At 70.9% G+C, this 56371-nt stretch carries 57 protein-coding genes (2 of these 57 running past the window's edge); 18 read left to right on the top strand and 39 right to left on the bottom strand.

Translation table 11 applies throughout. The features are described 5' to 3' along the window. The 22 genes from IF61_RS0112280 to IF61_RS36265 form a co-directional block, all read right to left on the bottom strand. Window positions 1-844, bottom strand: the 5' portion of a protein-coding gene (locus tag IF61_RS0112280) for a tyrosine-type recombinase/integrase (protein WP_078660161.1). It extends 617 nt beyond the left edge of the window; the window shows 844 of its 1461 coding nt (coding positions 1-844); its start codon is at window positions 842-844; the stop codon falls past the left edge of the window. Window positions 845-864: 20 nt separating this feature from the next. Then, entirely contained in the window at window positions 865-1059 is a 195-nt protein-coding gene (locus IF61_RS0112275) for a helix-turn-helix transcriptional regulator (RefSeq protein WP_030366362.1), read from the bottom strand. Between the two features lie 326 nt (window positions 1060-1385). Beyond that, a complete protein-coding gene (locus IF61_RS0112270; RefSeq protein ID WP_043188855.1) occupies window positions 1386-2933 on the bottom strand; it encodes a YfjI family protein in 1548 nt (515 codons plus the stop codon). Then, the gene (locus IF61_RS0112265; protein WP_030366360.1) at window positions 2930-3862 is read right to left on the bottom strand and encodes a bifunctional DNA primase/polymerase; all 933 of its coding nucleotides are present in this window, start codon (window positions 3860-3862) and stop codon (window positions 2930-2932) included. The genes IF61_RS0112270 and IF61_RS0112265 overlap by 4 nt, the downstream gene beginning before the upstream one ends. Window positions 3863-3947: 85 nt before the next feature. Continuing rightward, entirely contained in the window at window positions 3948-5363 is a 1416-nt protein-coding gene (locus IF61_RS0112260) for a DNA cytosine methyltransferase (RefSeq protein ID WP_030366359.1), read from the bottom strand. An 83-nt stretch (window positions 5364-5446) separates the two neighbouring features. Next, window positions 5447-5686 (bottom strand): hypothetical protein, encoded by a 240-nt coding sequence (locus IF61_RS0112255; RefSeq protein ID WP_030366358.1) that lies wholly within the window; start codon window positions 5684-5686, stop codon window positions 5447-5449. A gap of 89 nt (window positions 5687-5775) precedes the next feature. Continuing rightward, window positions 5776-6246 (bottom strand): single-stranded DNA-binding protein, encoded by a 471-nt coding sequence (gene ssb, locus IF61_RS0112250; RefSeq protein WP_030366357.1) that lies wholly within the window; start codon window positions 6244-6246, stop codon window positions 5776-5778. A 5-nt stretch (window positions 6247-6251) separates the two neighbouring features. Beyond that, entirely contained in the window at window positions 6252-6722 is a 471-nt protein-coding gene (locus tag IF61_RS0112245; RefSeq protein ID WP_030366356.1) for a hypothetical protein, read from the bottom strand. Between the two features lie 36 nt (window positions 6723-6758). After that, the gene (locus IF61_RS0112240; RefSeq protein WP_030366355.1) at window positions 6759-6998 is read right to left on the bottom strand and encodes a hypothetical protein; all 240 of its coding nucleotides are present in this window, start codon (window positions 6996-6998) and stop codon (window positions 6759-6761) included. Then, entirely contained in the window at window positions 6995-7219 is a 225-nt protein-coding gene (locus tag IF61_RS0112235) for a hypothetical protein (protein ID WP_030366354.1), read from the bottom strand. Before IF61_RS0112235 ends, IF61_RS0112240 begins: the two co-directional genes overlap by 4 nt. 10 nt (window positions 7220-7229) lie before the next feature. After that, window positions 7230-7418: a hypothetical protein gene (locus IF61_RS0112230; protein ID WP_030366353.1), complete on the bottom strand. Its 189-nt coding sequence runs from the start codon at window positions 7416-7418 to the stop codon at window positions 7230-7232. Window positions 7419-7431: 13 nt separating this feature from the next. Next, window positions 7432-7557: a hypothetical protein gene (locus tag IF61_RS37445; RefSeq protein ID WP_281178034.1), complete on the bottom strand. Its 126-nt coding sequence runs from the start codon at window positions 7555-7557 to the stop codon at window positions 7432-7434. Then, window positions 7554-7805, bottom strand: a complete 252-nt coding sequence (locus IF61_RS0112220) for a hypothetical protein (protein ID WP_030366352.1) — start codon at window positions 7803-7805, stop codon at window positions 7554-7556. The genes IF61_RS37445 and IF61_RS0112220 overlap by 4 nt, the downstream gene beginning before the upstream one ends. Before the next feature lie 141 nt (window positions 7806-7946). After that, the gene (locus IF61_RS0112215) at window positions 7947-10130 is read right to left on the bottom strand and encodes a cell division protein FtsK (RefSeq protein WP_030366351.1); all 2184 of its coding nucleotides are present in this window, start codon (window positions 10128-10130) and stop codon (window positions 7947-7949) included. Window positions 10131-10555: 425 nt separating this feature from the next. After that, window positions 10556-11215 carry a DNA polymerase III subunit beta family protein gene (locus tag IF61_RS0112205; RefSeq protein WP_030366349.1) on the bottom strand — a complete coding sequence of 220 codons (660 nt, stop codon included), beginning with the start codon at window positions 11213-11215 and terminating at the stop codon, window positions 10556-10558. Continuing rightward, window positions 11209-11508 carry a hypothetical protein gene (locus tag IF61_RS0112200; RefSeq protein WP_030366348.1) on the bottom strand — a complete coding sequence of 100 codons (300 nt, stop codon included), beginning with the start codon at window positions 11506-11508 and terminating at the stop codon, window positions 11209-11211. Before IF61_RS0112200 ends, IF61_RS0112205 begins: the two co-directional genes overlap by 7 nt. Window positions 11509-11519: 11 nt before the next feature. Further along, entirely contained in the window at window positions 11520-12815 is a 1296-nt protein-coding gene (locus IF61_RS33350; protein ID WP_030366347.1) for a DUF2637 domain-containing protein, read from the bottom strand. Continuing rightward, window positions 12808-13014 (bottom strand): hypothetical protein, encoded by a 207-nt coding sequence (locus IF61_RS0112190; protein WP_157848599.1) that lies wholly within the window; start codon window positions 13012-13014, stop codon window positions 12808-12810. The genes IF61_RS33350 and IF61_RS0112190 overlap by 8 nt, the downstream gene beginning before the upstream one ends. Next, the gene (locus IF61_RS0112185; protein ID WP_030366345.1) at window positions 13011-13661 is read right to left on the bottom strand and encodes a GGDEF domain-containing protein; all 651 of its coding nucleotides are present in this window, start codon (window positions 13659-13661) and stop codon (window positions 13011-13013) included. The genes IF61_RS0112190 and IF61_RS0112185 overlap by 4 nt, the downstream gene beginning before the upstream one ends. After that, window positions 13658-13975: a hypothetical protein gene (locus tag IF61_RS0112180; RefSeq protein ID WP_030366344.1), complete on the bottom strand. Its 318-nt coding sequence runs from the start codon at window positions 13973-13975 to the stop codon at window positions 13658-13660. The genes IF61_RS0112185 and IF61_RS0112180 overlap by 4 nt, the downstream gene beginning before the upstream one ends. Window positions 13976-14062: 87 nt before the next feature. Next, the gene (locus tag IF61_RS0112175; RefSeq protein ID WP_030366343.1) at window positions 14063-14836 is read right to left on the bottom strand and encodes a DUF4097 family beta strand repeat-containing protein; all 774 of its coding nucleotides are present in this window, start codon (window positions 14834-14836) and stop codon (window positions 14063-14065) included. Between the two features lie 378 nt (window positions 14837-15214). Next, window positions 15215-15385: a hypothetical protein gene (locus IF61_RS36265; protein ID WP_169748818.1), complete on the bottom strand. Its 171-nt coding sequence runs from the start codon at window positions 15383-15385 to the stop codon at window positions 15215-15217. Window positions 15386-15830: 445 nt separating this feature from the next. Here IF61_RS36265 and IF61_RS0112160 point away from each other — a divergent pair, with 445 nt between their 5' ends. Further along, a complete protein-coding gene (locus tag IF61_RS0112160) occupies window positions 15831-16025 on the top strand; it encodes a hypothetical protein (RefSeq protein ID WP_030366341.1) in 195 nt (64 codons plus the stop codon). Window positions 16026-16066: 41 nt separating this feature from the next. On the opposite strand, the gene istB is transcribed toward IF61_RS0112160, so the two are convergent. Both istB and istA read right to left on the bottom strand, forming a co-directional pair. Then, a complete protein-coding gene (gene istB / locus IF61_RS0112155; protein WP_030366340.1) occupies window positions 16067-16876 on the bottom strand; it encodes an IS21-like element helper ATPase IstB in 810 nt (269 codons plus the stop codon). Next, window positions 16873-18108 carry an IS21 family transposase gene (istA, locus tag IF61_RS0112150; RefSeq protein ID WP_030366339.1) on the bottom strand — a complete coding sequence of 412 codons (1236 nt, stop codon included), beginning with the start codon at window positions 18106-18108 and terminating at the stop codon, window positions 16873-16875. Before istA ends, istB begins: the two co-directional genes overlap by 4 nt. Before the next feature lie 576 nt (window positions 18109-18684). On the opposite strand from istA, the gene IF61_RS0112145 reads away from it, so the two are divergent. Together IF61_RS0112145 and IF61_RS0112140 are read left to right on the top strand one after the other, a co-directional pair. Beyond that, on the top strand, window positions 18685-19437 hold the full coding sequence (locus tag IF61_RS0112145; RefSeq protein WP_030366338.1) for a helix-turn-helix domain-containing protein: 753 nt from the start codon (window positions 18685-18687) through the stop codon (window positions 19435-19437). A gap of 14 nt (window positions 19438-19451) precedes the next feature. Then, complete coding sequence (locus IF61_RS0112140) at window positions 19452-19925, top strand: NUDIX hydrolase (RefSeq protein ID WP_030366337.1); 474 nt, start codon at window positions 19452-19454, stop codon at window positions 19923-19925. Here the strand turns inward: IF61_RS0112140 and IF61_RS0112135 are convergent. Both IF61_RS0112135 and IF61_RS0112130 read right to left on the bottom strand, forming a co-directional pair. Beyond that, the gene (locus IF61_RS0112135; protein WP_030366336.1) at window positions 19922-20479 is read right to left on the bottom strand and encodes an HD domain-containing protein; all 558 of its coding nucleotides are present in this window, start codon (window positions 20477-20479) and stop codon (window positions 19922-19924) included. The two genes, IF61_RS0112140 and IF61_RS0112135, sit on opposite strands and share 4 nt — an antisense overlap. Before the next feature lie 16 nt (window positions 20480-20495). Further along, window positions 20496-20939 (bottom strand): winged helix-turn-helix domain-containing protein, encoded by a 444-nt coding sequence (locus IF61_RS0112130; RefSeq protein ID WP_030366335.1) that lies wholly within the window; start codon window positions 20937-20939, stop codon window positions 20496-20498. Between the two features lie 526 nt (window positions 20940-21465). Here IF61_RS0112130 and IF61_RS35835 point away from each other — a divergent pair. After that, window positions 21466-22050, top strand: a complete 585-nt coding sequence (locus IF61_RS35835; RefSeq protein WP_157848598.1) for a hypothetical protein — start codon at window positions 21466-21468, stop codon at window positions 22048-22050. A 422-nt stretch (window positions 22051-22472) separates the two neighbouring features. Here the strand turns inward: IF61_RS35835 and IF61_RS0112125 are convergent, their stop codons facing one another. Beyond that, complete coding sequence (locus IF61_RS0112125; RefSeq protein WP_157848597.1) at window positions 22473-23084, bottom strand: hypothetical protein; 612 nt, start codon at window positions 23082-23084, stop codon at window positions 22473-22475. Between the two features lie 1089 nt (window positions 23085-24173). Here IF61_RS0112125 and IF61_RS0112120 point away from each other — a divergent pair. Both IF61_RS0112120 and IF61_RS0112115 read left to right on the top strand, forming a co-directional pair. Beyond that, window positions 24174-25139 (top strand): hypothetical protein, encoded by a 966-nt coding sequence (locus IF61_RS0112120; protein ID WP_078660156.1) that lies wholly within the window; start codon window positions 24174-24176, stop codon window positions 25137-25139. Window positions 25140-25279: 140 nt separating this feature from the next. Then, window positions 25280-26836 (top strand): amino acid permease, encoded by a 1557-nt coding sequence (locus IF61_RS0112115; RefSeq protein WP_052392647.1) that lies wholly within the window; start codon window positions 25280-25282, stop codon window positions 26834-26836. A gap of 59 nt (window positions 26837-26895) precedes the next feature. Here IF61_RS0112115 and IF61_RS0112110 read toward each other — a convergent pair whose 3' ends face one another. After that, the gene (locus IF61_RS0112110) at window positions 26896-27726 is read right to left on the bottom strand and encodes a polysaccharide deacetylase family protein (protein WP_030366331.1); all 831 of its coding nucleotides are present in this window, start codon (window positions 27724-27726) and stop codon (window positions 26896-26898) included. A 113-nt stretch (window positions 27727-27839) separates the two neighbouring features. Beyond that, entirely contained in the window at window positions 27840-29072 is a 1233-nt protein-coding gene (locus tag IF61_RS0112105; protein ID WP_052392646.1) for a ferritin-like domain-containing protein, read from the bottom strand. A gap of 186 nt (window positions 29073-29258) precedes the next feature. Between IF61_RS0112105 and IF61_RS0112100 the strand changes: the two genes are divergently transcribed. From IF61_RS0112100 to IF61_RS0112085, 4 genes are all read left to right on the top strand, one after another. Continuing rightward, entirely contained in the window at window positions 29259-30191 is a 933-nt protein-coding gene (locus IF61_RS0112100) for an AurF N-oxygenase family protein (RefSeq protein ID WP_030366329.1), read from the top strand. An 85-nt stretch (window positions 30192-30276) separates the two neighbouring features. Continuing rightward, complete coding sequence (locus IF61_RS0112095) at window positions 30277-31062, top strand: TetR/AcrR family transcriptional regulator (protein WP_052392651.1); 786 nt, start codon at window positions 30277-30279, stop codon at window positions 31060-31062. Between the two features lie 14 nt (window positions 31063-31076). After that, window positions 31077-31343, top strand: coding sequence for a hypothetical protein (locus tag IF61_RS0112090; protein ID WP_030366327.1), 267 nt, complete (start codon window positions 31077-31079; stop codon window positions 31341-31343). 211 nt (window positions 31344-31554) lie between these two features. Beyond that, complete coding sequence (locus IF61_RS0112085; RefSeq protein WP_030366326.1) at window positions 31555-32700, top strand: C40 family peptidase; 1146 nt, start codon at window positions 31555-31557, stop codon at window positions 32698-32700. 28 nt (window positions 32701-32728) lie between these two features. On the opposite strand, the gene IF61_RS0112080 is transcribed toward IF61_RS0112085, so the two are convergent. From IF61_RS0112080 to IF61_RS0112060, 5 genes are all read right to left on the bottom strand, one after another. Further along, entirely contained in the window at window positions 32729-33988 is a 1260-nt protein-coding gene (locus tag IF61_RS0112080; protein WP_030366325.1) for a styrene monooxygenase/indole monooxygenase family protein, read from the bottom strand. Window positions 33989-33998: 10 nt separating this feature from the next. Next, window positions 33999-34607 (bottom strand): GTP-binding protein, encoded by a 609-nt coding sequence (locus tag IF61_RS0112075; protein WP_030366324.1) that lies wholly within the window; start codon window positions 34605-34607, stop codon window positions 33999-34001. A gap of 130 nt (window positions 34608-34737) precedes the next feature. After that, on the bottom strand, window positions 34738-35127 hold the full coding sequence (locus IF61_RS0112070) for a DUF742 domain-containing protein (protein WP_030366323.1): 390 nt from the start codon (window positions 35125-35127) through the stop codon (window positions 34738-34740). Beyond that, complete coding sequence (locus tag IF61_RS0112065) at window positions 35124-35633, bottom strand: roadblock/LC7 domain-containing protein (protein ID WP_052392644.1); 510 nt, start codon at window positions 35631-35633, stop codon at window positions 35124-35126. The genes IF61_RS0112070 and IF61_RS0112065 overlap by 4 nt, the downstream gene beginning before the upstream one ends. Next, window positions 35630-38197, bottom strand: a complete 2568-nt coding sequence (locus IF61_RS0112060) for a sensor histidine kinase (protein WP_052392643.1) — start codon at window positions 38195-38197, stop codon at window positions 35630-35632. The genes IF61_RS0112065 and IF61_RS0112060 overlap by 4 nt, the downstream gene beginning before the upstream one ends. Before the next feature lie 302 nt (window positions 38198-38499). Here IF61_RS0112060 and IF61_RS0112055 point away from each other — a divergent pair, with 302 nt between their 5' ends. Then, window positions 38500-39264, top strand: a complete 765-nt coding sequence (locus IF61_RS0112055; protein WP_030366320.1) for a protein phosphatase 2C domain-containing protein — start codon at window positions 38500-38502, stop codon at window positions 39262-39264. A 39-nt stretch (window positions 39265-39303) separates the two neighbouring features. Here the strand turns inward: IF61_RS0112055 and IF61_RS0112050 are convergent, their stop codons facing one another. Beyond that, a complete protein-coding gene (locus tag IF61_RS0112050) occupies window positions 39304-39735 on the bottom strand; it encodes a MarR family winged helix-turn-helix transcriptional regulator (RefSeq protein WP_030366319.1) in 432 nt (143 codons plus the stop codon). Window positions 39736-40024: 289 nt separating this feature from the next. Between IF61_RS0112050 and IF61_RS0112045 the strand changes: the two genes are divergently transcribed. Then, window positions 40025-40900: a lysozyme gene (locus IF61_RS0112045; protein WP_052392642.1), complete on the top strand. Its 876-nt coding sequence runs from the start codon at window positions 40025-40027 to the stop codon at window positions 40898-40900. A gap of 90 nt (window positions 40901-40990) precedes the next feature. Here the strand turns inward: IF61_RS0112045 and IF61_RS0112040 are convergent, their stop codons facing one another. Then, on the bottom strand, window positions 40991-43861 hold the full coding sequence (locus tag IF61_RS0112040) for a M4 family metallopeptidase (protein WP_052392641.1): 2871 nt from the start codon (window positions 43859-43861) through the stop codon (window positions 40991-40993). A gap of 120 nt (window positions 43862-43981) precedes the next feature. Further along, a complete protein-coding gene (locus IF61_RS0112035) occupies window positions 43982-44839 on the bottom strand; it encodes an MBL fold metallo-hydrolase (RefSeq protein WP_030366316.1) in 858 nt (285 codons plus the stop codon). A 121-nt stretch (window positions 44840-44960) separates the two neighbouring features. On the opposite strand from IF61_RS0112035, the gene IF61_RS0112030 reads away from it, so the two are divergent. Then, window positions 44961-45386 carry a MarR family winged helix-turn-helix transcriptional regulator gene (locus IF61_RS0112030; RefSeq protein WP_030366315.1) on the top strand — a complete coding sequence of 142 codons (426 nt, stop codon included), beginning with the start codon at window positions 44961-44963 and terminating at the stop codon, window positions 45384-45386. Window positions 45387-45452: 66 nt separating this feature from the next. Here IF61_RS0112030 and lon read toward each other — a convergent pair whose 3' ends face one another. Together lon and IF61_RS37440 are read right to left on the bottom strand one after the other, a co-directional pair. After that, complete coding sequence (gene lon, locus IF61_RS0112025; RefSeq protein ID WP_030366314.1) at window positions 45453-47855, bottom strand: endopeptidase La; 2403 nt, start codon at window positions 47853-47855, stop codon at window positions 45453-45455. Window positions 47856-48111: 256 nt separating this feature from the next. Further along, entirely contained in the window at window positions 48112-49074 is a 963-nt protein-coding gene (locus tag IF61_RS37440) for a rhomboid-like protein (protein WP_157848596.1), read from the bottom strand. Window positions 49075-49267: 193 nt separating this feature from the next. On the opposite strand from IF61_RS37440, the gene IF61_RS0112015 reads away from it, so the two are divergent. The 5 genes from IF61_RS0112015 to IF61_RS0111995 all read left to right on the top strand — a co-directional run. Next, window positions 49268-49990 carry a spermidine synthase family protein gene (locus IF61_RS0112015; RefSeq protein ID WP_030366312.1) on the top strand — a complete coding sequence of 241 codons (723 nt, stop codon included), beginning with the start codon at window positions 49268-49270 and terminating at the stop codon, window positions 49988-49990. Window positions 49991-50097: 107 nt separating this feature from the next. Continuing rightward, window positions 50098-50835: a response regulator transcription factor gene (locus IF61_RS0112010; protein ID WP_030366311.1), complete on the top strand. Its 738-nt coding sequence runs from the start codon at window positions 50098-50100 to the stop codon at window positions 50833-50835. A 48-nt stretch (window positions 50836-50883) separates the two neighbouring features. Beyond that, on the top strand, window positions 50884-52029 hold the full coding sequence (locus IF61_RS0112005) for a HAMP domain-containing sensor histidine kinase (protein WP_078660153.1): 1146 nt from the start codon (window positions 50884-50886) through the stop codon (window positions 52027-52029). 240 nt (window positions 52030-52269) lie between these two features. Beyond that, window positions 52270-56070, top strand: coding sequence for a multifunctional oxoglutarate decarboxylase/oxoglutarate dehydrogenase thiamine pyrophosphate-binding subunit/dihydrolipoyllysine-residue succinyltransferase subunit (locus IF61_RS0112000; protein WP_030366309.1), 3801 nt, complete (start codon window positions 52270-52272; stop codon window positions 56068-56070). 133 nt (window positions 56071-56203) lie between these two features. Next, window positions 56204-56371, top strand: the 5' portion of a protein-coding gene (locus tag IF61_RS0111995; RefSeq protein WP_004937694.1) for a DUF6104 family protein. The gene runs 12 nt beyond the window's last position; the window shows 168 of its 180 coding nt (coding positions 1-168); its start codon is at window positions 56204-56206; its stop codon lies off the right edge, out of view.

Here is a 56371-nt window from a genome sequence, read left to right as displayed (position 1 = left end):
GGCCACGGTTCCGGTGAACGGATCCGACGTACGAAACGGCCGTGAGCAGCTGCCGCCCCTGCACCTCATTCACCAGAACTCGCGGATCGACTACGCCACTGCTTGAAGATCCATTACGCCTCACGCCCGCCAGAGGGTTCGCGTCCAGGTATCCCTCCTGTATCGCGTATTCCATGGCGGTGTTGAACCCGCGGCGCCGGCGCTTGTACGTCTCCGACGCCACCGGGGTGTCGTCCAGCTTGAACGAAAGCCGGTAATGGACATCCCTGACCACTCTTGATTCCAGCAGGGAGGAGAGCGAGAGGGAGCGCTTGGAAAGCCACGCACAGGCAGCGCGCAGTTCCTGAGGGGCCTCCTCATCCCTGTGCGCAGGAACGACGGCCCAGCGCATCGCCAAACGCACCTGCTTCAGCTCCGGAGCTCCGGCGCCCTCCTCCATCATTGCCAGCGCCACCGTGGCAAGACTGTCCGCCAGCCCTTCCCGCGTCTTCGCGGCCGCGGTCCGCCACCGGACCGCCATGTACTCACGCGAGAAGTCCCACCAGCTCGGATCCGGTCGGGCATTCGCCTTCTCGGCCGCGGCCCGCAACTCGGACTCGGGCAGGCCGCTGTCGACGTCGAACGCCTCGCCCCGCCGCATCGCCTGCCACAGCTCCGAACGGCGACTGTCGGCGAGCGTGGTCGTGGCAAAGCTGGCGGTCTTGACCTCCCCCGCAACGGTCCAACGCAGCTGATAGGGCGCCTTCTTACTGTTGACCTTGCTCACACTCCAAAGACGGACGTCCGTGGAGAGAATGGGCCCACCAGCATCCGCCGGTCCCGTGCTGCTCGCGGGGCGCTGCAGGCTCTTTCTGTTTCGGTCGATCACGCAGCGTCCTCCCTCGCTGCGAGCCAGCGGTCCAGCTCGGAACGCCGTATTCGCACCGAGCCGTTCGGGAGCTTGATCGACTTGGGCCCCTTCCTCAGCTGCCGCCAGCGGTAGAAGGTGGACCTGGACACGCCGGGCAGTTCGTCCAGCACTTGGGGGATGGTCAGCAGTTCGTCGCGGGGCTTGGGCACGACTCCTCCTTGGGCGAGAGAGCAAGAGAAGTACGGGGGCCCGCCACAGAAACCACGCAATACACAGAAACCCTCCGTGCTGTGTCTGACCAGCAGTGACACGCAGGGAGAGGGCCGCCACAGAAATCACGCCAGGTTCCACAGAAATAGGTGCGGCAGGCCGTCGGCGGCGGGTGCCGCGCGGCGCGCGAGTGGGTGAGCCGTATTTCTGTGGACGTTTCGCCGATTTCTGTGACGGCCCCCCGGCAGCTGCCGTGAGCGCTGTTTATGCAGGCCAGGGGCTTGATCGGGCTATTTCTGTGATTCTGTGGTTTGTGTGGCGGGGTTCAGGGGGCGGCCTGTCGGGTCAGACGGGGGTGGATGAGGTAGCGCGGGGAGGGCGGCCGGCCGCGGCCGCCGGAGCGGTGGGCGGTACGGGCACGGATGTAGCCGTGCTCCTCCAGGAGGTCGAGGGCCGGGTCCAGGTCGGCGGCCGTGGGGAACTCGGAGCGGGAGAGCTTGACCATGAGGTCGCGTTTGCTGACCTCGCTCCAGCCCTGGACCCGCACGGTCTCCAGGACACTGCGGGCCCGGTCGGTGGTCGGGTCGGCTCCCATGGCGTCGAAGGCGGCCAGGCCGTGGCTGGTGAAGTAGTCCGCCAGCGCGATGGCGTCCAGCATGGTCGCCTCGGCCACGGGTTTGGTGTGGGCGCCTTTGAGGTGCCGGGCGAGGTGGAGCAGGGCTGCTATGCGGGCGGTGGCGCCGGCAAGCTTGCCCGCCCAGTCTGCGATGTGCCCGAGCGTGCCGCCGCGGGCGGCGAGCTTGGGCTCGACGCGTTCTTGGAAGGCGATCAGGGCGGCGTCGGCCTCTGGCGTGAGCTGGATGACGGCGGGGTCGGTCCACTCGGCGAGTTCGAGGGTGAGGTCGATGATGTTGCGCCGGTAGACGTCCTGAGTTTCCTCTTTGATCGGCTCGGGCTTGATTTTGCGGCGCCCGACGAGGGACTCGGGGAGTGAGTAGAGGAAGCGCCCGAGCAGGCCTCGGCCGCGGGCGGCTTCGCTGCGGCCGATGGCGTCCAGGACTTGTGGCTGGACGCACACGCCCATGGTGACGGCGGGCTGCTCGATGTACTCGCGGCGGGTCTGCCGGTCGACCCGTAGGCGGTCGCCGGCGTGCCCTTTGAGGAAGACTCCGAGGTTGGGTGAACCGCCGCTGGAGTAGCGGCCCGCCATGATGTCGAAGATCTCCCCTTCTGCGGACATCACGCTGATCCGTCCGCCTTGCTCGGCCAGTCGTGTCGTGGCGGTCTCGGCGGTGGTGTCGTCCGCCAGGAGCTGGGGTTCGGCCGGGACGGTGATGCTCTCTGCGGTCCGGGCGAGGGCGGCGGCGCTGGCGATCAGCTCGTCGCGCTCGTCTTCCTTGGCGGTTGCGGCCTTGCTTGTGGCCTTGTCGGCGGCTTCCTTGGCCAGGCGGGCAGTGATCTGGGCTTCGATGATGAGGGGCAGCCGCGCTTCCATGAGCTGTTTCTCGGCTTCGAAGAGCGGGTCCGTCAGGAGGCCGAAGACCGCGGATTTCCGGTTGGCCGGCGGCAGGGCGACGACCACGTAGAGGTTCGTCGGCTCGCGCCAGTTGCCCCGGATGTGGACGACGGTCCGGCCGCCCGCTGCCGTGGCCAGCACTGCTAGGGCCACGCACCCGGCGAGGTCTGCCGGTGTCTGGGTCTCCTCGGCGACGGCGGCGACGAACTCGCGCAGCCATTCGGGAAGGGCGGGCAGCGGGAAGGGGGCCAGGATCCGCGGTCCGGCGAGCGGGATGGGGTCCTCCCACACCGGCGCCGAGTCCGGGTCGGCGGCGGAGCCTGCGCACAGGTCGCTGTCGGCGGGCGGGGTGCTCATGCTGCGCTCGCCCCCGTCACGCCGCCGCGGGTCAGGCCGGAGCGGATCGCGGTGCGGCATTCCCCGGCGGGGAGCCCTTTGGCCTGTCCCGCGGTCATGAGCTCCGCCTCGACGTCCGCCTCGGCCAGGTCCCCGAGCTTGATGAGGCGGGCGAGGGCGTAGGCGGCGAAGTACACGGTCCGGTTGCGAGAGCCCTCACCGGCAGCCGCGATCTTCTCCAGCTCGCCGCGTACGGCCGCCTGGGCGTAGGCGTTGGCGTTGCGCATGCGGGCGGAGAGGGTGGCCAAGGGCATGGGAGCGGGTGCGGGCGTATGGGTGAGCCGCTCACAGAGCCACGCAGGGAGGGGGGAGGGAGCAGCGTCGTGAACGATCGCGTACGGGCGGTCGCCGACGGTACTGCCGGCGGCGACGACGTATCCGCCCCATGCGCGGGTGTCGACCTTCCAGCCCAGGGTCCCTGCTCCACTGCGTAGCGTCTTTCCTGCCGGTGCGGTGAAGTAGTAGTGCAGGCCACCGCGGCAGGTGCGCACCGTGAAGGTCTCGCCGGGAAGTTCCTGCCCGGCCCGTTCACACAGGACGGCGAAGACGTCCAAGCCGTCGGCAACTCCCTGCTCGGCCCATTCCGGGGGCGGGGTGTCGTCCGGGTGCTTGGGGACGTCGAGGTCGACGACGAGCAGGCCGGCGGGGCCGGTGGCGATGCCGACGTTGTACGGGGTGGTGGACCAGGCAGCGGTGATGGCCGCGTGGTCGCGGGTGGCGCGCTGTTCGGGCGTGCGGTGACCGGCAGCGCACCGGCCGGTGCCGGGGCAGCGGGTCTCGGCGTGGCCGGCGGGGCGTTTGTCGCCGGGGCGGAGCGGGAAGACGGGCCAGCCGCGGCGGGCGGCATCCATTGCGGCGGACAGCAGCGCCGAGGGGGCGTTTGGTGTCATGCTGGTGGTTCTCCCGTTTCTGCGAAGGGACGGAGAAACGGAGCGGCCGCGGTCTTTTGGCGAGAGGCGGCCGCTCCGGCCTTGTTCAGGCGCAGGGCTGGAGTTCCTGCCCGGTGATGGCTTCGCTCACCATGGCGATCAGGTCCCGGGCTGCGGGCGGGGTGACGGCGTTGCCAAGCATGAGGACCCGGGTGCGCTTGTCCCTGGCCAGCAGCCGGTAGGTGGCGGGGAAGGCCATGGCTGCGGCGTACTCATGCGGTTCCAGCATCCGGAACCGGCACTCCTCCAGGGACGAGACCGTGCCCCCGTACAGCGCCCCGTGCCGCTCGACGGTGGTGACCGTGGGCAGCGGCCGACTGGCGGGCCGGGCGGTGCCGTTGCTGTAGTAGGGGACGACCAGGTCGGGGGCAGTCACGATTCCGTGGTGGTTGCCCGAGGCGCACACGGTTGCCAGGGGCTGGGTGATGGCGCGGTGCGAGGATCCGCCGCCCCTGAGTTCGACCATGTACGGCGGCAGGGCGATTCCTGTCTCGTTCCGTGTCGTCACCGTCCGCAGGGGCGCCGAGACGGGCGCGGCGCGCTTGCCGTCCCTGCCTTCCACGGGAACGGCGAGCGGTTCGGCGAAGGCGGTGAATCCCGCACGTATGCGGCGCATCGTGTCGGCCGCGAGAGGACGTCTGCGCTCGCCGATCGCAACTGCGGGGAGCCCCCAGTCGATGACCTCGGCGGCCGGGCGCACTTCCGGTTCCACGACGGCGTTGCGGCACTCGGTCCGCGGGCAGCGCCACGCGTACTGGGCGCGGGCTCCGTACCGACCCCAGCGTCGGTCCGGGCGCTTGAATGCCTGCATGGCGCGCACCCGTCCGTGGGTGGGGCACTCGGCCTCGGGCCGGGTCCACTTGTCGAAGTCGGGGCGGCGCTCCCCCTTGCGCCACAGCAACACGTACATGCGGTCGCGCGACTGGGGTGCGGCCGGCCCGAACCGGGCGGCGTGCATGGAATTCAGCCACACGATGTGGTGCTCGTATCCCCAGGCGTGGAGGGTGGACAGCCATGCCTGGAAGGCGGCGCCCGGAGCTTGTTCGGGGCCCCACCAGTAGGCGTCGACCACGTTCTCCACGATGATCGCGCGGTAGCGGTGGACTTCGGCGAAGCGCGGGACGTCGTGCATGGTGGCGCGTGAGCGGACGGCCGCTTCGTCGGTGCCGTCCTCGGCGAACAGGCCGTCGCTGTGGGCGCCGTGACCGCGCTTGCGGCCTTTGGCGACGGAGTGATTGGTGCACTCCGGAGAGGCCCACAGGATGTCCGTGCGCGGGTAGCGGCGGGGCTCGACCTGGGACAGGTCGGCACAGTCGTGATCAGCGTCGGGGTGATTGGCCTGGTGCGTGTCGACGGCGTACCGGGCGTGGTTCGCGGCCATCCGCACCCGGACACCGGGAACCGTGATGGCGCCCGTGGACGAGCCGCCGGCGCCGCAGAACAGATCGGTCAGGGTCAGCACAGAGCCTCCGTGCGTTCTGGCGAAGAGACAGGGAGCCGGGGCGGCCGCGGTCCGTGGCGAGAAGCGACCGCCCCGGGAGCACGTCAGGAGCCGGTCGGCTTGAGGGTGAAGTAGCGCCGGCCGAAGGTGTCGTGCTGGGTCAGGTAGCCGGAGCGTGCCAGGGCCTTGAGGTCATTGCGGGCAGTGGCGCGCTTGGGGCCGCACCCGGCGCTCTGGTAGAGGCGGTAGGCGCGCTGGGTCGTCCATTCGCCGGGCAGACAGCGGATGGCGTCGAGCAGGCGCAGCCGGCGCGGGTTCAGCGGCGGGGAAATGGGGACGGACATCGTGGTCCGGGTCTCCTCTTCTGGCGAAGGGGCAGAGACCCGGGGCGGCCGCGGTGAGGGGTGGCGAGAGGCGGCCGCCCCGGGCGGAGCTAGAACGGCGGCTCGTTGTCCGCTGCGCCGGACGTGGCTACGGCGGGGGTCGGAGCCGGGGCGCCGATGTTCCACGCGTCGTTCGCCGGCACGGCGCTCCTGCTCTGGACGCGGGTGGGTTTGGCCGTGGCGAAGCGCAGCGACGGGCCGATGTCGTCGACTTCCAGGGCGAGCATGGAGCGCTTCTCCCCCTCAGGGGTCTCCCAGTCCTGCTGCCGCAGGCGGCCGGTGACGACGACGCGCGTGCCCTTGGTGAGGCTGGAGGAGACGTTCTCGGCGAGGTCCCGCCAGGCGGTGCAACGCAGGAACATCGTGGTGCCGTCCTGCCACTGGCCGTCGTTCTTGTTGTAGCTGCGCGGGGTGGAGGCGATGCGGAATCGCACCATGGCCACGCCGCTGGGCGTGACGCGCATCTCCGGGTCACCGGCCAGGTTGCCGACGACGGTGATGGTGGTCTCTCCGACAGACACGGGAATCACTCGCTTTCGCTGGAGTTCAGGAACCGGGCGTACTGCTGGCGGAGGTATGCGCGGGTGTCGCAGGTGGTGCGCTCACCGTCCATGTCCATCACGCGGCGGCCCGCCTGACGGGCCAGGACACATGCGTCACCGTGGTGTCCATCGGCTTCCTCACGAAGGGCAATGCGGTCCCACAGCGCGCCCTGCCGCAGCCAGAACTCGCGGCAGCTGTCCCATGCGTGCTCGGCGGCCAGGTTTTCGTCCACCCAAGCGCGCTCATTCTCGGTGTCGGGGGCGTTGGCGTATGCCTCCGTGGGCGAGGGCCACTCCCCTTCGGCTGCATGGTGGTCCGCGATGGCGTACAAGCGGGTACGCCGGCCGACACGGGCGGGGTACTCACGCACGGCCTCGGTGGCGAATGTGAAGTTCAGCGCGGCACTGATGCGGGATACATCAGCCGGGTCACAGATGATGCGGATCTCGAACATGGCTCTCTCCTCTCGCGGCTCAGAACGAGCCGCCAGTCAGGCGGCCCTGCGGTTGTGGTGGCGCCGTGCCTCAAGGTCGATGACGGGGGCGAGCTGCTGCTCCGGGAGCGGTCGCGGCTCGCCCGGCGGCGAGGGCGGCGTGGAGGTGAAGCTGGCGAGGACGGCCGCGGCGATGTCGTCGTGGTGGCGGGCCCGGCGGTGCCCGAGCAGGCAGAGCGGGCCGAGGATCAGGCCGGGGCCGAGGAGCACGCCGGCGGCGAGGAGTTCGGGGTTCACGGGCGGATCTCCCTGACGCTGTGGAGGAGATCGGCGGCGGTGCCGCCGAGGAGGGACAGGCGGTGTTCGATGGCCTGCCAGGACTCGGGGTCGATGCTCATCAGCGCGCTGATGGCAGTGGGCAGGTCTCCGCGGGCGTGGGCGCTGAGGGCGTCGCGGAGGTGGCCTGCGGCCATGAGGGTGATGGTGGCGGGGCCGGGCTGTGCGATGGGTTCGGGCACGGTCGGCCTCCTAGATGTTGTCGATGGCGTTGACGACGGCGGTGGTGAGGTCGTTCACGGGCTCGGCGGCGCCGGTCGAGGCGAGGTAGAAGCCGAACATGATGGCGATGAACGCGGAGCCGTAGCCGAGGGACTTGGAGCGGAGGAGGAAGCAGAGCACGAGGCCGAACAGGAAGACCATGGACACTGTCAGGGCCACGGCAGGCCTCCTTTCAGGGGAGTTGGGTTGTGGTGGCGGGCGGCGGCGTGGCCGGGCCGGTGTCCTGGCCGGAGCAGGTGCCGGTGGCGAGACCGAGCAGGACGGCGGTGAGAGCGAGGTAGAGCAGGCGACGGATCACCGGGTGCCGTCGCGGTAGGTGTGGAGCCAGAGGTTGTAGAGGTGGCGGCCGATGCGTATGCGCTTGCCGTGGCCGTCGCAGCGGCGGCAGTCCTTGCCACGCTTGAGGCGGCCTTTGCGGTCGTGCTTGAGCTTGTGGCCCATGCCGCGGCACTTGCGGCAGTTGCCGAACGGCGATCCCGCACACAGCGCCGCATAACCGAGCGTGACAGCGATGAGGCAGGCGCTAGCAAGGAGAGGGAGGGTCATGGAAGGCCTTCCGGGCGGGATTTGGGGTGTTCGCGCAGGTCAGCCGCTAGGTGCGAGGCTGCTGATCAGATGCGGTTTGGGGCGCTAGCAGGGGTGCTAGGCCTAGCAACGGTGAGTGCTAGACCTAGCACCGGTACGCGGTCAGCCCCGAGACTGCTTTCCGTCACGCTGAGTGATGGCCGTCGCGACGTCGGCACGGGTGATGCCGCGGCGGGTGGTGCCCTTGCCCTGCTCGGTGGTACCCCAGACGTCCTGGACGCTGACCCCGTGCGGGCGCAGGTTCTTCGCGACCGTTTCGGCCTTCCAGCCGCTGTAGATCTCCGGGCGGAGGGTGGCGAGGCGCTCGGCGACCTTCTCGTTCCAGACCTTGTCCTCGTCGGCGGGGACGACTTTAAGGATGTCGGCGAGGAGGTCGAAGGTGGCTTCACCGCCGGCGGGCTGCTGGCCGATCGCGTGCCCGGTGACGTTGCCGTACTCCTCGCGCATCTTCCGCGCCCGGGCAACGACCTTCTCCGCGCCGACGGCGTCAACGAAGGCGCTCGCGACGATGCGCGGGTCGTCGCCCTCGCCGGCCATCCAGCAGATGCCACGGTCGGTGCGGGAGAACATCGCCGCCCGGTACCCGGCCTTGTACATCGACGTGCCCAGGACCATGTCGTTGGCGGGCTGGCCCATGACCTTCAGGCAGAACCGCAGGACCGCATTCGCGCTGATGCCGGTCGGCAGGGACTTGGCATCCGGGCGCTGCGTCCCGAACAGAGCAACGATGCCGAGGGCGGGGCCGCGTTTGCCCAGGTCGGTGCAGATCTCTTCGATCTCCGCGCCGTACTTCTCGTGCTCGAAGGGGACCTGGCACTCATCGAACCCGGCCACGATCGGGTGCAGCCGCAGCGACTTGTCGTTCGCCAGCTCCGGAGTGACCTTCGACTCCGGGCAACGCGAGCGCGGCAGCGACTTGATGACCTTCGCCCGGCGGCGCAGCTCTTGGCGCAGCTCCCGTAGGGATTCCAGGACGTAGAGGATGTCCTCGTCCTCATCGCCTGCGCGGTAGCGGTGGCAGACCGGCTCCAGGGCGCCGAAGTCTCCGGTTCCTTTGAAGTCGAAGGCGTGCAGCTCGGCGCGCGGGTCGAGGGCGGCGATGAGCAGGAGCAGGCGCATCAGGAACGTCTTGCCCATGCGCGGGATGGAGCCGACCACGACGGAGGCGAACATCAGGGTCACCGCCACGTCACGCATGCGCTGGTCGTTGCCGAAGACGACCGGCTTGAACAGGTCTACCTGCCCGGACTTCAGCAGCGGCCAGGCGGGTTTCTTCGTCTCGTTCATGGGCTTGTCGCCCACCCACAAGATCAAGCGTCCTTCGTGCTCTTCGGGGTCGGCGGCCGGCCACACGCAGCCGACCTTGCGCCGCAGCCCGGAGGCCAGGGCCCTACGGGACTCCATGATGTCCTCCGGGGTCACGCCCCAGGGCAGGTCCAGGTCGGCGCGGTAGCCCGGCCCATCCCGCGTGATCTCGGAAGTGAAGTGCAGCCCGTTCATGTCGCCGCCCTTCTTGATGGCAGCCGACAGCTTGGGGTTACCGATGTTGTCCAGCGCACGCAGCACGATCGACCCGGTCAGCTTCTGCAACTCGCTCTTCATCACCGCAGGCCCGATCACCGGCTGATCCGCCGGCGCACCCCGAAACCCGCATGTCAGCACCGCGGCCGAGGCGAAGACTGCCAGCCAGGCCGGGGCCAGTACGTACAGGGCCAGAGCGAACGCGGCACCGAAGACGATGCCGACGGCGGTCACCAGCACCCGCAGCCGTACCCGGCGGTCCCGCTGACGGGTGAGCTTCAGATACTCGCCGGTGTTCTCGTGGAACACCTCGTAGGCGCGCAGCGGGGCGGCCTCGGCATCCCACACCCAACGGTTCGTCTCCCGCACCATGCGGGCAGCACCCCGCGGAGCAAGGATGCCCAGCTGCAATGCGTACCAGGGAGTGCGGATACCGTGGAAGGCAGTCGCGTACAGGGCGTTGCCGCAGGCCCGCTGAACAGTGGCGGCAAAGTCCCGCTTGGACAGCAGCCAGCCCGGCAGGATCGGCTTGCGCTTGAACGTGGTGACCCCGGGCGAGGGCAGGTCCGGCGGGTCCACCGGCCGCGGCCGTCCCTCCTCCTCATCCCCGCGCTCGTCCTCCGCCTCAATCGGGTCGAAGGCGGCCGGCGCTTCGGCAGGCGCGGGTGCGGACGGGGCGGGGCGCTTGGTGATGATGTCGACGACTTCCGCCGTCTTCTCCTCCGGCGCCTCAACAGGCGGACCGGAGACGTCTATCTCCGTCACGATGGAACTGCTCCTTGAAGTGGGAGTCAGGGGCCCGGACGGCGCTTTGGACGGCCGACCGTCCGGGACCTCACTGAGCGAAGACCGTGCAGGTCAAGCGCGGTCGTAGCGCTCATGGTCGGGATGGGCAGCTGCGGCTTCCTGCCAACGCCGGCTCTCCACCGCGTCCGGGCGAGTGAGCCGGACGCGGAAGTTGCAGCCGCTGACGCGGCAGCGGTGCGTCTCGGCGCACAGGGCTGCCAAGATCTCGCGGGCCGCGGAATACGCACAGGCGAAGATGGCCGCGGCAGGTACCAGGGCCTCCGTGAGAGGAACCCTGTAGGTGTGGAGGTTCCGCACCCAGTACGCCGCAACCGCACTTCCGACAAGCGCCGCGACCAGGGGAATCAGACGGCGCGCCCTCCGGGCGCTGGTAGGCGTAGGCATCACGCAGCCCTCCTCGCCTCGATTGCCTCAAGGCTCTCGACCCAGGAGGAAAGCACCCGGAGCCGCGGATTTCCCTGGTAGCGGAGGGGCATCTGGGCGCCGAGGAAGTCCTCCCCGCAGGCGATGACCAGCGGCCGGTTCGGCCCTGAGGACCACACGGTCAGCGGCATGTGGCGCTCGGCCCTTCCGGCCTTGCCCCAGCGGGCGAGCAGGACCGGCGAGAGCTGGAGTTCCTGCCGCAGTGCCGGTCCTGCGGCAATGGCTTGCGCCAGGGTGCTGCGCCACTGACCGCGCCAGACTTCGGGGAGTTCTCCCTCGTACACGGGGACTTCCAGCCTCTGGTCCTCTGTGGCCAGAGCGAATCCGTTGGGCGATGCTGTGCCGACGTGCACCGGGGAGCGGCGGTTGAGCCGGACGAAGGCGCGCACGGATTTCAGTGCCGAAGCGGGGACGAACCGCGACCATCCGGTGGCCGCTCCGGTCGCCAGCTTGCGGCGGGTGGCCGCGAGGGTGTGGCGGTCCGTGGCCACCGCGTACAGGTAGTGGCGGTCGGCCTCGAAGTAGATGCCGTTGAGGACCGCGAACGAATCGTCCGGGTACATGTGGTCGCTGACCTGCTCCAGCAGGTACGGGAAGTCGCCGATGGGGCCGATCACCACGTCACCGCCTTGGCGGTTGCGTGGACGGTCACGTCGGCGCCGGCGAAACGGGCGTGAACGCTGAGGAGTTCAGAACTCCACTCCACCGCTTCCGGCTCGACGTTCAGGGCCTCGCGCCAGACTTCGAAGTCGGTCAGGCTGGCCGGCGTCACCTCAATGCCGGGGCCGATCCCGGCCGGGGTTATGAGGGTGCTGACCCTGACCGTGGAGGCGGGCAAGTGCGGGAACTGGTGGAGAAGCTGGTTCAGGGCCTTGATGGCCGCACCGTGTTCTCCGATGGTCTTGGCGATCACGCTTGTCTCCTTCACTTCCTCAGTGCGGGTGCGGGTGCGGCCGCGGCTTGGCGATCGGCTTTGAGCCGGTCGCGCAGCCACCGGGCCTTGGCCGGCGCGACGCGCAGGGCCCTGCGGATCCCTTCGGCCGAGACTTCCTCCCGCGGCCAGCGGGCGGTCAGGTCGCGGGCCTCAGCGAGCAGTTCGTCGTCTGTGCGGACCGGTCGCAGCGTGCGGGCCGAGGGCGGTACGGAGCCGGTCGCCCTGCGCGGCGCGCGCAGCGAACGGATCGGGGTCGGGGCAGGCACAGGATCGGGCGACGGATCGGCCGATCCTGCAAGCCGGTCGGGGATCGATTCCTGCTGGTCACCCCTAGATTGATTTGCGACCGATCGTGAGGTTTTCTGATGCTTTGAGAGGTCGATCGGTGAGATGGCCCCGAGGACGGGCAGGACGTCGTCGGTGCTCGTCCACAAGCGGGCCGTGACGCGCTGCGGGTGGCTGTCCGTGGCCGACTCGACCACCTGGCCGATGCCTGCCTCGGCGGCCAGCCGTGCACCCAGCAGGCCCGCGGTCAGCCCTGGACGGGTGCCGTGTCGCACCTGCCAGGCGCTGATGAATGCCGCCTCGGCGGGCAGCGCACCGTAGGGGGCGGCAGTGATCAGCCGGTCCGCGGTTCGGCACACTTTCCAGTGGTGCCGTCGCCGCCGCCGTGCGTGCCGGGAACGCTCGCGCTCATCGGCGGTGGGGGCGTGGGCCCCATGGAGGTGCAGCTCCCACATCCCGACCGCGAACAGTGAGGCTGCGGCCAGAACGACGCCGAGCCACAGACCGTAGTCATGGCTGCCGTGCCAGAAGTTCACGGCCCCCGCCACGAGGGCGCATCCCCACGTGGCGGCTCGGTAGCGAGCCGTCGGCTGACCGTGGCGGGCGGCTTGGGCCGCGCCGAACGTCGCCGCCCACGCGGCACCTTCGAACATGGACGCCAGCAGTACGGCGAACAGCGCTCCGAGCCCAGCGGTCGTCAGGGCGACGACCTGTGCAGCCAGTGCGGGCACGATGGCACAGCTCATCACCAGGGCGGTGCAGATCAGGGCGCCGTTCTCGACGATCCAGGCCCGAGCCGCCCGGCGGCGCTCCGAGCGAGTGGCCTTGTCCTGACGCTCCTCCGCCCGGGCGGCGGCCCGGTCCTCGCGGTCCTGCTCGCGCTCCAGGCGACGCGCTTCCCGGCGTTCGGCGGCAGCCTGCGACTTGTCGATCCGGTCCTGCTCACGATCGGCCAGCCGGTCCTGGCGCCGCTGCTCGCGCCATGCGCTCAGCTCACTCACCACGACCTCCCGGGGGCGTGCCGGCCCGATCCGCGTTGCGGTAGGGGATCGCGGCGGTGAGCGGGGCGGGTCGGGTGTAGTCGTCGCGGACCAGATGGGGGTCGAGGTCCAGGAACTGGTGCCGCTGCTCGGCCAGTTGTCCGGCGCGGTAGCGGCGGGGGTGCAGGTAGCGGAAGAGGCGGTGGCGCAGCATGGTCATCGCGCACCCCCGGGGAGCGGGCTGGTGCCCGGGCGGCCGGTGCGACGCCCGTTCGTGGTGGTCATCTCGGGGATGGGGCCCCGGGCGATCTGCCAGCTTCCGCCGTATCGCTTGGCGGTGTACATCGCTTCGTCCGCCCGCCGCAGCGCGGTACTGAGGTCGGGGCGCGGCTGACCGATCACGGAGAAGGCGCCAATGGACGCTCCGACCTTGAGCTGCTGCTCACGGAACGGCACCGGGGCGCAGAGATTCCCGTGCAACTCGCGGAGATGCGCCGGCAGCCGGTGCAGGTGGTTGAGACGCACGGTGGCGGCGAACTCGTCCCCGCTCAGCCGTCCGGCCGTGCCGCCGTGGTCCGCCGCCCACTGCCCCAGGCGTCGTCCGACGGCGGCGAGGACGGCGTCACCGGCCGCGTGACCGTAGGTGTCGTTGACGGCCTTGAAGCCGTCCAGGTCCAGCAGGACGACAACCCGTCCGGGCCCGCGAAGCTCCCGCCGGGCCTCGGCCTCGAAGGTCTGGCGGACGGGCAGGCCCGTCAGCGGGTCCAGCCGGTACCGGGCGAGCCGACGGCGCAGCAGGACGCCGTGCAGGGACCATCCGGCCGCGAGCGGCGCCGCGGCGGCGAGCGCGATCACCAGCTCGCTCATGCCGCTTCTCCCTGCCGGTGGATGCAGGCGACGCGGGTGGTACGCCAGCACGGCACGGTCAGGGTGAGCGCCTCCGCGTACTGGGCGTCTCGCGCGGCGATCTCGTCCCCGGCCTCGGCGCGCTCGTGCAGCTCGGCGAGGACCTCTCGGGCCACGTCCCGGCGAGCGGCCCGGTCTTCGGGCGTCTCCGGGCCGAGGGGGCCGCGGAAGAGGTCGTGGTCGATGCCGACGGGCAGCTCCTTAAAGCTGAGCGCCGCCGGCAGGTCGTACTTCCAGCGGTCGGCGGCGCGGCGGCCGCCGATGTACGTACGCATGCGGATCTCTCCTCTGCGAAGGGAGCCGGGGTGGCTGGGTCTTTGGCGAGAGGCAGCCACCCCGGCGGGAGAAACGTGCGAGTGAGTTCAGCGCGTCCGAACGCGTCCCGAGACACTGCGGGCGCTCACTTGCAGTGCTCCGGCGCCGGTCACGGTGACGTCCCCGGAGACGCTGTGGGCGCGCAGGACGCCGGACGCCTGCCCCACCGCTGTGACAGAGACGTCGCCGGACGTCGTGCTCAGGTCCGCGGCCTCCCCGTGGTACCGCTCCACCCCGATGTCACCCGAGACCGAACGTGCGGTCACGCGGCCGGCGGCGCGGTCCGCCATCACGTCGCCGGAGGTGGTGGAGGCATTCAGGTGGCGGACGGCCTGGACATGCAGATCACCGGAGACGGAACGGAACTCCACCTGCTCGATGTCCCCGTAGATCCGAGCATCCGAGGACTGCGAGACGATGCCGAGCGAGGAGCCGGCGGGGAGCGTCACGCGCGCCCGGATCGGGCTGACGGTGACCATCCCTCCCCCACCGCCGCTCATCACTCGGCCGCCGATGATCACGGCCCCGGTGACTGTTCCGTTCACCACGCCCATCTGCTGCACGAGCCGGTTGCCCTGGAAGCTCTGCATGATCACGTTGTTGCCGATCTCGGGGACCTCCACGGTCATGGCCTGCCCGTTCTGGCTGCTACGGGCCCGGGCGACGGCCTCCGCCGCCGGGCCGGAATCGTCGTCGGTTATCAGGACCACCCCGGCGGTGGTCACGCTCTCGAAGACCTGGACGTCGATGGCCCCCATCGGCAGGTCCAGGCCCAGGACGACCGGGCCGGTGGTCTCGGAGACGAACATGCGCTCAGTCATTGCGGAACTCCTCGATGCGCGAAGGGATCGTTCAGGGAGCCGGGGCGGCCGCGGTCCTTGGCGAGAGGCGGCCGCCCCGGTGGCTGGGCTGTTCAGACGGTGGCGTGCACGGCGGTCCCGGATGGGGGCGGCGGTACCGTGCTCATGCTCTGGACGACTCGACCGGCCTCGAAGCTCGGCGTCATCGCCTCTGGAGCTCGTGGCCGTGGCAGAGAACCGGGCCGATCAGGAGACCGATTGCGGCTACCGTCCACCGACCGCCCGTGAGCGGGCCCGGCGGGACCTCGTCCACGATCCGGCCCGCCCGGCCGACCGCGCGGGGGTCGTCCTCACACGAGATGATCCGCACCTTGTCGCCGGCGGCGAACGTCATCTCGTTCAGCTCGCGCGCTTGCTCTTGCAGTCTCGGCCATGGGCGGCGTCCAGCTCCGCGCGGACGTCCTTGCACTTGCCGGTGACGATCCGGTCGTAGACCTTCTGGCCCCGGGCAACAGCCTCGGGGGTGGTCAGGTCCTCGGAGGTCTCGTGCTGCGACTTCTTGCCGAACATGCGAACTCCTCACGTAGGCGTGGAAGGTGCGACGGAACGGGCCCGCAGAACGGGCACCGGCTCCCCTCAACCCCGCCCGTACGCCGCGAAACCGCGCGGACGGGCGGAGGAGGCAACCGGCCGCAGCCAATGAGCTGCGGCAACAAGCGCTGACTTCGCTGGTTCTCCGTTGCCACGGCGAACCAGCCCCGAGCCAGGAATCGGACGCGTCATCGTCACTGCTCTGACGCCAGCAGGGCGGCACGTGTCGGCGACGCGTGAACAGTGACCCGCTTTCGACGGGCGAAAGGTGACCCCCACGTCTGTTTGATTACTGCCGAGCGGTGCTGTTGTGCTGGCGTCCCTCCTGTTCGATGGGTCGTCGGGTCCTGGCCGGTTCCAGGTGCGGGCTGGCTTGGTCTTCGCCATTCTGGGATCTCGACCACTTGTCGCGGAGGGATCAGCCATGGGCATCAAGGACCAGTTCCAGGACAAGGCCGAGCAGCTGAAGGAACAGGCTCAGAAGGCCAGGGAAGGAGCCCAGGACGAAGCGTCCGAGCGTCGTCAGCAGGCTCAGGAAAGGGGCCAGCAGCAGGCCCAGAGAGGCCAGCAGCAGGCCCAGGACGCTGCGGATGACGCGCAGGACAGGTTCGAGTCCTAGCCTCGCTGCCCCGCGGTCGCGGGATGCTCGGCCCGCTGAGGTCAGTCGTTGCTGGTCTCAGCGGGTGGGACGCGGCCGAGGTCGCGTCCGCGCATGCGGAAGCTGTCGCCGCGGAGGCTGATGACTTCCGCGTGGTGGACGAGGCGGTCGATCATCGCGGCGGCGACGGTGTCGTCGCCGAAGACCTCGCCCCAGCGGCCGAAGGGCTTGTTGCTGGTCACGATCACGGACGCGCGTTCGTAGCGGCCGGAGATGAACTGGAAGAAGAGGTTGGCCGCTTCCGGTTCGAAGGGGATGTATCCGACTTCGTCGACCACGATCAGGGGATAGCGGCCGAGGCGGGTGAGCTCCTCGGAGAGCTTGCCCGCGTTGTGGGCGTCGAGGAGGCGGGCGACCCACTGGGCGGCGGTGGCGAAGGCGACGCGGTGGCCGGCCTGGCATGCCCGGATCGCGAGCCCGGTGGCGAGGTGGGTCTTTCCGGTGCCGGGCGGCCCGAGGAAGATCACGTTCTCCTTCCCCGCGATGAAGTCGAGGGTTCCCAGGTGAGCAATCGTTTCTCGCTTCAGGGACCGCTGGTGATCGAAGTCGAAGTCCTCCAAAGACTTCCTGGCCGGGAAGCGGGCCGCGCGGATGCGGCCCTCGGCGCCGTGGGCGTCCCGGGCGGCGACCTCACGCTGGAGGCAGGCGGCGAGGTACTCCTCGTGGCTCCACTCCTCCGCGCGGGCCCGCTCGGCGAGGCGGCTTGCCGCCTCCCGCAGGGAGGGGGCCTTCAATGCGCGGGTGAGGAAGAAGATCTCGGAGGTGACGTCCCTGCCGGTGCCGACGGTCTTCTTCGAGTTCGTGGTGGTCATGCGACTCCTTGTCCGAGGCCGCCGTCGATGACGCCGAAGATGCGGTCGTAGGTGTCGAGCGAGCGCATCTCGACCTCGAGCTTCTCGGCGGGCTCGGGCTTGGTGGTGGTGCGGGCAGCGACGGCTGCGGCCGCGTGAGTGGGGTCGGTGAGGGTCTGGTGCTTGGCCCAGCAGCGGGTGTGACGGGCGACTTCGGTGCCGTCGCAGGTGACGAGGACCTGGTCGAGGTCGGCGGTCACCTCCACCCGGCGGCCGACGGCCAGGGGGTGGACGGAGTAGTCGCAGGTGTCGAGGCGGACGTAGTGGTCGCGCGGCAGCCTGAGGCTGGACTTCCACCAGCCGGGCGGGGAGATCGGCGGGATGCCGAGCATCCGTGACTTGTCGGCGTCGAGCCGGTCCGCGGGCCTCGCCTGCAACGTGCGGTGGAGGCGCCGGTTGGCCTTGGTGAGCCAGTCGGCGAGCTGGACGTTGAAGTCCGCCGGCGAGGTGAAGACCCGGCCGGGGAGGAACGAGGTCTCCAAGTACCCGTTCGCCCTTTCAACCAGTCCTTTGGCCTCGGGGTCACGGGGTTTGCACAAAATAATCTTGATTCCCAGCAGGCCGGCGAACGCGGCGAAGTCCTCGGTCAGCTGGGGGCCGCCCGACCGCCAGGAGCCGACGGCGCCTTCGTTGTCCCAGACCAGTGCTTTCGGAACGGCTCCGAGGTCGGTCAGCAGGCGCCAGTGCCCGGCGATCAGGTCGGCCGCGTTGCGCGACGGCAGCATGCGCGCGCTGATCCAGCGCGAGTAGCCGCAGACCATCACCAGGACCGGCGGGGAACCGGTCTGGCCGAACCCGAGCGGGATCTCCGCGGGCGGGAACCACAGGTCGCACTGGGCGAGTTCACCCGGTTCATAGACCGTCCGCGAGGCCGGGTCGACCGGCTGGAAAGCCGGCCGGAGCTCGCGGACGCGGTCCTTGAGCACGGTCAGGCTCCGGCTCCAGCCGATCCGCTCGGCGATCACGGTCGCCGGCATGTCCGGCCACTGCTCGAGCAGCTCGCGGATCTGCGGCTCGACCGCGTCCACGATCGAGCCCTTCGCCGCCCGCTGGTACTTCGGCGGCGCGTCACTGGCCACCGCCCGCCGCACCGTGTTCCTGGCGATCCCCAGCTTCCTCGCGATCGCCCTGACCGGCATCTTCTCGGCCCGGTGCAACCGCCGGATCTCGGCCCAGTCCTCCACGCTGATCACCCACCCTCCCGGCCTGGCTCAACGAGCCAGACCGCCGGAGGGGGTCAACTTTCAAACGTCGATCCTGGTCCACTTTTGAGACGACGCCCACAGGCACGCACCGGGTGGCATCTGAAGGGCTGACCTCCAGGAATGGAGGGATGATCCCCAGGGATGTTCTCCAGAGCCGGCGCGCAGGGAAGTGGCCGCCGACGACATGCCCCGGTCGCCGCGGGGACGGGGACTCTCACCCCGTCGACTCGTCACACTGTTCAGTTCTCAAGGACCAGCCACTCCCCGACAGCGCGGTATCCCCTGCTCAAAGGGGCTCCCGTCCTCACGGGACCGCCGGGCGTTGGTGCAGGTCTTACCGATCACACCTCGCGATGCGAGATATGTATTACCTACCTCGTATCGTGCCGAGCGCAGTTCGCGGCGTCAAGCCCTTCAGGGGATCCCGCTCGCGAACGCTCTCGGTTCGGCGCCTCTACAGGCTCCACGTCCCAAGCGAGACAAGTAACCGCGCTGCTGGACGTGTTGGAGACGTCTCATCTACCGTCAAGACGTCCCAGCGCGTCCCAACGTCAGGAGTGCGGCATGGCCAATGAGCGGCTTCGTGGGGCGATCGTGGAGTCCGGTCTGACCCTGGAGAAGGTCGCGGATCACCTCGGTGTGAACGTCAAGACGGTGGAGCGCTGGATCAGCGACGGACGGCCTCCGTACCGCCGGCACAAGTACGCTGCGGCCGCCCTCCTGCGCCGAGAGGTGTCCCACCTCTGGCCGGAGGAGGACACCGCCTCCGAGGTGATCGAGGCCGGCCAGGCCGAGCTGGTCAGGGTCTACCCTCACCGCAACGTCGTGCCGGGCCCTCTCTGGCCCAAGCTGTACGCACGGGCAACACGGCAGTTCGACGTCCTCACTTACTCCGCCTTCTGGCTGACCGAGGACCTGGAGTTCCATCGAATCGTGAAGGAGAAGTCCGCGGCCGGCCTGCACATGCGATTCATGTTCGGCGATCCGGACTCCGCTGCTGTCGCCGTTCGTGGCGAGGAGGAGGGGGTGGGAAACGCACAAGCGAGCAAGACCCGCAACGCTCTCGTGAACTGTGCCCAACTCTTCAGCCTGCCTGGCGTGGAGTTCCGCCTTCACGGCACCACGTTATACAACTCGCTCTACCGAGCCGACGACGAGATGCTTGCCAATACTCACGTCTACGGCATCAGCGCTTGGCTCGCCCCAGTGCTCCACATCCAGCGAGTTCCAGGCGGGGAGCTATTCGACACGTACGCCGAGAGCATCGAACGAGTCTGGGAGTCCGCCCGCCGCATCTCGTCCCCCAAAGAATGCTGAGGTAGAACGCCACCATGGGCCGCATCGACTACTTCGAAGACCCGCACGCCCCGAAAGCCAACTCGGTTGTTCCCTCAGCCAGTGTCGTCGTTGTTGACGATGCAGGACGAGTACTTGTCATCCACAAGACGGACAACAACCTGTGGGCACTCCCCGGAGGAGGCCACGATATCGGGGAGAGCATTACCGATACGGCCATCCGGGAAGTGCGGGAAGAGACAGGTATCGTCATCGAGATTGAACGCATCACGGGTGTCTACACCAACCCACGTCATGTCATGGCGTACGACGATGGCGAGGTTCGCCAGCAGTTCACGATCTGCTTTCGTGCCCATCCAACAGGTGGCGCGCTCCGCGGCAGCCAGGAGTCGAAGGACGTCCGCTGGGTGCTACCTGCCGACCTACCCAGTCTCGACATCCACCCCTCAATGCGGCTGCGCATCGATCACGGGTTGGAGGAGGGGCGCACGTCACCCTATGTCGGCTAGCGGGGGCCGGCCACGGCCAGACGTTGATCCACTCGCGCGACCGTCGCCTGGACTTCAGGCGCTGCCCGCTGGATGAAGCGCCCGACGATGGAATCAGGACTGTACCGCTGGACGATTTCGTCCACCCGATCCTTCGGTTCGGTCCGTGTGCCATCCGGAGTCGTCGTCATGTCACAGTAGACCAGGGCATCTACAAGGTGCGGCTCCTCCATGACAAATTCACTGGCGAGCTCTTCCAGAAGGCCTCGCTCTTCCGCCTCCAGCAGGGCGAAGGTGTGATGAGCCACGAGCCTCACAATGCGCTCGTCCGCTTTCTGGTCGTGACGGAGAAAGCGCGCTCCGTCGAGCGGGTGAAACCCCGTCTTGACCAACGCTGGGCTGTACCCGATGTCGTGCAGGATGGCCGCGGCCTCCAAGAGCTCCGCATCGTAACCAAGGATCGGCTGCAAGCTCCGGGCCCGCTCCGCCACTCCGAGCGAGTGTGCCCATCGACGAGGAAGCGGCTCAGACAGCAGAGCTCGCGACAACTCGTAGGCCCACTTCGTCATTCGCATACTGATCCACCCTCTATCAGTGACCGTCGTCCGGCAGGGCCCGCACCTCCCGCCGCTTTCCCGGCGCGGCGCCGGCAAGCAGCCCTTGCCCTTCCATCTTTGCGATAGCGGAGCGCACCGCGGTTCGGGAAGCACGGAACCGCTCACACAGCTCATCTTCGGTGAAGAATGCGTCTCCTGGCTTAACGCCGCTTACCCGCAGAAGGTCCGTCACCTTCTCCACGAGCGGACGTCTGTCACCGGTGCCCGCCACGTAGTTGCCAGCTCCCCGCACTGACTCGATAAGCCCTTCGTCCTTCAGTACCGCGAGCGCACGGTCGATCGTGCTGGCACCCACGCCATGGATGCGTCGCAGGTCGGCCTTGGACGGCAGCCTCTCCACGATCTCCCCTGCCTTGATCTGCTCACGCAGAGCACCCGCGACCTGCAAGTAAGTACCTCGCGGACTGGCCTGCGGCACGTGTCCTCCCCGTTTCCCACCTGGCGTGACAGCAGCTGACTGTCCCCAGCTTCGCACGGGGCCATCCCCGCGTGCGCGGAGAGCAGGCAACGCCGGCGTACGCGCGAGTGAGGTCAGCGTCCCACACGAGGGGCAGGAGCTCCTACTGACGTCAGTAGCACCTGAGGCATCCCCGCGTGCGCGGGGAGCAGAGCCATGAGCCACCCCTTGACTGTTAGGAAAATGGGTGAAGGTCATCCCTGCAGGCAGAGAGAGCCGGGGGGAAAGCTGGGCGCGAAGGCGCCCGGTAGCTCGGGTCCCGCTGACTATAGAAGGCCATACCGACAATCCCTACAGAGAACTTCACCGGGTGTCTGAGAGTCCTCGGCGAGCCACAATCCTTGAAATTAGACGACAGGGGCCGACCTCACCCAGCGAGTAGGAGGAACTAACCCTGTGCACCCATTCGCAGGAAAAAATATACTCCATTCGCCCCAACAGATAGCGACTGACATTGCCTCTAGCCCAGGGCTGTGACAATGGAGCCATGAGCACATCTTTGAACATTGCCGGGTGGCTCGGAGGTGAATGGGGATCCGTTCCCCTGTGGATTGGCACCTTCCTCACGAGCGGGTCACTGATTTTCGCCGCCGCCACATTTTGGCGGAGCAGGGAAGATCAAAAGCGCGAGCACGCAAGCAAAGTGGGTGCTTGGATCGGCGAAGTAACGCTAGTCGAAGGGGGCAGCCCCAAGCATATTCTGAACGTATCCAACACCAGCGATGTCGGCGCTTACGAAATCTACGTAACAGACCCCAACTCTCGGGAGCTGCTCACATATCTCTCCGAGCTGCCGTCCAAGAAGACGGCTCGAATTGAAGTTTCACGGGATGGCGACACCTGGAAGCAGAAGAACCGCACTATTCAACTCGTCAGATCGGGAGCGGGAGGCTTTACCGTCCAGCTCAGGGTCAGAGACCAGCCCGTTGAGGTCGAGTTCCGTGATGCACTAGGGAGGCGATGGACGATCAACCATGAACGTAAAATCACTAAACCTAAAGGCGGCGCACGCGAGGATGCGCCAGAATTCTTCCAGACCCTCAAGAGGTGTGATGATGACGATGACGACTGAAGATAGCCGCCTGGCTGTGAACTCGGGCGGCCACGACTACTCCCCCAGGGATCTCCCTCGTGGCGGATTCCTTGCACTCCAGAGTGCTCTGCCGCGGCGAACGCGCCGACTACGATGCTCCACCCCTTCATAGAGGCAGTAAGCAGTTGGCGGTCGGGAGCACGGTGGATTTCACTGCGGAATCTTGACTCAGCCCTGGGGATCCCAAGGGCCTCACAGGTGGACTTAATGATTAGCTCTGGTTGCCCCCTCCGCGATCGTCGCGCCCCGCACCGGGTCACAAAACGCACACCATTCAGGCTAATCGCGGAGCAACACAGTTTGGAACACCTGAACGTTTTTGATAAGCGAGGTCAGCGAACACGTTAAGCGCCTCTCCCAACACGCAAGAGGCAGACTCCCTATGACACCTTGCATACCTCTCAGGAGCTACGCCCCGAAGAACCCGGCTGCCCCCCGGGCAGAACCATGGCCAGGATGCGCGCTTCCTGGCGAGCGGCCCTCCGAGCAACTCTTGCCTGGTGCAGGTATTCTCCGCGAAGCGTATCTCCCTGCGCCAAGATCCAATCTTCATCATGCGGACAAAGCTCTGCCAGCCCGTCAATAAGGTCGGTAAATTTGTCAGGCGCAGGCAGCGTACGGCCCTCGAGGTAGGCACTGACGGTGCGGGGGCTCAGGCCAGCAGCCTTGCCCCATTCATTACGGGATGGGCATCCGCTCTCTTCCCAGAGCTTAGTCAACTCCCGCAGGAACCTCTGCTCTTCGGCAGTCTCTTTGATCTTTACCTCGCCCCTCAACCTCGCCTCTTCCGACAACTCCTCCTCCGTCCGCCGTCGAAGCGCACGCCACTTCGACACCTCCCGAAACACCCCCCAGCCGGCGATGATGCACTCCAACGTCTCATTGGTCGGCAGGCGCTTGCCTGCGAGGGCCTCGTAAACGGCTGTGCGGGAGGCGCCACGCGAGACCGCCTGCCCCACTGAACCCCCTGTGCGGACCTGCAAGTCGCGCAGCGCACGGGCGAATTCGATCAACGGACCATGACCACTCAGCACTTGCATACGCCGAGGCACAACATCTCCCCCCGAGGCCCAGAAAGTGTGGCCTCGCTCACATTCCGACCCAACCGCCATGTGACCTGGATCACAACAAGACATCCGGTGCGCCACACCGAAACGCTGCACTACCTGCGACAACACGCCCCAGAACGCGGGGCATTGATAGTCCCGTGAAGTTTTCTGCGCACCCCCCGCGTCGGTGGAGCGTGTCAGAGTTTTCGCAGACGGCAGAGTCGGCGCCAAAAGGCGACGGCTCCCTGCTGCAACAGGAAGCCGTCTGCGCGAAAACTACCCACCAGTAGGAAGGAGTTCTCTTGTCTGAGACTACGGGCAATCCCCTCCAGAGGGAAAGCGAATCTGCCCTCGACAGGCAGCAGCCAGGGCGCCGACTGGCTATACCGATCACTCTCGGAGGAGCGATGGCCGCGGCTCCAGTGGTCAGCGCCCTGCGCCAGGACTATATGGCTGGCCTCATCGCTGGCGCACCGAGCTGTGCCGCAGCACTGCTGATCTTCTTCTTGGTCATTTGTCCTGCGGTCTGGTCCAAGGACCAAGGTCGGCAGTCGGCAGCTCTCGCGGTCCTCGACCGCCTACTTGGCCGTCCCGTCGCCCCACACACGCAGCGCAAGGTCCGTCGCAAGGTTACGTCTAACGCCAGGGACTAGGGCAGCGCACACCACGAGATCGTGATGCCTTCCCCATCCCCACGCGTGAGTGACGCGTGAACCTCGAACCCATGAGTTCTGTATATGAAGAACCCGCAGGTCAGAGGCCCGTTCAGAGCCGAAGGGGTAACGCCCTCCGGAGCCGTGTGCGCAGGTTCGAATCCTGCCGGGGGCACTTCTGCTGGAGCGGCGCGATCTGATCGCCCGGTCGGCGAGTGCCGTGATGAAGACCCGGACTCAGCGCTGCTGAGTCCGGGTCTTTTGTTGTTGTCCGCATCTTTCGGCGCCGCCCGGGGTAAGGTGCGTTCCCCTAGGGACAGGAGTGATCCCGGAGTGGTCCGGGCCTGTCAAGTTTTCCTGCAATACGCCTACTTGACGGTTACTCAGGGAAGCGGGGCGGATGAGATTTCGGCGGGGGGCCGGGCAGGGGCTGGTGCTGCATCAGGCCCGGGACGATCTGCCGTTGCGGGCCGTGCTGGAGGACGCCGCCATGGGGCGGTGGGAGGGGCCGCGGGATCTGATCGGGGCCACCGGGGCGGACTGGGACCGGCGGATCTTCCGGCTGCAGGTGCTGGCGCGGGCCGGGGCGGGGCTGCGGTTCGCGGATACGTGGGCGCGGGCCGAGCCGGGGTCGGGGGACGCGCTGGCGTTGCTCGCGCACGTGCAGGCGGTGCGGTCGGTGATCAGCGGGGCCGGGGCGGGGCGGGCCGAGATGGAGCGGGCCTGGGCGACCTGTCTGGCGGCCGCCGAGGCCGTGCCGGCCGACCCCTCGCCGTGGGTGGTGATGCTCGCGCTGCTCCGGGTCCACGCGCCGGGCCGGAACGTGCTGGAGCAGGTGTGGGGCGAAGTGGTGCGGCGGGATCCGTACAACCGCGAGGCCCACCACGAGATGCTCACCTATCTCTTCGCCCGGAACCACGGCTCGGGGGCGGAGATGTTCCACTGGGCGCAGGAGCGGGCCGACACGGCGCCCAGGGGGCTGCCGCTCGCCGTGCTGCCGCTGGTCGCGCTCGCCGAGTCGCACCGGCACCGGATGGAGACCGACGCGGCAAGCTACGGGCTGAGCGTCCATCCCTGGATCGACTGCCCCCACATCGATCCGGTGCTCGACGGCTGGTGGCGGCACCGCGGGCCGCGGCGCCACGCCCAGTTCACGGACGACGCCAACTACCTCGCCCACGCGCTGGCCCTCGCGGGCCGGCACGCGGAGGCCCACGAGGTGTTCGAGGCCATCGGTCCGTACGCCTCCGAGGTGCCCTGGTCGTACTGCGGGGAGCCGCGGGAGCTCTTCCTGCGGCACCGGAAGTGGGCGCTCCGGGCCGTCCGGGACGGGCGGGCCCACCGGCATCGCGCTCCCCGGTTCTGACCCCTCGGCTGCCCTGCCACGTCTCTGCTATGTCCACGCCTCTGCTATGTCCATGCCTCTGCTACGTCCACGCCTCTGCTACGTCCCGGTTTCCGCAACACGCACATTCCCTGACCGTTTTCCACGAGAAAGAGAATCGCGTGCCACTCGACCTCCCCGGCGGCCCCGGCGGCCCCGGCGTCTCCGACGAGGAGCGCCTGCGCCAGCTCGGCTACACGCAGGTCCTCGCCCGCCACATGTCCGGCTTCGCCAACTTCGCCGTCTCGTTCACGATCATCTCCGTGCTCTCCGGCTGCATGACGTTGTACGGGTTCGGCATGAAGACGGGCGGGCCGGCGATGCTCACCTGGGGCTGGATCGGCGTCGGGGCGATGTCCCTGTTCGTGGGGCTGGCGATGGCGGAGGTGTGCTCCTCGTACCCGACCTCGGCCGGCCTGTACTTCTGGGCGCACCGGATGGCGCCGCAGCGGTCGCGGGCGGCGTGGGCGTGGTTCACCGGCTGGTTCAACGTGCTCGGGCAGGTCGCGGCGACCGCCGGCATCGACTTCGGCGCGGCCTCGTTCCTCAACGCCTACCTCGATCTGCAGTTCGGCTTCGCGGCGACGCCCGGCCACACGATCGCGCTGTTCGGCGCGGTGCTCCTGCTGCACGCCGCCCTGAACACCTTCGGCGTGCGGCTGGTGGCGTTCCTGAACTCCGTGAGCGTGTGGTGGCACCTGCTGGGCGTCCTGGTGATCGTCGGCGCGCTGGCCCTCGTCCCGGGCCGGCACCAGTCGACGTCGTTCGTCTTCACGCACTTCGTCAACGACACCGGCTGGGGCTCCGGCCTCTACGTCGGGCTGATCTCGCTCCTCGTCGCGCAGTACACCTTCACCGGCTTCGACGCCTCCGCGCACATGACGGAGGAGACGAACGACGCGGCGGTCGCGGGGCCGCGCGGCATCGTCCGGTCGATCTGGGCGTCGTGGATCGCCGGATTCGTGCTGCTGGCCGGCCTGACGTACGCGATCCAGGACTGGGACGGCACGACCGGCACCGTGACCGGCGTCCCGCCCGCGCAGATCTTCCTGGACGCGCTCGGCCCGGCCGGCGGGAAGCTGCTCCTGCTCGTCGTGATCGTCGCGCAGCTGTTCTGCGGCATGGCGTCCGTGACCGCCAACTCGCGGATGATCTACGCGTTCTCGCGGGACGGCGCCCTGCCCTTCTCCCGCGTCTGGCACCGGATCAACCCGCAGACGCGCACCCCCACCAACGCCGTCTGGCTGGCCGCCGCGGGCGCCTTCGCCCTGGGCCTGCCCTACCTCGTCAACTCCACGGCCTACGCGGCGGTGACCTCGATCGCCACCATCGGCCTGTACCTCGCCTACGCCGCGCCGACCCTGCTGCGGCTGCGCAAGGGCGACGCCTTCGAACGCGGTCCCTGGCACCTGGGCCGCTGGTCGAAGCCGGTCGGCGTCGTGGCCATCGGCTGGGTCGCCGTGATCACCGTGCTGTTCATGCTGCCGCAGGCGAGCCCCGTCACCGCCGACACGTTCAACTACGCCCCCGTCGCGGTCGCCGCCGTCCTGGGGTTCGCCGGTATCTGGTGGCTCGCCTCGGCCCGCAGGTGGTTCCTCGTCCCTGACCACCCGCGCAACGCCACCCCCCTTCCGGAGCCCGACCGTCCGTCCCCGGCTTCCGATCTCTTTCGCTGGTAGGTCCTGGCCGCGCTTCGCCGGCAGGTCCTCGCCGGCGGCCGAAAGGCCGAAAGGCCCCTTCAGATCTTCGGGTAGCTGAACTTGTATCCCTGCTCCTTGAACCACGGCAGCAGCCTCTCCAGCGCCGCCACCGTCTGGCCGCGGTTGCCGCCGCCGTCGTGGAAGAGCACCGTCGGGCCCTCCTTCATGCCCTTCTTCACCGTGTCGACGATGCGGTCGACGCCGGGGTTCTGCCAGTCGTGGGTGTCGATGTTCCAGCCGAGGGGGCGCATGCCGTGCGACGCGGCGACCTCACGGCTGTACGGGGTGAAGGCGCCGCCCGGGGCCCGGTAGTAGAGCACCCTGGCGCCGTCCCCCGCCGCCTTCTCGATCGACTTCCGGGCGTCGAGGACCTGCTGTTCCTGGTAGGACTCGGCGCGCTTGTCCATGGCGGTGTTGTGGTCGACGGAGTGGTCGCACAGCCGGTGGCCGGCCGCGGCGACCTTCTTCACGAGGTCGGGGTACTCCTGGGCCCGCGACCCGATGATGCAGAACGTCGCCTTCGCGTCGTACTTCTTGAGCAGGTCGAGGACCTTGACCGTCCAGCCGGGCTCGGGCCCGTCGTCGATGGTCAGGTTGACCGTTTTTCCTGGGTCCTCGCTCTCGTGCGTGATCTCGGCCGACACCCGTGCCGGCGGCGTCGCCGCGCCGGAGGATGCCGCGCCGGGAGACCTCCCCTTGTCCCCGCTGCCTGAACTTCCGCTGCCTCCGCTGCTGTTGCTCGGGCCCGCGCCCGACCCCGGGTCCTCCGTGGCCATGGCCACGCAGCCGGATATCGTGGCGAAGAGCGCCATCGCCGACGCCGTCGCGACGACGAGGTGCCGGTTCCTCCGAGCGGCCGGTCGTGCCATGAGCGTCCCCTCCCTCGGTGTGCACCCGAAGACGTCCATACCGAAAGGAAGGTTCCCAAGAGGGTTCGAAGAAGGACATCAGCCCTCAAGGCCTGCAAGTCCCTTGCGGTGACTCACACTTCCCGCGTTTCGGCAGCCCCTCCCGCACCAGCGGCGATCTCTCCCGCACCGGCGGGGATCCCTCCCCCATCAGCGGGGCCCTCTCCCGCACCAGTGGCGACCTCTCCCGCACCAGCAGCGATCGCCTCCGCGACCTCCCCCTTCCGCGCGGCCTCCTCCTCCGCGAAGCGCCGCGCGTCGAGCTTCTCGGCGATCTCCTCGTCCTGCGCCATCAGCAGGTCCAGGCTCGCGTCGCCCAGCTCCAGCACGCCCATGCCGACGTACGCCCGCTGCAGCCGCTCGCCCCACAGCCCGATGTCCTTGACGCACGGCACGATGCGCGAGAACAGCAACTTCCGGAAGACCCGCAGGTATTCGGACTCCTCGCTCAGCCTGACGGCCTCGTCCAGGGGGAGACCGAAGTCGGTGAGGACGACCTCGCCCCGCAGCCGGTCGCGCATCAGATAGCAGCCCTCGATGACGAACTCCTCGCGCTCGCGCAGCTCGGCGCGCGACAGCTGCCGGTAGTAGTCGCGCAGCGCCATGCGGCCGAAGGCGACGTGCCGGGCCTCGTCCTGCATGACGTAAGCGAGGATCTGCTTCGGCAGCGGCTTGTCCGTGATGTCGCGCAGCATGCCGAAGGCGGCGAGGGCCAGGCCCTCGATGAGCACCTGCATGCCGAGGTACGGCATGTCCCAGCGGGAGTCGCGCAAGGTGTCGCCCAGCAGCGCCTGCAGGTTGTCGTCTATGGGGTAGAGCAGGCCGATCTTCTCGTGGAGGAAGCGGCCGTAGAGCTCGGCGTGGCGGGCTTCGTCCATCGTCTGGGTGGCGGAGTAGAACTTGGCGTCCAGGTCCGGCACGGACTCCACGATGCGGGCGGCGCAGACCATCGCGCCCTGCTCGCCGTGGAGGAACTGGCTGAACTGCCAGGCCGTGTAGTTGCGCCGCAGCTCGCCCTTGTCCTTGTCGCTCATGCGGTCCCAGTACGGGGTGCCGTGGAGCGGGCTGGTCTCGTCGGGCAGGCCGAGCGGGTCGTACGGGTCGACGGGCAGGGTCCAGTCGATGCGCTTGTCCGCATCCCACTGCTTGTCCTTGCCCTTCTGGTAGAGGGCCAGCAGCCGGTCCCTGCCCGTGCCGTTCTCCTGGCCGGGGTACATGGCCTCCCAGCTGAAGCGGGCGGCGCCCGTGGCCGGCACCGTCCAGCCGGGGTCGCCGGGGTCATGTGCGTAGAGGTTGCGCGTCGCCATCGGCGTCTCCCGTCCTCTGCCCGTATCACCGGACCACAAGTTCCCCCGGACCACAGGTTCCCCCGGGCCACCGGCCCCGCCGGTCCCCATGGCAGGCTCACACGCCGGTTACCGCCGGGTCAACGATCCTTCATCAACTCACCCGAAAGGATTGACGCGCTTGCTGACAGGCAGTCTCATAAGGGTGTGACCCCAAGTAACCCTGTAGTCAGCCCGCTTCGGGACGCGCTCGGGCCGCTCAAGGACCGCGAACAGGTCGCCCTCAGGCTGCTGGAGTCCTCCGCCAGGCACTCCTTCGATCCGGACACGGAACTCGACTGGGACGCGCCCCTGGAGGACGGCAAGTGGTTCTGGCCGCCCGAGCTGCTCTCCCTCTACGACACCCCGCTGTGGCGCACGATGTCCGAGGAGCAGCGCATCGAGCTCTCCCGGCACGAGGCCGCCTCGCTCGCCTCGCTCGGCATCTGGTTCGAGCTCATCCTGATGCAGCTGCTGGTCCGGCACGTCTACGACAAGCCCGCCACCAGCGCGCACGTCCGCTACGCGCTCACCGAGATCGCCGACGAGTGCCGGCACTCGAAGATGTTCGCCCGGCTGATCGAGCGCGGCGGCGCCCCCGCGTACCCCGTGTCCCCGCTGCACCACAACCTCGCGCGCGTCCTCAAGACCGTGTCCACCACGCCGGGTTCGTTCGCCTGCACGCTGCTCGGCGAGGAGATCCTCGACTACATGCAGCGCCTCACCTTCCCCGACGAGCGGGTGCAGCCGCTGGTCCGCGGCGTCACCCGCATCCACGTGGTGGAGGAGGCCCGCCACGTCCGGTACGCGCGCGAGGAGCTGCGCCGCCAGATGGTGGGCTGCCCGCGCTGGGAGGCGTCCCTGACGAGACTCAGCTGCGGCGAGGCGGCCCGGGTCTTCTCCGTCGCCTTCGTCAACCCGGCCGTCTACACGAACGTGGGCCTGGACCGCCGCGAGGCCGTCGCCCAGGTCCGGGCGAGCGGGCACCGGCGCGAGGTGATGCGGACCGGCGCCGAGAGGCTCACCGGCTTCCTGGGCGACATCGGCGTCCTGCGGGGCGCCGGCCGCCGCCTGTGGCGCAGCTCGGGCCTGCTGGCCTGAACGGCCCGTGCCGCCGGGCCGCAACCGCCGCCCCGCGCCGGGTCCGTACCACCGCCGCCCCGCACCCTCCCGTTACGCTGCCTGCATGAACGGCAGCGGAACCGCCCCGGCAGCACCGACTCCGTCCGCCCGCCCCGCGTACCGCAGGCTCAGCGTCGAGGAACGCCGCACCCAGCTGATCTCCGCCGCCCTCGTCCTCTTCGCGCACCACGCGCCCGAGGACGTCTCCCTGGACGACGTGGCGGCGGCCGCCAAGGTGTCGAGGCCGCTCGTGTACCGCTACTTCCCCGGCGGCAAGCCCCAGCTGTACGAGACGGCGCTGCGCAGCGCCGCCGACGACCTGGAGCTGTGCTTCGCCGAGCCGCAGACCGGGCCCCTCACGGGCCGCCTGGCCGCCGCCCTCGACCGCTACCTGGCGTTCGTGGACGAGCACGACGCCGGGTTCAGCGCGCTGCTGCAGGGCGGCAGCGTCGCCGAGACCTCCCGCACGGGCGCGATCGTGGACGGGGTGCGGCGGGCGGCCGCCGCACAGATCCTCAAGCACTTGCAGGTGCCGGAGCCCGGGCCCCGGCTGCGCATGATGGTCCGGACGTGGATCACGGCCGTGGAGGCGGCGTCCCTGATCTGGCTGGACGAGGACAAGCAGCCCCCGGTGCACGAGCTGCGTGACTGGCTGGTCGACCACTTCGTGGCGCTCCTGACGGCCACGTCGGCGAGCGACCCGCAGACGGCCGGGGCCGCCCGCGCCGCACTTGCCCTGGAGGGTGCGGACGGGCCCGTGGGGCGCCTGGCCAGCCAGGTCCTCCCGGTGGTCTCGGACGCGGCGCACCTGCTCCCCTCGGCTACGTCCGCGGGCGGGGCGCGCGTCTGACGGAGACTGGGGGCGTGAGAAGCGAAAATACGCCCTTCGAGGGCGGCCCCCTGGACGGGCGCGTACTGCCGGTACTGCTGGGACACACCGGGCATCCGCCGAAGGTCTACGAGGTGCCGGTGCCGGACGAGCACGGCGGGGCGCCGACGGTCCTGGTCTACCACCGGGTCCAGGCGGGCACGACGCGCCGCCTGGGGCTGCACAAGGGCTGGAAGTACGTGTACGACCCGGAGGGGCGCCGGCCGGACCGGAGCCTGAAGTGGCCCTGGACGAAACGCTGACGCCGCCGGGAAGCCGCCGCCCGCCGCAAGGGCGCCTCCCGGCCGCATCCGGGGCACACGGGTGCGGCCCGGCCGCCGGCCGGGTGACGGCCCGGCATCCATGGAGTGAGCGGGTTAGGCGGATTCGCCCACAGCGCTCCCATAAGTAGGACCGCACGTGGCACGATCCTCCCTGGGCAAAACGATCACGCCCCACACCGGAGGTGAGCTCGTGTCAGGACGGTTCGTGCGTTCTGTCTGCACGGCGGCGCTGATGGCCGGCGCCGCGTCGCTCGCACTGCCCCCGCCCCCGGCGGCGGCCGCCCCCGCGGCCCCGCCCGACCAGCCGTCCGTCCACACCCTGCTCACCCGCCTCCAGACGCTCTACCGGAAGGCCGAGGAGGCCACCGAGACGTACAACGCGACCGAGGAGAAGCTGAAGACGCAGCACAAGCGGGTGGACGGGCTCAACGAGCAGCTCGCGACCGCCCGCGTCGCCCTCACCGGCAGCCGCGACGCGGCCGGGCGGCTCGCCCGGGAGCAGTACCAGGGCACGAGCGGCACCCTCGCCCCGTACGTCTCCGTGCTCCTCAGCGGCGACCCGCAGCAGGCGCTCGACCGGGGTCACCAGATCCAGCGGGCGGCGGGCCAGCGGGCGGCCACGGTCGGCCGCCTCACGAAGGACGAGAAGCGCGCCTCGGACCTGGCGGTCAAGGCGCGCGAGGCCCTCAACGAGCAGCAGGTGCTGGCCGCGAAGCAGAAGCAGCAGCGCGACAAGGTCAAGCGGAGCCTCGGCGACGTCGAGAAGATGCTGGCGTCGCTGACCGGCAACCAGCTCGCCGACATCCAGCGCCTGGAGCAGAAGAACATCGGCGAGGCCCAGCGCGCGCTGCTCTCCTCGGGCCGGCTGAGCGGCTCGACCAGGCCGTCCGCCGCGGGCCGCAAGGCCATCGCCTACGCGTTCGAGCAGTTCGGCAAGCCGTACGTGTGGGGCGCGGCCGGGCCGGACGCCTTCGACTGCTCGGGGCTCACCTCACAGGCCTGGGCCCACGCGGGCGACGTCATCCCGCGCACGAGCCAGGAGCAGTGGAAGAGCCTGCCGCGGGTGGCCCTCGACGAGCTGCGCCCGGGCGACCTGGTGCTCTACTTCGAGGGGGCGACGCACGTCGCGCTCTACATCGGCAACGGCCTGGTGATGCAGGCGCCGCGGCCGGGCGGCAGCGTGAAGGTCTCGCCGATCGCCGCCAACCCGCTGCTCGGGGCGGTCCGCCCGGACGCGGGCGAGGCGCCGCTGCGGAAGTACGAGCTGCCGCCGCTGCCGGAGGGCGCCGCGTACGGCTCCGACGCGGGCTACGGGTCGGCGTCGGCCCCGTCGTAGACCGGCGGGGCCGGGCGACCCGGCGGCCTCACGCCGGCTCCCCGGCCAGGGCCGCCACGCACGCCTGCGCGTCCCGCGCGTCGTAGAAGTACTCCGCGAAGTCCTCCGGGTCGTCGAAGCCGCCGGCGATGCGATCGGCGAGGGCCTGGTGCCGGCCCGCCGCTTCCAGGAGCTCCCGCACGTGCGCGGGCTGGCGCGGCGCGAGCATCGCGTTGGTCCAGGCGGTGGTGTGCCGCGCCGAGACCCAGTGGCCGGCGAACGCCGCCCGCATCCACGCCTCGTCGAAGGGCCGCTCGCCGTGCCGGACGATCGCGGCGAGGTAGGCGGCGGCGCACTTGGCGGCGGAGTTGGCGCCCTGCCCGGTGACGGGGTCGTCGGCCACGACCGCGTCGGCGACCCCGAGGACGAGCCCGCCGGAGGGCAGCCGGCCGACGGGGTCGCGCACGGCCGGGGTGTAGCGGCCGGCCAGGGTGGCCTGCGCGTCGGTGAGCTCGACGCGGGTGGCCCGTGCGTACTCCCAGGGAACGTAGGTCTCCATCAGCTCCAGGGTCCGCGCCAGGTGCTCGCCGGGGCCGGGCTGGTCCTGGAAGGCGTCCAGGGGCCCGTCCGGCACGGCCTCCCAGAACAGGACGTCGGCGCGGCCGGAGACGGTGAGCGTCGGCAGCACGAACAGCTCCCCCGCGCCGGGCACGAGGTTGCAGCGCACCGCTTCGGTGTCCGGGTGCTCGGGGCGCGGGCCGAGCCCGTGCACGTAGGCGACGGCCAGGGCGCGCTGCGGGACCGTGTACGGGGAGCCGGCGGGGTCGCGGTCGAAGAGCTCCGCGAGCTCGCCCTTGCCCGTGGCGACGAGCACCAGGTCGTAGTGGCCGGCGAGGGCGTCCAGGTCGGAGACCGCGGCGGCGTGGACGGCCAGCCGGCCGCCGCGCTCGGCGAAGGTGTCCAGCCAGCCGGACATCTTCAGCCGCTGGTCCACGGACTGGGCGCAGCCGCCGAGCCGGCCGAGCCAGTCGACGGAGCGCCGGTGCGGGCCCGCGGCGGCTCCCGGCTCGGCGACGGAGACGCCGACGCCCTCGATGCGCGGCGCGGCGGCCGCCCAGAAGCCGAGGCCGAGCTCGTGCTCGTGGCGCAGGGCCGTGGGGAACATGCACTGGGTGGACATCACCCGGCCGGAACGTATCTCTTCGGAGGTGCGGTTGGACATCAGCGTCACGTCGTAGCCGTGGAACTGGAGGCCGAGGGCCAGCTGGAGGCCGGACTGGCCGGCCCCGGCGATGAGGATCCGTCTCACGGGTCGCTCCTCACTCGGGCAGGGTGTCGAGCGCCCGGCCGACGAGGGCCAGCAGGGTGTCGACGACCGTGATCCGCTTCCGGGCGTCCATGGTCACCACCGGGACGGGCGGCGGCAGCGCGAGCGCCTCGCGGACGGCCTCGGGGGCGTGGCGGTCGGCGCCCTCGAAGTGGTTGACCGCCACGACGTACGGCAGGCCGGCGGTCTCGAAGTAGTCGAGGGCGGGGAAGGACTCCGCGAGGCGCCGGGTGTCGGCCAGCACGACGGCGCCGATCGCGCCGCGCACGAGGTCGTCCCACATGAACCAGAATCGTTTCTGGCCGGGGGTGCCGAAGAGGTAGAGGACGAGGTCGGCGTCGAGGGTGAGCCGCCCGAAGTCCATGGCGACGGTGGTCGTCCGCTTGGCGGGGGTGGCGGTGGCGTCGTCGACGTCCCGCGCGGCGGCGGTCATCAGGGCCTCGGTGCGCAGCGGCGTGATCTCCGAGACGGAGCCGACGAAGGTGGTCTTGCCGACGCCGAAGCCGCCCGCCACGACGATCTTCGTGGCGATGGGGGCGCGGGTGCGGTCGGTCTGCCAGGGGCGCGGCGCGTCGTCGGCGGCGACGGCGCCGAGCGTCACCGCGCGGGGCGGGGAACCGGGTGGCTCCGGGCGGCCGGCGGGCAGGCGGCCCGGTACCGCGGGCAGGGCGGCCGCCTCGGGGCCGAAGGCGGGGCCGCGCAGTTCCGGGCGCCGGGGTTCCGGGTCTTCTTCACAGTCGGCGGAGCGCACCTTGCACCCTTTCGAGCAGCACGCGGTCGGGCCGGCCGGTGCCGTGGGCGGTGTCGAAGACGCGGACCCTGCCCTGCTCGGCCAGTTCGAGGAGGAGGACCCGTACGGCGCCGAGCGGCATGCGCAGCAGCGCGGCGATCTCGGCGACCGACCGCAGCCGGTGGCACAGGTCCACGATGGCGCGGCCTTCGGGCGGGACCCGCGGGTGGGGGCCCGCCCCCGGGCCGCTGCCGGGGGCGGTGCCGTCCGCGTCGAGGGCCGCCACGAAGGTCTCGACGAGCAGCAGCCGGCACCGGCGGGGGCGCCCGCCGGCCAGCGAGTACGGGCGGACGCGCGCCGGCTTGCCGCAGGCGGCGGCGGTGCCCGTCATCCGACCGCCTCCACCGACTGCCGCAGCTCCCTGCGGAGTTCGGGGGTGAGGACGTGCCCGGCCCGGCCGACGAAGAGGGCCATGTGGTACGCGACGACGCTCATGTCGCAGTCGGGCTCGGCGTGGACGCCCAGCAGCGAGCCGTCGCTGACGGTCATCACGAACAGGCTGCCCTCGTCCATCGCGACCATGGTCTGCTTGACGAAGCCGCCGTCCATCAGGCACGCGGCGCCGGTCGTCAGGCTGCCCAGGCCCGCGACGATGGTGGCGAGGTCGGCCGTGGAGCCGCGCGGCCCTTCCGGTCTCTCGCCGCGGTGCACCAGGCGCGGGTCGGACGAGAGCAGGAGCAGGCCGTCGGAGGAGACGACGGCGACGGACCGCACGCCGGGCACCTCCTCCACGAGGTTGGTCAGCAGCCAGTGCAGGTTGCGGGCTTCGTGGCTCAGCCCGTACGCGGCGGGGCCGGCGGGGGATACGGGGGTCGCCCCCCGGGGGAATGCAGTCAACCGCGTGCCTCCTCGGGGGTGCCGCCGTCGGCCGGCGGGCCCGCTTGGTTCCGTTGTGTGTCGAGCCCGGCCAGCTCGGCCTGGGCGTCGCGCCGTCCGTCGGCGGCGCCGCGCTGGAAGCCGGCGAGCTTGCGGCGCAGCGCCTCGGCGTCGACGCCCTGGCGCACGCGTTGGGGGACGGGCCGCTGGGCCACGGCCTTGGGGGTGCGCTTGGGCAGCGCCGTGCCGTTGGGCAGCCCGGCGCCGGGGGCCGCGCCGTCGGCGGGCGCGGGCGGGCGGGCGTGGCGCCCCGTAGAGGCGGGGGCGGGGGGTGCGTCCGCTTCCCTGAAGGCGGTGAACCGCATCGTCGCGTCGGCTTCGGCGGGGGCCGGGACGGGCGCGGCCGGCGGGTCGGCCGGGTGGACGGGCGGCGGCACCTGGGCGTGGGCGGGGCGGGCCGCGTGGGCCCCGGGCGCCCGGTGCGTGTGCTGGGGGCGGCCGCGCAGCGTGTGGGAGTTGGCCTCGGCGATGGAGCCGGGGAGGTGGACCTGGGGGACGGCCGCGGCGCCGGGGACGGGCGGGGTGTCTCCGAGGCCGGTGACGGCGGGCGGCCCGGCGGGCAGCAGGCCCACGGGCAGGACCACGACGGCGGCGACCCCGCCGGTCGCCTGCTCGCGCAGCTGGACGCGGATCCCGTGCCGGGCGGCGAGCCGGGCGACGACGTACAGGCCGAGGCCGAGCGACGACTGTCCCGTACGGCCCGAGCCGCCGGCCCGGCCGGCGTGGTCGGGGGCGGTGGGCGGGGGCCCGGCGGGGGCGGGGTCGGCCAGCAGGGCGTTGGCCTCGGCGAGCCGCTCGGAGGCCATGCCGATGCCCTCGTCCTGGACGCAGAGCACGATCTCGCCGCCCTCCAGGTGCCACGCGGAGACCTGGACCTGGGCGTCGGGCGGGGAGAACGCCGTGGCGTTCTCCAGCAGTTCGGCCACGAGGTGGCTGACGTCCTCGGAGGCGAAGCCGGCGAGGCGGGCGTGCGGCGGCAGGGACTGGATGCGCACCCGCTGGTAGCGCTCGATCTCGCCGGAGGCGGCCCGCAGGACGTCGAGCAGCGGTACGGGCCCGGCGCGGCCGGTGCCGCTCTCGGCTCCGGCGAGCACCAGGAGATTCTCGCTGTTGCGGCGCATCCGGGTGGCGAGGTGGTCGAGCTTGAAGAGGGTGTCGAGGCGCTCGGGGTCGGCCTCGTGGGCCTCCATGCCCTCGATGACGGCCAGTTGGCGCTCGACCAGGCCGAGGGTGCGCAGCGACAGGCCGACGAGGATGCCGAGCTCGCGGGCGTCGCCGCCGGGGTGCTCGGCGGGGAGGGCGGCGAGGCGCTCGGTGAGCCGGTGCTGTTCGGCGCGCAGGGAGTCGCGTTCGTCGGCGGCGTCCTGGCGGGCGGCGATGAGGCGGGTGCGCTCGCCTTCGAGGGCGGCGATGCGGCCCTGCTGGCGCCGGAACTTGCCCTGGAGGTGGTTGACGGCCCGGGCGGTCTCGGCGAACTCGTCGTCGCGGCCCTTGAAGACGATGGGCTCCTCGGTGACGGGGTCGGCGCTCACGCGGCGCGTGCCGGTCCGTACGGAGGCGAGCGGCCGGGTGACCGAGCGGGCGGACCAGATGCCGGTGAAGAGGGCGGTGAACAGGCACAGCCCGGCGGCCATGACGCGCCGCTCCAGCTCAGTCATGGCCTCGTGGCGCACGGCCTCCAGGCGGGGCGCCTCGGCCTCGGCGAGGGCGTCCTCGGCGCCCCGCATGCGCTGGAGGCGGGTGGTGAGGGCGGTGCGGACGGGCTCGGCGGACTGTCCGGCGAGCTCGGCGGACGACGGGGAGCGGGTGAGCCGGTCGAGGAGGCGCTGGGCCTCGGCGACCTCGGGGCCGGTGACGGCCTCGGCGTAGGCGTCGCGGGCGGCGGGGGGCGCGAGCCGGGCGAAGTCGGCCAGGGCGTCCTGCGTGCGGGCGTCGGCGCGCTGGGCCGCCGCGGCCAGCTCGGGCTTGCGGCCCTGGGCGGCGAGGGCGGCCAGGAGCAGGCCGCGGCTCGCGGAGGCCGCCTCGGTGGCGCGGGCGAGGGGCGGCAGGGCGGCGGAGTCGCCGCCGGTGCGCCGGTCGAGGGTGTCGGCGAGGCCGCGGAGGGCCCGCACGGCGGGGGTGTAGGCGTTGTAGGCGGCGAGGGCGTCGCCCTTGCCGGAGTGGGCCTCGCGACGGATGTCCGGGAGGGTGCCGAGGAGCTCGCGGACGGCCGGCGGGGCGCCGGGCCGGAACTCCTCGATCTGCCGGTCCACGGCGAGGCGTTGGCGGTCGGAGAGGCCGGCGCCGGTGGAGTCGGCGCGGCCGCCCGCCACGTACTGGACCATGGCGTCGCGCTCGTCGGCCAGTGAGTGCGCGAGGGCGAGGGCCGAGGCGTCGGCGCTCGCCAGGGCGGCCAGGCGGCGGGCCTCGGTGAGGTCCCGCCAGGCCTCGCGGACGCCGAAGGTGCTCGCGCCGAGCACGGCGAGGGTGATGACCGCGACGGAGACGGTCAGTCGGTTACGTACGCGGGCGGTGCGCTCCGGCACCGCCGTGGCCCGCGGCTTCCGTCCGCCGCCGCCCCCAAGCCGCTTCTTCCGCACCGGTGCTCACAATCTTCTCTCGTCCCACCCCTGGTACTGATTTGACCCTTTCAGCACCTCTGAGGGGCGGGGGTGTCCATCGACCGCCCGGCCACTCGAAGGAGTGAACATCCCTTACTGATTGACAATCGGCCTGCTTCACTCATCGCACACGTGCCAGGTCAGCACGTCACCTGAAGCAACGCTGACGGCGCCGACAGGATGCGCACGTGCCACCGTCGAATTCCGGCATCCGGCACACTGGCCCCATGCGCATCGAACTCGCCACCCAGCCGGGGGATGTCCGACACCCGAACGAGGACTTCGTGTCCGTCGCCCTGCCGGCCTCCGGTAAGGGCGGTGCGCTGGTGCTGCTCGACGGGGTGACGCCGCCGCCCTCCGGGGAGACCGGATGCGCGCACGGAGTGCCCTGGTTCACCGCGCGGTTGGGCGGCGCGCTGCTCGAACTGGCAGTCTCAGAGAGGGAGCTGAGCCTGGCCCGCTGCCTGTCAGGGGCCATCTCCCGTACGGCGGATGCCCATCGGGGCACGTGCGACCTCGGTCACCGGCGCACACCGCAGGCCACGGCGGTCGTGGCGCGGTGGGACGACGTACGCGTGGAGTACCTGGTGCTGTCCGACTCCGCGCTGCTCGTCGCGTCGCCGGGCGGTGCGGTGACGGCCGTCCTGGACGACCGCATCGAACGGCTGCGGGCCCTGGGGCCGGTCACGGACGCCGCGCGCAACGCGGAGGGCGGCTTCTTCACGGCCGCGGCGGACCCGGACGTGGCCGGGCGGGCCGTGACCGGTTCGTTCGCGCGGGCGGAGGTGCGGGCGCTGGCCGCGCTCACGGACGGCGCGGCGCGGTGGGTGGAGGTCTTCCGGGAGGGGAGCTGGGCGGACTGTCTGGCCGTCCTCTCCAAGGAGGGCCCCCAGGCGCTCATCGACCGCGTACGGGCCGCGGAGGGCACTGCGCGCGCCGCGCGGCTCGGAAAGCGGCACGACGATGCCGCGGCCGTGTACGTGGAGCTGTGACCGGGGCTCCGCCCCGGACCCCGGTCCTCAATCGCCGTCCTACTGCTCCGCGCTCGTGTTCAGCTGGCGCAGCAGGCGGGCCAGCTCCGCCACTTCGCCCCGGTCCCAGTCCGCCAGTTTGCGTACGTACTGCGCGCGCCGGGCGTCGCGCACGCGCGTGAAGCGGGCGCGGCCCTCCTCCGTGATGCGGATCAGGGACGCCCGGCCGTCGGCCGGGTCCGGCTCGCGGGTGACGAGGCCGAGCTCGGCCAGCGCGCGCAGCTGGCGGCTCATCGTGGCCTTGCCGACCCCGAAGTACGCCGCGAGGTCGGTGGCGCGCTGCGCCCCCGCGTCCTCCAGCCGGACGAGGAGGCCGTAGGCGGCGGCCTCCAGCTCGGGGTGGACCTCGCGCGCCATCTCACCGGACGACGCCCGGGCCCGGCGCAGGAAGACCGCCAGCTCCCGTTCCAGGGAGAGGTACGCCTGGTCCATACCTCTGCTCTGCGCGGCGCCCGGCCCGCCCTCCTCGGGAGGCGGGGTAGTCGTCTGGTGCACGTCAGGGCCCTCTCCGGCTTTCCGGTTGTTGAAAGTTTTTCCCGTTCGCGGTCTTCACCGCAGCTCCGCCAGTATTTCGCAGGATTAGACCAACGGCAGCACCGCGTCCCCCTATGCCTGGCGCGTCCGCCGCCATAACGTCATTTATGACATGGCCATACCAATGTCTCCGCGCCGTCGGCGCGTCATTGGTACTCCCCCCACGCACCCTTCCGGAAGGCACGCCATGGTCACGTTCAGACACAGATCCGGCCGCACGGGCCGCAGATCCCCCACGGCGTTACGCGCCCCCTCCCCACTGGCCGCCCTCTCCCTCCTCCTCGCCTCCCTGCTGTCCACCCTCTGCCTGCTCCTCGCCCCGCCGGCCGCCGCGCACGACGCGAAACGGCCCGCCCACCCGGAGCGGGACTGGCTCGGCTCCACGCTGCGGGACCACGAGCGCCCCGGCCCCGGCACCCCTCCCCCACCCCGGCTCGCCTCGGTCGAAGGCGTCGACGTCTCCAGCCACAACGGCAATGTCTCCTGGTCGTCCCTCTGGAACAGCGGCAACCGCTTCGCCTACGTCAAGGCGACCGAGGGCACCAGCTACACCAACCCCTCCTTCGCGCAGCAGTACAACGGCTCCTACGGCGCGGGCATGATCCGCGGCGCGTACCACTTCGCCCTGCCCGACAACTCCGGCGGCGCCGCGCAGGCCGCGTACTTCGCCACGCACGGCGGCGGCTGGTCCCAGGACGGCAGGACGCTGCCCGGCGTTCTGGACATGGAGTACAACCCGTACGGCCCGACCTGCTACGGGATGAGCGCGAGCGCACTCGTCCGCTGGATCGCGGACTTCTTCGCCACGTACAAGGCCCGCACGGGGCGCGACGCCGCGATCTACACGTCGACCGGCTGGTGGAAGCAGTGCACCGGCAACTACGGCGGCTTCGCGGCGACCCATCCCCTGTGGGTGCCCCGGTACGGCTCCTCCGCGGGGGAACTCCCGGCGGGCTGGGGCTACTACACCTTCTGGCAGTACACCGACACCGGCCCGGTGGTCGGTGACCACAACCGCTTCAACGGCGCGTACAGCCGCCTCCAGGCCCTCGCCCACGGGTGAGGCACCGACCCCCACGAGAAGAACACCGGGCCCCCGGCACATCGGCGCCGGGGGCCCGGTTCTGTCATCTGCCGTCCGTCAGGTCAGCGATCAGCCGCAGGTGCCCGCCGGGCGGGTGCGGGTGACCAGGTCGGTCGAGCCGGTGGTGCCGTCGATCCACACCACCTGCTTGCCGCCGGCCGCGGCCGGGGAGGACTGCTCGCCGCGGTTGCAGGAGACGCGCGCCCGGGAGGAGCCGTCGGCCGCGAACTGCCACAGCTTGGGCAGCGACTCGTTGTAACCCGTCGCGTCCGGCTGCGCGTCGGTGACGGTCACCGCGCTCTCGGAGGCGGTCAGCTCGGAGGCGCGGAGCGCTCCGGCACCCTTCTCCGGGCTGAGGTCGGCGACGCCGGTGCCGTCGGGCTTGGCGCGCCGCACGGCCACCTGGCCCTTGTCGTCCGACGTCTCGTCCACGAGCCAGAAGACACCGGTCGCGTTGATGCCGGTCTGGCCGATGTTCTCGGGCTTGCCGAGCTGCCCCATCGGGGTCTTCTTGCCGGTGGCGAGGTCCAGCACCTCGGTGCCGACGCGGTAGTCGTCGCCCTCGGGGTAGACCGTGGCGTACGCGATCCTGCCGCCGTTCAGCGACGGGAGGGCCGTCGCCAGCTCGGCGCGGCCGCCGTCCACCCAGGTGGGCTGCTTGTCGCCGGCGCGGACGTATCCGACGTGGCGGCCGCCGAGGACGTCGCCCGTGTCGAAGACGACCGTGCCGCCCTCGACGCGCACGTTGTACACCGTGGCCGAGTCCGTCCCGTACAGCTTCTTGACCGGGCCGCCCGCCAGCGGCCGGGAGAGGACGTCCGTGCCGGTCTTCCCGTAGGCGACCCAGGCGACGGTCTTGCCGTCGGTGGCCGGGCTGACGTGGTAACGGCCGTCGTTGGGGCTGATCAGCTTCGGGGCGCCGCTGCCGTCCACGCGGCCGGCCCAGACGGAGTACGCCTCGGAGCCGTCGTCGTTCGAGCGGGAGGCGGTCCACCAGCCGCCGCCCGCGCCCGCCTCCGTGCCGGCGGTGTTGAGCTTGGCGGAGAGCAGGTCGGTGTCGACGCCGAGGGCCTGCTCCCAGTTGGCCACGACGCCGTGGGCGTTGAAGGAGCGCTGGACGGAGTTCAGGTCCTTGGCGGAGACGCCGAGCGCCCTGGCGGCGGCGATGACCGCGTCGCGGCCCTCGGTGAAGCCGTCGAGGGGCGTCATGTACTCCGCCAGCGCCTTGTAGACGATCTTGTCGGCAAGGGTGCGGCCCACGTCCTCGCGGATGTCCCACAAGGCGCCGGAGAAGATGGTGGAGTTGAGGTGCACGCCGCCGTTGTCGGTGCCGAAGCCGACGCCGAGGAAGTTCTTGGACGTGGTGTGGCCGTCGTTGAGGTCGCGGAAGGCGCACTGCCGCGGGGTCTTCGACCGGCAGAGGTTGCCGCCGAGCAGGCCGGCGTCCGGGTCGTCCATGGCCATGCCGGCGGCGTCGACGGCGATGGCGTTGCCGAAGTAGTCGGCGAGGGCCTCGTTGAGGGCGCCGGACTGGCCCGCGTAGACCAGGTTGGCGGTGTGCTCGACGACGCCGTGGGTCATCTCGTGGCCGACGACGTCGAGGTCGGCGGAGAGCGTCTTGTAGTCCTCGTCGCCGCCGCCGTACACCATCTTGGTGCCGTCCCAGAAGGCGTTGACGTACGAACCGCCGAACTCGGTCACGCCGACGAGGGAGTTGATGGCCATGCCGCGGCCGTCCAGGCTGTCGCGGCCGTGGACCTTCTTGTAGTAGTCGTAGACCTTGCCCGCGGCCCAGTGGGCGTCGACGGCCCCGGCCTCCGTGGCGTCCTTGCCGAAGGAGGGCGTCGGCGAGCCGAACTCCTTGATGCCGTCGGGCCAGCGCCCCTCGACCTCGCTGACCTCCTTGCCGCGCGCGTCCCAGGTGGTGACCGGGTTCTTGCTGGAGTCCCACATCCGCGCGTAGTCCGTCATGACGTACTCGTTGCGGGCGGTGTCCTTGACCAGGCCGAGCTCGACGGTCGTCCCGTCGTACTTGACGCCGGAGCCGGCGACGCCCGGGCTGAGCGGGCCGGCGGCCGCGCGGGCGGCGGCCTCGGAGGTGCCGGTGGCGGCGGCGCGGGCGCGCTCCCGCAACGCTGCGGCCCCCGCTCCCGGGTCCGTGCCGAAGGTCTTGATGCCGCTGTACTGCAGCACCGGGTAGCCGGCCTTGGCGTCGACGTAGACCTCGCGCAGCACGGGGTGCCCGGTGGCCGGGTCGGTGCCGCGGACGGTGACGTGGTGGGTGAGGACGCCGGGGCCCTTGGGGACGACGACGAGGCCGCGCGCGGTGCCGGTCAGGGACCGGGCGGAGGGCGTGGCGCCCTTCGTGCGGGCGGCGTCGCCCTTCGCGAGCCGCTTGCCGGCGAGGTCGTGCAGCGTCGCGGCGACGGCCCGCTCGACGGCGAGCTTCTCGCTCACCTCGGCCCGGGTGTCCGCCTTCAGGCCGGTGAAGTACTTGCCGGACGTGCCGGTGACGACGCGCTTGCCGTTCTTGTGCTCCATCCGGACGACGTACTGGCCGCCCAGGACGTCGACGCCCTGGTGCTTCTGCTGCAGCCGTACCGTCTCGGACGCGCCCGAACGCAAGCTCTGCACGGGCTTCAGGTCCCGGGCCGGCTCGGCGATGTGGTAGCGGCCGCGCTTGCCGGCGAGGTGGCCGCGGGCGGCGTCGGCGGCACTGCCGGAGGACGCGGCGGCCTCGCGGATGCCGTCGACCAGGGCCGGGGTGGAGGTGCCCTTGCCCGGGATCACCTCCGCCGGGCCGTCGTTGCCGCCGCCTCCCGCCGCGTGGGCGGGGGCTGCCGTAACGAGAAGCGCGGCGGCACTGATCAGTGCCGCCGCGCCGGGTATTCCGTTTTTGCTGGTCGCTCTTCCTGCTCTGCGTGAACGTGCGTCGGTCATGCGCACAGTTCCCCCTCGGGGTGCGACTGGTCAGTCAGCTGAGCATGGTCAGGGACATGCAACCGGCGGGGTTCGCGACCGTCAACGGGGCAAAGGGGACAGGGGCTTTAAGCGCGTGCGTCACGCGTCGACGGGTTCCCACGACGTTGCCCCCGCGCCGTCGCGCAGCACCCGCCCGAACACCACGTCCGCGAAGTGGACGCCGAAGCCGATCGTGCCGGGCTCCGCCATCTCCTCCACCAGGCGGCGGCGGAACTCCGCGGACTGCCGGGCGTCGTGGTCGACGGCGGCCGACCACTCGGGGTGGGCGATCTGGACCGGCGAGTGCAGGGCGTCGCCGAAGGCGATCAGGCGGCGGCCGCCGCCGGTGATGACGTAGGCGGCGTGGCCCGCGGTGTGGCCGGGCGTGAGCATGACGCGGACGCCGGGGAAGATCTCCTCCCCGTCGGTGACCGTGCGGAGGCCGGGCTCCAGGGCTGCGAGGGCCTCCGGGGGCACGCCGTGCTGCTCGGAGAGGTGGCGGTGCTCCCACTCGGAAGCGCTGATGAAGTGGACGGCGCCGGCGTCGGCGAGCTGTGCGGACCAGCCGATGTGGTCGCCGTGCAGGTGGGTGATGGCCACGGCCTCGATGCCGGCGGGGGTGCGGCCGAGGCCGGCGAGGTTGCCGAGGAGGGCGCCGCCGTTGATCTCCCCCACGGGGGAGCCGGGCCGGGGCGGGAGGTGCACGGAGCCGACCCCGGCGTCGATGAGCAGGGCCCGGTCGCCGTGCTCGACGAGGAGGCCGCCCATGCTCGCCACGAGGTTGCCGGTCGCGTCGAGGTACGCGGAGTGCTCCGCCCACACCTCGTCGGTGGTGTCCGGCAGCCAGCCGCGCGGGCTCAACTGCCCGGCGCCGTCCGGCACGTACGTGACCTTGGTGTCACCGAGCTGCAGGGAGCGGATGCCGGCCGGGCGGTGGAGGCGGGCGTCGTCGGTCATGGGTGGTTCCGTCCTTCGTGCGGCAGGGATTCTTGATCAACGACAATAAACTTACAGCTTGAATGATTCAAGCTCGGACATTAATAACTTGATGAGGTTGCGCTTGGCTACGATGGCACCCATGAGCACCCCGGAAGCGCACGTCACCGCCGAGCGGCGGCTCTGCGGGCTGGTGAACGGCCTCGCCCGCCGGATCGCGGACCACGTGCGCGACCGCGCTGCCGCGCTGGACCTCACCGCGCCCCAGGCCACGGCCCTGCGCGAGCTGAGCGGCCCGATGACGATGCGCGAGCTCGCCGGCCGCATGGCCTGCGAGCCCTCCAACGCGACCTTCGTCATCGACAAGCTGGAGGGCCGCGGGCTCCTGGAGCGCCGCCCGCACCCCACGGACCGCCGCGCCAAGCAGCTGGTCCTGACCGGCGAGGGCGCGGCCCTGAGGGAGCGGCTCATGGAGCTCCTCGCCCGGGAGTCGCCGCTGGCGGGGCTGTCCCCGCAGGAGCAGGACGCCCTGCACGGACTGCTGGACAAGGCCGTCAGCCACGACTGACCCGGAAAACGGCGTGGGGCCCATACCTCTGGTGAAGAGGTACGGGCCCCACGCCGTTTGCGGTCGCTACGCCGCCACGGCCACCTCCGCCTCGGCCGGCTGGAGGGCCAGCGCCAGCACCTGGCGGACGTCGGAGACCGGGTGGACGTCGAGCTTCTCCAGCACCTCGGCCGGCACGTCGTCCAGGTCCGGCTCGTTGCGCTTCGGGATGATCACCGTCGTCACGCCCGCGCGGTGCGCCGCCAGCAGCTTCTGCTTGACGCCGCCGATGGGCAGGACGCGGCCCGTCAGGGAGACCTCGCCGGTCATCGCCACGTCCGGGCGGACCTGACGGCCGGAGAGCAGGGAGGCCAGGGCCGTCGTCATCGTGACGCCCGCGCTCGGGCCGTCCTTGGGGATCGCGCCCGCCGGGACGTGCAGGTGGACGCCGCGCTCCTTGAAGTCGCCCACCGGCAGCTCCAGTTCGGCGCCGTGCGAGCGGAGGAAGGACAGGGCGATCTGCGCCGACTCCTTCATCACGTCGCCCAGCTGGCCCGTCAGGGTCAGGCCCGCGCCGCCCGTCTCCGGATCGGCCAGCGACGCCTCGACGAAGAGGACGTCGCCGCCCGCGCCCGTGACCGCGAGGCCGGTCGCGACGCCGGGCACGGCCGTGCGCCGCTCGGCCGGGTCCTGCGCGGACTCCGGGGTGTGGTGCGGCCGGCCGATCAGCGGGCGCAGCTGCTCCGCGCCGATGGCGAACGGCAGCTCCTGCTCACCCAGTTCGTGCTTGGCCGCGACCTTGCGGAGCAGCCGGGCCACGGCGCGCTCCAGGTTCCGCACGCCGGCCTCGCGCGTGTACTCGCCGGCGAGGCGGCGCAGCGCCTCGTCCTCGATCACGACCTCGCCGGGCGCGAGGCCTGCCCGGTCCAGTTGCCGGGGCAGCAGGTGGTCGCGGGCGATAACGACCTTCTCGTCCTCGGTGTAGCCGTCGAGACGGACGAGCTCCATACGGTCCAGGAGGGCCTCGGGGATGGCCTCCAGGACGTTGGCCGTCGCGAGGAAGACGACGTCCGACAGGTCGAGTTCGACCTCCAGGTAGTGGTCACGGAAGGTGTGGTTCTGGGCCGGGTCGAGGACCTCCAGGAGGGCCGCGGCGGGGTCGCCGCGGAAGTCGGAGCCGACCTTGTCGATCTCGTCGAGGAGCACGACCGGGTTCATGGAGCCGGCCTCCTTGACCGCCCGCACGATGCGGCCGGGCAGCGCACCCACGTACGTACGGCGGTGGCCGCGGACCTCGGCCTCGTCGCGGACGCCGCCGAGGGCGACGCGCACGAACTTCCGGCCCATGGCGCGGGCGACGCTCTCACCGAGGCTGGTCTTGCCCACGCCGGGCGGGCCGACGAGCGCGAGCACCGCGCCCCCGCGGCGCCCTCCCACCACGCCCAGCCCGCGGTCGGTGCGCCGCTTGCGCACCGCCAGGTACTCGGTGATCCGTTCCTTGACGTCCTCCAGGCCCGCGTGGTCCGCGTCGAGGACGGCCTTCGCGCCGGGGATGTCGTACACGTCCTCCGTGCGCTCGTTCCAGGGCAGTTCCAGGACGGTGTCCAGCCAGGTGCGGATCCAGCCGCCCTCGGGGCTCTGGTCGGAGGAGCGCTCCAGCTTGCCGACCTCCTTCAGGGCCGCCTCGCGGACCTTCTCGGGGAGGCCGGCGGCCTCGACGCGGGCGCGGTAGTCGCCGGACTCGTCCTCCGGGTCGCCGTTGAGCTCGGCGAGCTCCTTGCGGACGGCCTCCAGCTGGCGGCGCAGCAGGAACTCGCGCTGCTGCTTCTCGACGCCTTCCTGGACGTCCTTGGCGATGGTCTCGGCGACGTCCTGCTCGGCGAGGTGCTCGCTCAGCCACCCGACGGCGAGCTTCAGCCGGGCCACCGGGTCGGCGGTCTCCAGGAGCTCGACGCGCTGCTGGACGGTGAGGAAGGGCGAGTAGCCGGAGTTGTCGGCGAGCTGGCCCACGTCGTCGATCTGCTGGACGCGGTCGACGACCTGCCAGGCGCCGCGCTTGCGGAGCCAGCTGGTGGCGAGCGCCTTGTACTCCTTCGCGAGCTCGGCGACGGCGCCGGGGAGGGGGTCCGGAACGATCTCCTCCATGGGGGTGCCCTCGACCCACAGCGCGGCCCCGGGGCCGGTCGTCCCGGCGCCGATGCGCACGCGGCGGACGCCGCGGACGAGCGCGCCGGGATCGCCGCTGCCGGAGAGCCGGCCCACTTGCTCGACACTGCCGAGGGTGCCGGCGCCCGCGTACGTCCCGTCGACGCGCGGCACGAGCAGCACCAGCGGCTTGCCGCCGCCGCCCCGCGCGGCGGCCTGAGCGGCCTCGACCGCGGCCCGCACGTCGGCGTCGGACAGGTCGAGGGGCACCACCATGCCGGGCAGGACGACCTCGTCATCGAGGGGCAGCACGGGCAGGGTGAGCGGTGCGGACATCGAAGCCATGATCTCCCCTTAGGCAGGCAAGTTGAGCTATGCCGACTCAATGCCTGTCGCGCCGTGGATGTTCCCCGCCCCGCGTTCGCTGTGAGCGATCGGGTGCCGTAGTCCCGGGGCGGACCCGGCCGTCACCCTCACCTCCGGCGCCCCCGAGCAGACCCGCGAGAGCGCCTCCTGGGCCGCCGGGCGCGGCATCGGCTACCTGGACGGCGCGATCATGCCGACGGCCACCCGGCATCGGCAATGCCGCGATCATGCTGCTCTACAGCGGCTCCTCGCAGGCCTCGCCGAGCACCGGGAGACCCTGGCGAGCCTGGGCGACGGCCTGGACGGGCACTTCCTGCCCGGCGCACTGCGCGCACCCGCGCTGGAGCGTCTCTTCCCGGACGCCCCGGCCGACCGCGGCCCCGCCGAGACGCTGCTGTGGTGCACCCGCCCGGCCGCCCTCCAGCGGCGCACCGAGTGGGCTTGGGACGGCACCGCTCCCGGCCCGGCCCGCGGCGCCGGCCGCTGACCCGGCCCCGGCCGCCGGCGCGGACGCGCCCCCGGTCGCCGGCCCCCTATCGCGCAGCAGCCCCCAGCACGCCATGCCCGTCAGCAGGGCTATGGGGTGGCCCCAGCTCGCGAGGGGGTCGGCGAACTCGACGAGGTCCTGGGCGCACATGAGGAAGGCGAGGCCGAGGACGGTCCACTTGGCGCGCGGTCCCAGCAGCCCGGCGAGCGCGCCTATGCAGGCCATCACGCCGAAGCTGATGCCGTAGTCGAGGCGGTGCAGGGAGGCCTCGGGCAGCCGCCCGGCGGCCACGGCGCCCGCGACGGGCAGCTCGGTGGCGAGCGTGGCCAGGACGTGGCCGAGGAGGAAGACGCCGGCGGTGCGGGCCCCGCCGGTCCGGCGCTCCAGGGCGGAGACGACGAGGACGAAGAGGATCCCGTACAGCGAGTACAGGCCGCCGGCTATCCACAGGGCGCTGGCCACCAGGACGACGAGGGGCTGTTCGGCCAGGTGCGCGGCGTCGGTGCTGGACTCGCGCAGGAGCTGGTTGACGGTGGCCTCGTCGCCGTAGTCCGTGTAGATCGCGGTGGCGAGCAGGACCAGCGCGTAAGCGAACGTGAACGGCGTGCCGTGGGGGGTGGGCAGGGCGCGGAGCAGCCGGCCCGGCCGAAGTGCCTCGTGGCCGCGCCGCGGGCGCCGCAGGGACATGCCGTCGGAGTCCACCTCGTTCACTCGGCCAAGCCCCTTCCTCGCGAGGTCCGTACCGGCACCCGGCGGGGTGAAAAGCGATCCCGCTCGCGCCCCCTCCGAGATTAAGGTCCATCGAGGGCAGGGAATCAAGCGAAGCTCGTGACTCCGGTCACGCCCGTCAACCTCACATCCGCCTGCCGCGTCCGCCGAGTACCGACCGACACGGAGGCACCTTGTGACCACCCTCCAGCGCGACCCGTACGACACGCCCGGCGCCCATGACCGGCCCGTCACTCTGGACCGCCGCGACGGCCCGTACGGAGAGGTGGTCCTGCGCCGCCGGGGCACGGGGGACGACGCCGTCCACGAGATCATCGCGAACGGCTGCTTCCTGATGGACACCTCCGACGGGCGCTCGGAGCGGCTGCTCGTGGACGCGGCGCTGGCCGCGCTCCCCGCGGACCGCGCGGAGCCCGCCGTCCTCATCGGCGGGCTGGGCGTCGGCTTCTCGCTCGCGCGGGCCTCGGAGGAGCCCCGCTGGGGCCGGATCACGGTCGTGGAGCGGGAGCCCGCGGTGATCGGCTGGCACCGGGCGGGGCCGCTCGGCGGGATCTCGGCCCGGGCGCTGGCCGATCCCCGCGCGGAGATCGTGGAGGACGACCTCCTCGGCCACGTCCGCACGGCCCCTGTCCACTACGACGCGCTGTGCCTGGACATCGACAACGGCCCCGACTGGACGGTCACGGAGAGCAACGACAGCCTGTACTCGCCCGCCGGTCTCGCCGCCTGCCGGGAGCGCCTGGCGCCCGGCGGTGTGCTCGCCGTGTGGTCGGCCCGGCCGTCCGCCCGGTTCGGGCAAGCCCTCCGGAATGCCGGTTTCGAAGGGGTACGGACCGAAGAGATCGCGGTTGCCCGGGGCGTACCGGACGTAGTGCACCTCGGGCAACGTGCCGCGTAGCCGTCGCCCTCCACGTGCCCGTACCCTGCTTGCCACAGCTGCCGAAGCCGGAGCTGCCGAAGCCGGCAAGGAACGACGCGACGGAAGACGCTAGGGGCGGGGCGCGCATGGAGCAGACACACATCGGCCCGAATGGTGCCGCCGCGTCCGCCGGGGCGCAGCGCCGGGTGCTGGTGGTCGAGGACGACCGGACCATCGTGGACGCCATCGCGGCCCGGCTGCGGGCCGAGGGCTTCCAGGTCCGCACCGCGGGCGACGGCCCGGCGGCCGTCGACACCGCCGAGGCGTGGCAGCCCGACCTGCTGGTGCTCGACGTGATGCTGCCGGGCTTCGACGGCCTGGAGGTGTGCCGGCGGGTGCAGGCGCAGCGGCCGGTGCCCGTCCTGATGCTCACGGCGCGTGACGACGAGACGGACATGCTGGTGGGCCTGGGCGTCGGCGCTGACGACTACATGACCAAGCCGTTCTCGATGCGCGAGCTGGCGGCCCGGGTGCACGTGCTGCTGCGGCGCGTGGAGCGGGCGGCACTGGCGGCGCACACCCCGCGCAGCGGCATCCTGCGGCTGGGCGAGCTGGAGATCGACCACGCACAGCGGCGGGTCCGGGTCAGAGGCGCGGACGTGCACCTGACGCCGACCGAGTTCGACCTGCTGGTGTGCCTGGCGAACACGCCGCGCGCCGTCCTCTCCCGCGAGCAGCTGCTGGCGGAGGTGTGGGACTGGGCGGACGCCTCGGGCACCCGTACGGTCGACAGCCACATCAAGGCGCTCCGCCGGAAGATCGGCGCGGAGCGGATCCGTACGGTGCACGGCGTGGGCTACGCGCTGGAGACCCCGGCGGCATGACCGGCGGCACGATATGACGGGCAGCGCGGCAGTGACGGGCAGCGCGGGATGACCGGCGGCACGGCCGGCCCGCGGGGCGGCGGCGCCGAGCGCCGCAGGGGCGTCGGCATCCCGGTGGCGGGCCTCGGCGGGCGGGTCTGGGAGGCGCTGCGGCCGCTGGACCCCTACCGGTCGGTGAAGGCGGCGCTGGGCGCCCTGGTCATCGGCTCGGTGGTGATAACGACCTTCCTGGTGTTCGTCGCGATCCGGTCGGCGACCGAGCTCCGGGTGATCACCGTCTTCTCGATCATCGCCTCGCTGCTCATAACGCAGTTCGTCGCGCAGGGCCTGACCGCGCCGCTGGACGAGATGACCGAGGTCACGCGCGCCATGGCGCAGGGTGACTACACGCGCCGGGTGGGCGCCGGGCGGCGGGACGAGTTCGGGCACCTGGCGAACGCGTTCAACCGCATGGCGGCCGACCTGGAGGCGGTGGACACCCACCGCAAGGAGCTCGTCGCCAACGTCTCGCACGAGCTGCGGACCCCGATCGCGGGCCTGCGGGCGGTGCTGGAGAACGTGGTGGACGGCGTGTCGGCCGCGGATCCGGAGACGATGCGGACGGCGCTGCGCCAGACGGAGCGGCTCGGCCGGCTGGTGGAGCAGCTGCTGGACCTGTCCCGGCTGGACAACGGGGTCGTACCGCTGCACGCGCGCCGCTTCGAGGTGTGGCCGTACCTGGCGGGCATCCTGAAGGAGGCGAGCATGGCCAACGGTTCCAGCTCGTCTCCGCACGCCCGTAAGGACGTGCACCTGCACCTGGACGTGGCCCCGCCGGAGCTGACGGCCCACGCGGACGCGGAGCGGCTGCACCAGGTGGTGGCGAACCTCGTGGACAACGCCGTCAAGCACAGCCCCCCGCACGGGCGGGTCACGGTGCGGGCGCGGCGGGGCGAGGGGCCGCAGTCGCTGGCGCTGGAGGTGCTGGACGAGGGCCCGGGCATCCCCGAGGCGGAGCGGCACCGGGTCTTCGAGCGGTTCAACCGGGGCGGCTCGGGCCAGCAGGGCCCGGGCACCGACGGCGGTACGGGTCTGGGCCTGGCGATCGCGCGCTGGGCGGTGGATCTGCACGGGGGGTCCATCGGGGTGGCCGAATCCCCGCACGGGTGCCGCATCCAAGTCACTCTTCCGGGCGGACCTCGCGATCAGTGTTGACGTATGGTCGATGGCGGAGGCACACATTCGAGGGAGTGTGGGGCGCGCTTGAGCGAACCCTGATGCGCCCGGGGCCGGCAGAACCCCGTGTGTTTCCCGCCAAGTCATGCCCCGAAACCCCCGAGCAAATGTGACTTGCGCGACTGCTTGCCCGGGTGGCCTGCATCAACCGTGCAGACAGGCGTAGCCTTTATTCCCGCTGTCCATCACCTTGTGAAGCGGAAGAGGGCGGTTACCGCCGTGTCGCCACAGTCCCCCAACACCTCGAGCATCTCGACCGACCAAGACGGGCAGGGCAAGAGCCCTGCCGACGTGTTCGGTCCCAATGAGTGGCTCGTCGACGAGATCTACCAGCAGTACCTCCAGGACCCGAACTCGGTCGACCGAGCCTGGTGGGACTTCTTCGCCGACTACAAGCCGGGCACGGCGGCGGCTCCGCCGGGGCAGCCGGTGACCGCAGGCGGTGCCGCGCAGGCCCCGGCCGCGCCCGCCGCCCCGCAGGCCGCTCCGGCCCCGGCCGCCCCCGCGCAGCCCGCCGCTGCCGCTCCGGCCCCGGCGGCGCCCGCCGCGCCCGCGGCGAAGCCCGCGGCCGCCCCGGCCAAGCCTGCCGCGGCCGCGCCCGCCAAGCCGGTGGCTGCTGCCGCCAAGGCCGCCCCCGCGACCGAGGCCCCCGCCGGTCCCGAGTACGTCACGCTCCGTGGCCCCTCGGCCGCCGTCGCGAAGAACATGAACGCCTCCCTGGAGCTGCCGACGGCCACGTCCGTCCGCGCCGTCCCGGTGAAGCTGCTGTTCGACCAGCGCATCGTGATCAACAATCACCTCAAGCGCGCCCGCGGCGGCAAGGTCTCCTTCACGCACCTCATCGGCTTCGCCATGGTGCAGGCGCTGAAGCTCATGCCGTCGATGAACTACTCCTTCACGGAGAAGGACGGCAAGCCGACCCTCGTCAAGCCCGAGCACGTCAACCTCGGCCTGGCGATCGACCTGGTCAAGCCGAACGGCGACCGGCAGCTGGTGGTCGCGGCCATCAAGAAGGCCGAGACGCTGAACTTCTTCGAGTTCTGGCAGGCCTACGAGGACATCGTCCGCCGCGCCCGCGTCGGCAAGCTGACGATGGACGACTTCACCGGCGTCACCGCGTCGCTGACCAACCCCGGCGGCATCGGCACGGTCCACTCCGTGCCGCGTCTGATGCCCGGCCAGGGTCTGATCCTCGGCGTCGGCGCCATGGACTACCCCGCCGAGTTCCAGGGCACGTCTCAGGACACCCTGAACAAGATGGGCATCTCCAAGGTGATGACCCTCACCTCGACGTACGACCACCGGGTGATCCAGGGCGCCGCCTCCGGCGAGTTCCTGCGGATCATGTCGCAGCTGCTGCTCGGCGAGAACGGCTTCTACGACGAGATCTTCGAGGCGCTGCGCATCCCCTACGAGCCGGTCCGCTGGCTCAAGGACATCGACGCCTCGCACGACGACGACGTCACCAAGGCCGCCCGCGTCTTCGAGCTGATCCACTCCTACCGGGTCCGCGGCCACGTCATGGCCGACACCGACCCGCTGGAGTACCGCCAGCGCAAGCACCCCGACCTCGACATCACCGAGCACGGCCTCACCCTGTGGGACCTGGAGCGCGAGTTCGCGGTCGGCGGCTTCGCCGGCAAGTCGATGATGAAGCTGCGCGACATCCTCGGCGTCCTGCGCGACTCGTACTGCCGCACCACCGGCATCGAGTTCATGCACATCCAGGACCCCAAGCAGCGCAAGTGGATCCAGGACCGGGTCGAGCGCGGCCACTCCAAGCCGGAGCGCGAGGAGCAGCTGCGCATCCTGCGCCGGCTGAACGCCGCCGAGGCCTTCGAGACCTTCCTGCAGACGAAGTACGTCGGCCAGAAGCGTTTCTCCCTGGAGGGCGGCGAGTCCGTCATCCCGCTGCTGGACTCGGTGCTGGACGCCGCCGCCGAGGCGCGTCTGGACGAGGTCGTCATCGGCATGGCCCACCGCGGCCGCCTCAACGTCCTCGCGAACATCGTCGGCAAGTCGTACGCCCAGATCTTCCGCGAGTTCGAGGGCAACCTCGACCCGAAGTCGATGCACGGCTCCGGCGACGTGAAGTACCACCTGGGCGCCGAGGGCACCTTCACGGGCCTGGACGGCGAGCAGATCAAGGTCTCGCTGGCCGCCAACCCGTCCCACCTGGAGACCGTCGACCCGGTCGTCGAGGGCATCGCCCGCGCCAAGCAGGACATCATCGGCAAGGCGGGCACGGACTTCACCGTCCTGCCGGTCCAGCTGCACGGCGACGCGGCCTTCGCGGGCCAGGGCGTCGTCGCGGAGACGCTGAACATGTCGCAGCTGCGGGGCTACCGCACCGGCGGCACCGTGCACATCGTCATCAACAACCAGGTCGGCTTCACCGCGCCGCCGGAGTCCTCGCGCTCGTCGATGTACTGCACCGACGTCGCCCGGATGATCGAGGCGCCGATCTTCCACGTGAACGGTGACGACCCGGAGGCCGTGGTCCGCGTCGCGCGGCTCGCCTTCGAGTTCCGCCAGGCGTTCAACAAGGACGTCGTCATCGACCTGATCTGCTACCGCCGCCGGGGCCACAACGAGTCGGACAACCCCTCGTTCACCCAGCCGCTGATGTACGACCTGATCGACAAGAAGCGCTCGGTGCGCAAGCTCTACACCGAGTCCCTCATCGGTCGCGGCGACATCACCCTGGAAGAGGCCGAGCAGGCCCTGCAGGACTACCAGGGCCAGCTGGAGAAGGTCTTCGTCGAGGTCCGCGACGCGGACGCGGCCACGGCTCCGGCCGCCGTCCCGGCCCCGCAGAGCGGGTTCCCGGTGGCGGTGAACACCGCGATCTCCCAGGAGGTCCTCAAGCGGATCGCCGAGTCGCAGGTCACCACGCCGGAGAACGTCACGGTGCACCCGCGCCTGGTGCCGCAGCTGCAGCGCCGCGCCGCCAGCCTCGAGGACGGCACCATCGACTGGGGCATGGGCGAGACCCTCGCCTTCGGCTCGCTGCTGATGGAGGGCACCCCGGTCCGCCTCGCGGGCCAGGACTCCCGCCGCGGCACCTTCGGCCAGCGCCACGCGGTGCTCGTCGACCGCGAGACCGGCGAGGACTACACCCCGCTGCTCTACCTGTCCGACGACCAGGCCCGCTTCAACGTCTACGACTCGCTGCTGAGCGAGTACGCGGCGATGGGCTTCGAGTACGGCTACTCGCTGGCCCGCCCGGACGCGCTGGTGCTGTGGGAGGCCCAGTTCGGTGACTTCGTCAACGGCGCCCAGAGCATCGTCGACGAGTTCATCTCCTCCTCCGAGCAGAAGTGGAACCAGACCTCTGGTGTCACGCTGCTCCTGCCGCACGGCTACGAGGGCCAGGGCCCGGACCACTCCTCGGCCCGCGTCGAGCGCTTCCTGCAGCTCTGCGCGCAGAACAACATGACGGTCGCCATGCCGACGCTGCCGTCGAACTACTTCCACCTGCTGCGCTGGCAGGTCCACAACCCGCACCACAAGCCGCTGATCGTCTTCACCCCGAAGTCGATGCTGCGTCTGAAGGCCGCGGCGTCGAAGGCGGAAGAGTTCACGAGCGGCCAGTTCCGGCCGGTCATCGGTGACGACACCGTAGCCGCGGCCGACGTCCGCAAGGTCGTCTTCTGCTCCGGCAAGGTCTACTACGACCTCGCCGCCGAGCGGGCGAAGCGCGGCGCGAACGACACGGCCATCGTCCGCATCGAGCGCCTCTACCCGCTGCCGGGCGAGGAGCTCCAGGCCGAGATCGCCAAGTTCCCCAACGCCGAGAAGTACATCTGGGCGCAGGAGGAGCCGGCGAACCAGGGTGCGTGGCCGTTCATCGCGCTGAACCTGATCGACCACCTGGACCTGGCGGTCGGCGCCGACGTCCCGGCCCGCGAGCGGCTGCGGCGGATCTCCCGCCCGCACTCCTCGTCGCCGGCGGTCGGCTCGGCCAAGCGTCACCAGGCCGAGCAGCAGACGCTGCTCAACGAGGTGTTCGACGCCTGACGGGCGCGTACGCGCAGGAAAGGACCGGGCCCCCACCGCCGAGAGGCGGTGGGGGCCCGGTCCCGTTCCGGCCCCCGCCTATCCTTGGCCTGACCACAGACCTGACCGACCTGATTGATCCGACGGAGAGAACGTGTACTTCACCGACCGAGGCATCGAGGAGCTGGAGAACCGGCGGGGCGAGGAGGAGGTCACGCTCGGCTGGGTGGCCGAGCAGCTGCGCACCTTCGTCGACCTGAACCCGGACTTCGAGGTGCCGGTGGAGCGGCTGGCGACGTGGCTGGCACGGCTGGACGACGAG

Origin of the sequence: Streptomyces roseoverticillatus, assembly GCF_000719265.1 — a bacterium.
Classification (GTDB): Bacteria; Actinomycetota; Actinomycetes; order Streptomycetales; family Streptomycetaceae; genus Streptomyces; species Streptomyces roseoverticillatus.
This window is presented reverse-complemented; position numbering and strand designations above follow the sequence as displayed.

Excerpts from the sequence above, each read along its gene's own strand:
- IF61_RS0112135 (WP_030366336.1), bottom strand. The coding sequence starts at position 20,479 with ATGCGAATGACGAAGTGGGCCTACGAGTTGTCGCGAGCTCTGCTGTCT.
- IF61_RS0112245 (WP_030366356.1), bottom strand. The coding sequence starts at position 6,722 with ATGTTCGAGATCCGCATCATCTGTGACCCGGCTGATGTATCCCGCATC.
- IF61_RS0112120 (WP_078660156.1), top strand. The coding sequence starts at position 24,174 with ATGAGATTTCGGCGGGGGGCCGGGCAGGGGCTGGTGCTGCATCAGGCC.
- IF61_RS0112160 (WP_030366341.1), top strand. The coding sequence starts at position 15,831 with ATGGGCATCAAGGACCAGTTCCAGGACAAGGCCGAGCAGCTGAAGGAA.
- IF61_RS0112105 (WP_052392646.1), bottom strand. The coding sequence starts at position 29,072 with ATGGCGACGCGCAACCTCTACGCACATGACCCCGGCGACCCCGGCTGG.
- IF61_RS0112110 (WP_030366331.1), bottom strand. The coding sequence starts at position 27,726 with ATGGCACGACCGGCCGCTCGGAGGAACCGGCACCTCGTCGTCGCGACG.
- IF61_RS0112055 (WP_030366320.1), top strand. The coding sequence starts at position 38,500 with ATGCGCATCGAACTCGCCACCCAGCCGGGGGATGTCCGACACCCGAAC.
- IF61_RS0112190 (WP_157848599.1), bottom strand. The coding sequence starts at position 13,014 with ATGACCATGCTGCGCCACCGCCTCTTCCGCTACCTGCACCCCCGCCGC.
- IF61_RS0112095 (WP_052392651.1), top strand. The coding sequence starts at position 30,277 with ATGAACGGCAGCGGAACCGCCCCGGCAGCACCGACTCCGTCCGCCCGC.
- IF61_RS0112175 (WP_030366343.1), bottom strand. The coding sequence starts at position 14,836 with ATGACTGAGCGCATGTTCGTCTCCGAGACCACCGGCCCGGTCGTCCTG.
- IF61_RS0112265 (WP_030366360.1), bottom strand. The coding sequence starts at position 3,862 with ATGACACCAAACGCCCCCTCGGCGCTGCTGTCCGCCGCAATGGATGCC.
- istB (WP_030366340.1), bottom strand. The coding sequence starts at position 16,876 with ATGACCACCACGAACTCGAAGAAGACCGTCGGCACCGGCAGGGACGTC.
- IF61_RS0112070 (WP_030366323.1), bottom strand. The coding sequence starts at position 35,127 with ATGACGGGCACCGCCGCCGCCTGCGGCAAGCCGGCGCGCGTCCGCCCG.
- IF61_RS0112010 (WP_030366311.1), top strand. The coding sequence starts at position 50,098 with ATGGAGCAGACACACATCGGCCCGAATGGTGCCGCCGCGTCCGCCGGG.
- IF61_RS36265 (WP_169748818.1), bottom strand. The coding sequence starts at position 15,385 with ATGTTCGGCAAGAAGTCGCAGCACGAGACCTCCGAGGACCTGACCACC.
- IF61_RS0112180 (WP_030366344.1), bottom strand. The coding sequence starts at position 13,975 with ATGCGTACGTACATCGGCGGCCGCCGCGCCGCCGACCGCTGGAAGTAC.
- lon (WP_030366314.1), bottom strand. The coding sequence starts at position 47,855 with ATGGCTTCGATGTCCGCACCGCTCACCCTGCCCGTGCTGCCCCTCGAT.
- IF61_RS0112005 (WP_078660153.1), top strand. The coding sequence starts at position 50,884 with ATGACCGGCGGCACGGCCGGCCCGCGGGGCGGCGGCGCCGAGCGCCGC.
- IF61_RS0112255 (WP_030366358.1), bottom strand. The coding sequence starts at position 5,686 with ATGTCCGTCCCCATTTCCCCGCCGCTGAACCCGCGCCGGCTGCGCCTG.
- IF61_RS35835 (WP_157848598.1), top strand. The coding sequence starts at position 21,466 with ATGAGCACATCTTTGAACATTGCCGGGTGGCTCGGAGGTGAATGGGGA.
- IF61_RS0112030 (WP_030366315.1), top strand. The coding sequence starts at position 44,961 with ATGAGCACCCCGGAAGCGCACGTCACCGCCGAGCGGCGGCTCTGCGGG.
- IF61_RS0112220 (WP_030366352.1), bottom strand. The coding sequence starts at position 7,805 with ATGACCCTCCCTCTCCTTGCTAGCGCCTGCCTCATCGCTGTCACGCTC.
- IF61_RS0112045 (WP_052392642.1), top strand. The coding sequence starts at position 40,025 with ATGGTCACGTTCAGACACAGATCCGGCCGCACGGGCCGCAGATCCCCC.
- IF61_RS0112040 (WP_052392641.1), bottom strand. The coding sequence starts at position 43,861 with ATGACCGACGCACGTTCACGCAGAGCAGGAAGAGCGACCAGCAAAAAC.
- IF61_RS0112270 (WP_043188855.1), bottom strand. The coding sequence starts at position 2,933 with ATGAGCACCCCGCCCGCCGACAGCGACCTGTGCGCAGGCTCCGCCGCC.
- IF61_RS0112140 (WP_030366337.1), top strand. The coding sequence starts at position 19,452 with ATGGGCCGCATCGACTACTTCGAAGACCCGCACGCCCCGAAAGCCAAC.
- IF61_RS0112145 (WP_030366338.1), top strand. The coding sequence starts at position 18,685 with ATGGCCAATGAGCGGCTTCGTGGGGCGATCGTGGAGTCCGGTCTGACC.
- IF61_RS0112050 (WP_030366319.1), bottom strand. The coding sequence starts at position 39,735 with ATGGACCAGGCGTACCTCTCCCTGGAACGGGAGCTGGCGGTCTTCCTG.
- IF61_RS0112035 (WP_030366316.1), bottom strand. The coding sequence starts at position 44,839 with ATGACCGACGACGCCCGCCTCCACCGCCCGGCCGGCATCCGCTCCCTG.
- IF61_RS0112185 (WP_030366345.1), bottom strand. The coding sequence starts at position 13,661 with ATGAGCGAGCTGGTGATCGCGCTCGCCGCCGCGGCGCCGCTCGCGGCC.